This is a genomic window from Maribacter cobaltidurans (assembly GCF_002269385.1).
In the GTDB taxonomy this organism is placed as follows: domain Bacteria; phylum Bacteroidota; class Bacteroidia; order Flavobacteriales; family Flavobacteriaceae; genus Maribacter; species Maribacter cobaltidurans.
This window is the reverse complement of the sequence record NZ_CP022957.1, coordinates 4,116,100-4,173,770: the sequence shown is the minus strand read 5'-3', so window position 1 is coordinate 4,173,770 and position 57,671 is coordinate 4,116,100. Positions and strand designations below refer to the sequence as shown.

The 57,671-nt window shown below is 39.8% G+C and carries 57 protein-coding genes (2 of these 57 only partly in view); 19 read left to right on the top strand and 38 right to left on the bottom strand.

All coding sequences use genetic code 11. The annotated features are described in order from the left end of the window. The 13 genes from hypD to CJ263_RS18700 all read right to left on the bottom strand — a co-directional run. A protein-coding gene (hypD, locus tag CJ263_RS18760) for a hydrogenase formation protein HypD (RefSeq protein ID WP_036382157.1) crosses the window boundary here: on the bottom strand, positions 1-65 show its 5' end (the start). The gene continues 1,030 nt to the left of window position 1, outside the view; 65 of the gene's 1,095 nt are visible here — the first part of the coding sequence; its start codon is at positions 63-65; the stop codon falls past the left edge of the window. A gap of 97 nt (positions 66-162) precedes the next feature. Next, on the bottom strand, positions 163-438 hold the full coding sequence (locus tag CJ263_RS18755) for a HypC/HybG/HupF family hydrogenase formation chaperone (protein ID WP_036382153.1): 276 nt from the start codon (positions 436-438) through the stop codon (positions 163-165). 3 nt (positions 439-441) lie between these two features. Continuing rightward, positions 442-2,703, bottom strand: coding sequence for a carbamoyltransferase HypF (gene hypF / locus CJ263_RS18750; protein ID WP_094998669.1), 2,262 nt, complete (start codon positions 2,701-2,703; stop codon positions 442-444). 7 nt (positions 2,704-2,710) lie between these two features. Further along, positions 2,711-3,409 (bottom strand): hydrogenase nickel incorporation protein HypB, encoded by a 699-nt coding sequence (gene hypB / locus CJ263_RS18745; RefSeq protein WP_072878679.1) that lies wholly within the window; start codon positions 3,407-3,409, stop codon positions 2,711-2,713. Between the two features lie 31 nt (positions 3,410-3,440). Next, positions 3,441-3,788 carry a hydrogenase maturation nickel metallochaperone HypA/HybF gene (locus tag CJ263_RS18740; protein ID WP_036382147.1) on the bottom strand — a complete coding sequence of 116 codons (348 nt, stop codon included), beginning with the start codon at positions 3,786-3,788 and terminating at the stop codon, positions 3,441-3,443. A 7-nt stretch (positions 3,789-3,795) separates the two neighbouring features. Next, on the bottom strand, positions 3,796-5,277 hold the full coding sequence (locus CJ263_RS18735; protein WP_072877979.1) for a hypothetical protein: 1,482 nt from the start codon (positions 5,275-5,277) through the stop codon (positions 3,796-3,798). After that, positions 5,252-5,509: a hypothetical protein gene (locus CJ263_RS18730; protein ID WP_036382140.1), complete on the bottom strand. Its 258-nt coding sequence runs from the start codon at positions 5,507-5,509 to the stop codon at positions 5,252-5,254. Before CJ263_RS18730 ends, CJ263_RS18735 begins: the two co-directional genes overlap by 26 nt. Further along, on the bottom strand, positions 5,506-5,826 hold the full coding sequence (locus tag CJ263_RS18725; RefSeq protein ID WP_051947244.1) for a hypothetical protein: 321 nt from the start codon (positions 5,824-5,826) through the stop codon (positions 5,506-5,508). The genes CJ263_RS18730 and CJ263_RS18725 overlap by 4 nt, the downstream gene beginning before the upstream one ends. 8 nt (positions 5,827-5,834) lie before the next feature. Then, positions 5,835-6,302, bottom strand: a complete 468-nt coding sequence (locus CJ263_RS18720) for a hydrogenase maturation protease (RefSeq protein ID WP_036382137.1) — start codon at positions 6,300-6,302, stop codon at positions 5,835-5,837. 79 nt (positions 6,303-6,381) lie between these two features. Continuing rightward, positions 6,382-7,974 (bottom strand): nickel-dependent hydrogenase large subunit, encoded by a 1,593-nt coding sequence (locus CJ263_RS18715; protein ID WP_036382135.1) that lies wholly within the window; start codon positions 7,972-7,974, stop codon positions 6,382-6,384. A 21-nt stretch (positions 7,975-7,995) separates the two neighbouring features. Then, positions 7,996-8,958 (bottom strand): NADH-quinone oxidoreductase subunit B family protein, encoded by a 963-nt coding sequence (locus tag CJ263_RS18710; RefSeq protein WP_067037452.1) that lies wholly within the window; start codon positions 8,956-8,958, stop codon positions 7,996-7,998. Positions 8,959-9,166: 208 nt separating this feature from the next. Beyond that, positions 9,167-12,061 (bottom strand): Tn3 family transposase, encoded by a 2,895-nt coding sequence (locus CJ263_RS18705; RefSeq protein ID WP_094998668.1) that lies wholly within the window; start codon positions 12,059-12,061, stop codon positions 9,167-9,169. 105 nt (positions 12,062-12,166) lie between these two features. Beyond that, the gene (locus CJ263_RS18700) at positions 12,167-12,541 is read right to left on the bottom strand and encodes an FKBP-type peptidyl-prolyl cis-trans isomerase (RefSeq protein ID WP_094998667.1); all 375 of its coding nucleotides are present in this window, start codon (positions 12,539-12,541) and stop codon (positions 12,167-12,169) included. A 259-nt stretch (positions 12,542-12,800) separates the two neighbouring features. Here CJ263_RS18700 and CJ263_RS18695 point away from each other — a divergent pair, with 259 nt between their 5' ends. Beyond that, positions 12,801-14,309 (top strand): PD40 domain-containing protein, encoded by a 1,509-nt coding sequence (locus CJ263_RS18695; protein ID WP_094999316.1) that lies wholly within the window; start codon positions 12,801-12,803, stop codon positions 14,307-14,309. A gap of 28 nt (positions 14,310-14,337) precedes the next feature. Here CJ263_RS18695 and CJ263_RS18690 read toward each other — a convergent pair whose 3' ends face one another. Next, positions 14,338-14,904 (bottom strand): DUF4251 domain-containing protein, encoded by a 567-nt coding sequence (locus CJ263_RS18690; RefSeq protein ID WP_094998666.1) that lies wholly within the window; start codon positions 14,902-14,904, stop codon positions 14,338-14,340. Between the two features lie 8 nt (positions 14,905-14,912). Then, on the bottom strand, positions 14,913-15,251 hold the full coding sequence (locus tag CJ263_RS18685) for a hypothetical protein (RefSeq protein WP_094998665.1): 339 nt from the start codon (positions 15,249-15,251) through the stop codon (positions 14,913-14,915). A gap of 182 nt (positions 15,252-15,433) precedes the next feature. Here CJ263_RS18685 and hpf point away from each other — a divergent pair, with 182 nt between their 5' ends. Next, a complete protein-coding gene (gene hpf / locus CJ263_RS18680; RefSeq protein ID WP_094998664.1) occupies positions 15,434-15,739 on the top strand; it encodes a ribosome hibernation-promoting factor, HPF/YfiA family in 306 nt (101 codons plus the stop codon). 5 nt (positions 15,740-15,744) lie between these two features. On the opposite strand, the gene CJ263_RS18675 is transcribed toward hpf, so the two are convergent. Further along, complete coding sequence (locus tag CJ263_RS18675; RefSeq protein WP_158657197.1) at positions 15,745-16,101, bottom strand: hypothetical protein; 357 nt, start codon at positions 16,099-16,101, stop codon at positions 15,745-15,747. A 100-nt stretch (positions 16,102-16,201) separates the two neighbouring features. Beyond that, positions 16,202-16,804: a nitroreductase family protein gene (locus tag CJ263_RS18670; RefSeq protein ID WP_094998662.1), complete on the bottom strand. Its 603-nt coding sequence runs from the start codon at positions 16,802-16,804 to the stop codon at positions 16,202-16,204. 170 nt (positions 16,805-16,974) lie between these two features. Here CJ263_RS18670 and CJ263_RS18665 point away from each other — a divergent pair, with 170 nt between their 5' ends. After that, entirely contained in the window at positions 16,975-17,916 is a 942-nt protein-coding gene (locus CJ263_RS18665; protein ID WP_094998661.1) for a TerC family protein, read from the top strand. Between the two features lie 4 nt (positions 17,917-17,920). On the opposite strand, the gene CJ263_RS18660 is transcribed toward CJ263_RS18665, so the two are convergent. The 11 genes from CJ263_RS18660 to CJ263_RS18610 all read right to left on the bottom strand — a co-directional run bounded on the left by CJ263_RS18660 (position 17,921) and on the right by CJ263_RS18610 (position 27,438). Then, a complete protein-coding gene (locus CJ263_RS18660) occupies positions 17,921-18,352 on the bottom strand; it encodes a hypothetical protein (protein ID WP_094998660.1) in 432 nt (143 codons plus the stop codon). A gap of 8 nt (positions 18,353-18,360) precedes the next feature. Continuing rightward, complete coding sequence (locus tag CJ263_RS18655) at positions 18,361-18,612, bottom strand: acyl carrier protein (protein WP_094998659.1); 252 nt, start codon at positions 18,610-18,612, stop codon at positions 18,361-18,363. A 15-nt stretch (positions 18,613-18,627) separates the two neighbouring features. After that, positions 18,628-19,902: a beta-ketoacyl-[acyl-carrier-protein] synthase family protein gene (locus CJ263_RS18650; RefSeq protein WP_094998658.1), complete on the bottom strand. Its 1,275-nt coding sequence runs from the start codon at positions 19,900-19,902 to the stop codon at positions 18,628-18,630. Continuing rightward, entirely contained in the window at positions 19,899-20,345 is a 447-nt protein-coding gene (locus CJ263_RS18645; protein WP_094998657.1) for a 3-hydroxyacyl-ACP dehydratase FabZ family protein, read from the bottom strand. The genes CJ263_RS18650 and CJ263_RS18645 overlap by 4 nt, the downstream gene beginning before the upstream one ends. 5 nt (positions 20,346-20,350) lie before the next feature. Then, positions 20,351-21,130 carry an enoyl-ACP reductase FabI gene (locus CJ263_RS18640; protein ID WP_094999315.1) on the bottom strand — a complete coding sequence of 260 codons (780 nt, stop codon included), beginning with the start codon at positions 21,128-21,130 and terminating at the stop codon, positions 20,351-20,353. 20 nt (positions 21,131-21,150) lie between these two features. Continuing rightward, on the bottom strand, positions 21,151-22,206 hold the full coding sequence (locus tag CJ263_RS18635; protein ID WP_094998656.1) for a type III polyketide synthase: 1,056 nt from the start codon (positions 22,204-22,206) through the stop codon (positions 21,151-21,153). A gap of 7 nt (positions 22,207-22,213) precedes the next feature. Continuing rightward, entirely contained in the window at positions 22,214-22,918 is a 705-nt protein-coding gene (locus CJ263_RS18630; RefSeq protein WP_094998655.1) for a methyltransferase domain-containing protein, read from the bottom strand. Further along, the gene (locus CJ263_RS18625; RefSeq protein WP_094998654.1) at positions 22,915-24,039 is read right to left on the bottom strand and encodes an NAD(P)/FAD-dependent oxidoreductase; all 1,125 of its coding nucleotides are present in this window, start codon (positions 24,037-24,039) and stop codon (positions 22,915-22,917) included. The genes CJ263_RS18630 and CJ263_RS18625 overlap by 4 nt, the downstream gene beginning before the upstream one ends. 71 nt (positions 24,040-24,110) lie before the next feature. Next, positions 24,111-24,806 carry an OmpA family protein gene (locus tag CJ263_RS18620; RefSeq protein WP_094999314.1) on the bottom strand — a complete coding sequence of 232 codons (696 nt, stop codon included), beginning with the start codon at positions 24,804-24,806 and terminating at the stop codon, positions 24,111-24,113. 27 nt (positions 24,807-24,833) lie between these two features. Beyond that, the gene (locus tag CJ263_RS18615) at positions 24,834-25,316 is read right to left on the bottom strand and encodes a lipocalin family protein (RefSeq protein WP_094998653.1); all 483 of its coding nucleotides are present in this window, start codon (positions 25,314-25,316) and stop codon (positions 24,834-24,836) included. 145 nt (positions 25,317-25,461) lie between these two features. After that, positions 25,462-27,438, bottom strand: coding sequence for an alpha-ketoacid dehydrogenase subunit alpha/beta (locus CJ263_RS18610; RefSeq protein ID WP_094998652.1), 1,977 nt, complete (start codon positions 27,436-27,438; stop codon positions 25,462-25,464). Positions 27,439-27,567: 129 nt separating this feature from the next. On the opposite strand from CJ263_RS18610, the gene CJ263_RS18605 reads away from it, so the two are divergent. The 5 genes from CJ263_RS18605 (at position 27,568) to CJ263_RS18585 (ending at position 31,613) form a co-directional block, all read left to right on the top strand. Next, positions 27,568-28,518, top strand: coding sequence for an isopenicillin N synthase family dioxygenase (locus CJ263_RS18605; RefSeq protein ID WP_094998651.1), 951 nt, complete (start codon positions 27,568-27,570; stop codon positions 28,516-28,518). A gap of 2 nt (positions 28,519-28,520) precedes the next feature. Then, on the top strand, positions 28,521-28,850 hold the full coding sequence (locus CJ263_RS18600; protein ID WP_094998650.1) for a translation initiation factor: 330 nt from the start codon (positions 28,521-28,523) through the stop codon (positions 28,848-28,850). 114 nt (positions 28,851-28,964) lie between these two features. Then, on the top strand, positions 28,965-29,897 hold the full coding sequence (locus CJ263_RS18595) for a DUF1835 domain-containing protein (RefSeq protein WP_094998649.1): 933 nt from the start codon (positions 28,965-28,967) through the stop codon (positions 29,895-29,897). Between the two features lies 1 nt (position 29,898). After that, a complete protein-coding gene (locus tag CJ263_RS18590) occupies positions 29,899-30,771 on the top strand; it encodes a nucleoside phosphorylase (RefSeq protein ID WP_094998648.1) in 873 nt (290 codons plus the stop codon). Then, positions 30,768-31,613, top strand: coding sequence for a substrate-binding domain-containing protein (locus tag CJ263_RS18585; protein ID WP_094998647.1), 846 nt, complete (start codon positions 30,768-30,770; stop codon positions 31,611-31,613). Before CJ263_RS18590 ends, CJ263_RS18585 begins: the two co-directional genes overlap by 4 nt. 8 nt (positions 31,614-31,621) lie before the next feature. Here the strand turns inward: CJ263_RS18585 and CJ263_RS18580 are convergent, their stop codons facing one another. Continuing rightward, positions 31,622-32,053, bottom strand: a complete 432-nt coding sequence (locus CJ263_RS18580) for a response regulator (protein WP_094998646.1) — start codon at positions 32,051-32,053, stop codon at positions 31,622-31,624. Positions 32,054-32,128: 75 nt separating this feature from the next. After that, complete coding sequence (locus tag CJ263_RS18575; protein WP_094998645.1) at positions 32,129-32,794, bottom strand: uracil-DNA glycosylase; 666 nt, start codon at positions 32,792-32,794, stop codon at positions 32,129-32,131. A gap of 141 nt (positions 32,795-32,935) precedes the next feature. On the opposite strand from CJ263_RS18575, the gene CJ263_RS18570 reads away from it, so the two are divergent. Both CJ263_RS18570 and CJ263_RS18565 read left to right on the top strand, forming a co-directional pair. After that, the gene (locus CJ263_RS18570; RefSeq protein WP_094998644.1) at positions 32,936-33,466 is read left to right on the top strand and encodes a DUF421 domain-containing protein; all 531 of its coding nucleotides are present in this window, start codon (positions 32,936-32,938) and stop codon (positions 33,464-33,466) included. A gap of 64 nt (positions 33,467-33,530) precedes the next feature. Then, on the top strand, positions 33,531-35,696 hold the full coding sequence (locus CJ263_RS18565) for an endonuclease MutS2 (RefSeq protein ID WP_094998643.1): 2,166 nt from the start codon (positions 33,531-33,533) through the stop codon (positions 35,694-35,696). A gap of 147 nt (positions 35,697-35,843) precedes the next feature. On the opposite strand, the gene CJ263_RS18560 is transcribed toward CJ263_RS18565, so the two are convergent. Continuing rightward, on the bottom strand, positions 35,844-37,400 hold the full coding sequence (locus tag CJ263_RS18560) for a thiol-activated cytolysin family protein (RefSeq protein WP_158657196.1): 1,557 nt from the start codon (positions 37,398-37,400) through the stop codon (positions 35,844-35,846). A gap of 294 nt (positions 37,401-37,694) precedes the next feature. Between CJ263_RS18560 and CJ263_RS18555 the strand changes: the two genes are divergently transcribed. From CJ263_RS18555 to CJ263_RS18540, 4 genes are all read left to right on the top strand, one after another. Beyond that, positions 37,695-39,578, top strand: coding sequence for a tetratricopeptide repeat protein (locus CJ263_RS18555; protein WP_094998641.1), 1,884 nt, complete (start codon positions 37,695-37,697; stop codon positions 39,576-39,578). A gap of 68 nt (positions 39,579-39,646) precedes the next feature. Continuing rightward, complete coding sequence (locus CJ263_RS18550; RefSeq protein WP_158657195.1) at positions 39,647-41,299, top strand: tetratricopeptide repeat protein; 1,653 nt, start codon at positions 39,647-39,649, stop codon at positions 41,297-41,299. Between the two features lie 30 nt (positions 41,300-41,329). Then, positions 41,330-41,734, top strand: a complete 405-nt coding sequence (locus CJ263_RS18545) for a thiol-disulfide oxidoreductase DCC family protein (RefSeq protein WP_229702436.1) — start codon at positions 41,330-41,332, stop codon at positions 41,732-41,734. A 70-nt stretch (positions 41,735-41,804) separates the two neighbouring features. After that, complete coding sequence (locus CJ263_RS18540; RefSeq protein WP_094999313.1) at positions 41,805-42,584, top strand: DUF1206 domain-containing protein; 780 nt, start codon at positions 41,805-41,807, stop codon at positions 42,582-42,584. Between the two features lie 62 nt (positions 42,585-42,646). On the opposite strand, the gene CJ263_RS18535 is transcribed toward CJ263_RS18540, so the two are convergent. From CJ263_RS18535 to aroC, 4 genes are all read right to left on the bottom strand, one after another. Continuing rightward, complete coding sequence (locus CJ263_RS18535) at positions 42,647-43,810, bottom strand: flavohemoglobin expression-modulating QEGLA motif protein (RefSeq protein ID WP_094998638.1); 1,164 nt, start codon at positions 43,808-43,810, stop codon at positions 42,647-42,649. Positions 43,811-44,011: 201 nt separating this feature from the next. Beyond that, on the bottom strand, positions 44,012-44,851 hold the full coding sequence (locus tag CJ263_RS18530) for a sulfurtransferase (RefSeq protein ID WP_094998637.1): 840 nt from the start codon (positions 44,849-44,851) through the stop codon (positions 44,012-44,014). A 265-nt stretch (positions 44,852-45,116) separates the two neighbouring features. Next, positions 45,117-46,442 (bottom strand): dicarboxylate/amino acid:cation symporter, encoded by a 1,326-nt coding sequence (locus CJ263_RS18525; protein ID WP_094998636.1) that lies wholly within the window; start codon positions 46,440-46,442, stop codon positions 45,117-45,119. 57 nt (positions 46,443-46,499) lie between these two features. Continuing rightward, positions 46,500-47,564 (bottom strand): chorismate synthase, encoded by a 1,065-nt coding sequence (gene aroC, locus CJ263_RS18520; protein WP_094998635.1) that lies wholly within the window; start codon positions 47,562-47,564, stop codon positions 46,500-46,502. Between the two features lie 192 nt (positions 47,565-47,756). Between aroC and CJ263_RS18515 the strand changes: the two genes are divergently transcribed. Beyond that, positions 47,757-48,620 carry a UDP-2,3-diacylglucosamine diphosphatase gene (locus CJ263_RS18515; protein WP_094998634.1) on the top strand — a complete coding sequence of 288 codons (864 nt, stop codon included), beginning with the start codon at positions 47,757-47,759 and terminating at the stop codon, positions 48,618-48,620. Here CJ263_RS18515 and CJ263_RS18510 read toward each other — a convergent pair. Further along, positions 48,612-51,518 carry an FAD-binding and (Fe-S)-binding domain-containing protein gene (locus CJ263_RS18510; protein ID WP_094998633.1) on the bottom strand — a complete coding sequence of 969 codons (2,907 nt, stop codon included), beginning with the start codon at positions 51,516-51,518 and terminating at the stop codon, positions 48,612-48,614. The genes CJ263_RS18515 and CJ263_RS18510 overlap by 9 nt on opposite strands. A 93-nt stretch (positions 51,519-51,611) precedes the next feature. Between CJ263_RS18510 and CJ263_RS18505 the strand changes: the two genes are divergently transcribed. Together CJ263_RS18505 and CJ263_RS18500 are read left to right on the top strand one after the other, a co-directional pair. Then, complete coding sequence (locus tag CJ263_RS18505) at positions 51,612-52,109, top strand: hypothetical protein (protein WP_094998632.1); 498 nt, start codon at positions 51,612-51,614, stop codon at positions 52,107-52,109. Between the two features lie 107 nt (positions 52,110-52,216). After that, on the top strand, positions 52,217-53,350 hold the full coding sequence (locus tag CJ263_RS18500; RefSeq protein WP_094998631.1) for a TlpA disulfide reductase family protein: 1,134 nt from the start codon (positions 52,217-52,219) through the stop codon (positions 53,348-53,350). Positions 53,351-53,428: 78 nt separating this feature from the next. Here CJ263_RS18500 and CJ263_RS18495 read toward each other — a convergent pair whose 3' ends face one another. Together CJ263_RS18495 and CJ263_RS18490 are read right to left on the bottom strand one after the other, a co-directional pair. Then, a complete protein-coding gene (locus CJ263_RS18495) occupies positions 53,429-55,084 on the bottom strand; it encodes an LVIVD repeat-containing protein (protein ID WP_094998630.1) in 1,656 nt (551 codons plus the stop codon). Positions 55,085-55,218: 134 nt separating this feature from the next. Next, positions 55,219-55,872 carry a rhomboid family intramembrane serine protease gene (locus CJ263_RS18490; protein WP_094998629.1) on the bottom strand — a complete coding sequence of 218 codons (654 nt, stop codon included), beginning with the start codon at positions 55,870-55,872 and terminating at the stop codon, positions 55,219-55,221. A 57-nt stretch (positions 55,873-55,929) separates the two neighbouring features. Between CJ263_RS18490 and CJ263_RS18485 the strand changes: the two genes are divergently transcribed. Together CJ263_RS18485 and CJ263_RS18480 are read left to right on the top strand one after the other, a co-directional pair. After that, positions 55,930-56,826, top strand: a complete 897-nt coding sequence (locus tag CJ263_RS18485; RefSeq protein ID WP_094998628.1) for a lysophospholipid acyltransferase family protein — start codon at positions 55,930-55,932, stop codon at positions 56,824-56,826. A gap of 91 nt (positions 56,827-56,917) precedes the next feature. After that, positions 56,918-57,671, top strand: partial view of a sterol desaturase family protein gene (locus tag CJ263_RS18480; RefSeq protein WP_094998627.1) — the 5' portion only. Its footprint extends 233 nt past the window's final position; only the first 754 of its 987 coding nucleotides appear in the window; the start codon lies at positions 56,918-56,920; the stop codon falls past the right edge of the window.

The window sequence follows — 57,671 nt, the reverse complement described above, 5'->3', positions numbered from 1 at the left end:
TTCTTTATTTCTTCCAAATATTTTTTTGCGAGTTCAGGGTCGCGGTATTCAGACATGTATTTCATCTGTAGATTTTTATTTTTATTAATTGGTCAGATGTAATTCGCTCAATTTGCAAATTGAATGTAATGTTTGTAATGGATCATTTCACGGCAAACGGTTTTAATTAGTTTTTGGCAAATATTCATCTACATCGGTAAGGTCTCCCAGTTCCCCAATCTCTTCCAGATACTTAAACGTTTTTTGCGCTTCTTCTTCATCTACTTTGCTGATGGCAACACCAACGTGTACCAATACATAATCGTCAATATCGGCATCAGGCAGCATTTCTAAACTGGCCTCTTTGGTTATACCGCCAAATAACACTTTAGCCATGCGCACCTTGCCATCATACTGCATTTCAATACTCTTGATTTTACCTGGAATCGCTAAACACATAATTTACTTTTTAATATGCTGATAATAAGATAACTGACCGAACGAAATATTCTCATCGTTACTAGACAATATACGATTAAATTTTAACTTTATTCCCGAATTTTCAGCTAGTTTTATAAGCTTTTCGATGAGTACAGCATTTTGAAAAACCCCGCCACTACAAGCAATACAACTAAAATTATGCTGCTTTGCTATATTAAAAATCACGCGCGCTAGCGTATGAATAAAACTATTCGCAATTCTTGGAATTGAGAAACCATCTACCATAGCTTGATGAATATTTTGAATAATTGTTTTTGTTGGAATGTTTTCAAATACTACCCCTGCTAAAAAATCAACTTCATCATTTCCAACATACATTCTTGCTTGATTTTCTAATAGCATTGCAGCCTCACCTTCATAGCTAGTCACATCTATTATACCCAACAAGGATGCAACCGCGTCAAACAAGCGTCCTACCGATGATGTTTTCAATGGGTTGTTCTCCAACATTTTTAAATAGACTTTCCATTCCGTTTCGGAAAACTTCTTCCTGGCAATTTCCTTTTCTGCATTGGGAAGTATACTGAGAAAGGACAATCTTGGTTCTTTCGCCATTTTATCAGCAGCCAACCAATCATAATATTCAAAGTGAATCAGCCGTTCCATTTCGTGATTTTGATACGTAAAGGACTCGCCTCCCCATATCATATTGTCTTCTCCAAACCCAGTTCCATCCCAAACTAGACCTAGTATTTTTTCTTTGGAATCAAATAAATCGTGTTCGCCTAAAACACTTGCAAAATGGGCTTTGTGATGTTGTATGGAGATATATTCCGCATTCCATTTTTCAGCCAACTCCCTTCCCAAAATGCTACTTTGATATTGTGGATGGGCATCTATCAAAATTACTTCCGGTTGTGTTTGAAACAACTTTTCAAATTGTCCAATACTATTCTGAAATCTTTCGGAAACATCATAGCTATCCAGATTTCCAAGATAAGGACTCATATAGGTATGCGAATTAGGCACAAACGTAAACGTGCTCTTTAAATGGGCACCCATGGCCAGTATCTTTTCGTTTCCCGAAGGTGTCATATTCAGAAAGTTGGGAGCTAATCCACGAGAACGTCGAAGTGTAATTTGATGTTCATCAGTAAACCGAAATACAGAATCATCCTGAGGAAAAGTAACTTCTAAATCGTGATGCAGGAAATAATCAGCCACTCCAGATAGTTTTTGAATTGCTTCTGATTCTTTCGAGATAATCGGGGAGCCATGAACATTTCCACTCGTGGCGATGATCGGAGTACCAAGTTCATCCATCAAAACCGTGAGCAAAGCTGATGATGGTAACATAACACCGAATTGATTCAATCCTGGAGCGATACCATCTTGTTCCAAGTCAGGAATAGACTTCTTCGGGTTCAAAATAACTATGGGAGCTACAGATGAAGTAAGTGCATTTTCTTCTGTAGCACTTAGGTTAAAGTCTTTTTTGATTCTTTCCAAGGATGGATAGAGCAAGGCAAAAGGTTTCGCAGGGCGTTGCTTTTTTTCACGTAAACGTTCTATCGCCGACTTATTATTGGCATCGCAACATAGCAGATAACCATTTGTGTTTTTAAGTGCCAGGATGCTTCCTTTTCGGATGAAGTCGGATGTTTTCTTAACTAGCTCCTTATGGTCTCCATCAAATTGCCTCCCGTCATAATCTTGCAGTTTTAATTGAATCCCACAATCGGGGCAGCCATTCGTTTGCGAATGAAATCGCCTGTCATCAGGATTGATATATTCCGATTGACAAGTAGCACACATTTTAAAGGCAGAAACCGTTGTATTTGACCTCTCAAAAGGAAATTTTGTGGTCGCCGCAAATCTTGGGCCGCAGTTGGTGCATGTGGTAAAAGCATACCCATATCGCCGATTGCTTTTATCCCTAATTTCAGCTTTGCATGATTCGCAAATAGAAAAATCTGGGGTTAACGGAATGTTGGTTTGATGCTTTGCTTCTGAAGGAATTATCTTGAAGCCATCGAATTCTTGAAACGGAATTTCGGAAATCTTATGTGATTGAATGATAGAAATTGATGGAGCATTTTCTAGTAGTTGAACCAGAAAATTAGTTGCTTTTTCTTCGGAGGCATTGATGTGAATTAGTACTCCGTCTTGATTATTGCAAACCGAACCCCTCAATTGAAATTGTTTAGATAAACTATACACAAAAGGACGGAAACCCACCCCTTGTACTTGACCAGAAATAGTAATTTCAAAGGTTTTTTGCATTTAGCCATTATCCTTTCTTCCGTTCAATTTTCTCCAGTAACCAATCACACCAAGCATCTATTCCCTCTCCGTTCGTAGACGAAACTTGTAACACTTCTATTTCATGGTTTACCTCTCGCGCATCCTTGATTACGGCTTCTACTGAGAAAGGCACGTAAGGCAATAAATCGGCTTTTGAAACGACCATCATATCGCTGGTCAAAAACATTTTAGGATACTTTTTGGGCTTGTCATCACCTTCTGTTGTTGCCATTAAGGTAACGCGATAGTCTTCACCCAAATCGAAAGAAGCCGGACAAACCAAATTGCCCACATTTTCTATGAACAATAAATCAATATTCTCCAAGTCGAATTGGTCTAAAACCTGATGCACCATTTGAGCTTCCAGATGGCAAATACCTCCCGTTACTATCTGCAGGGCATGTATGCCGGTCTCCCGAATACGCTCTGCATCACGTTCCGTTTCTAAATCTCCGACCATCACGGCCATTGTTATTTTATCCTTTAGTTTTTCTGCGGTTTTCTGCATTAAGGTGGTCTTACCACTACCTGCTGATGAGGTTATGTTGATTAAAAGAGTATTGGTTTTAGCCATTTCCTTTTTAATAATATCCGCTACAAAATCATTTGCTTTGAGCAAATTGATATTAGTGTTCTCGCATTGCACAGTTCCTCGTGCCGCCTTTGTTGATTTATCTACGCTCATCGTTTTTTTGTGTTTATAAAGACCTAATGGTCTAGTCATCAAATTCTATTTTGTGAATCAACATTTCCTCCCCTTCGATTACATTTTTACTTGGTCGTTCGCAATTTTCGCATAGAAACCTGTAATTCTCCACATTGGTAACATGATCGCAAACTTCACATTGAATTTTCAATTGTGTCGATTCTATTTTCAAAGCAACGTTCTGAAATCTGCCATCCCTTAAATGATAAACATCATATGCGTTGTGTAGCAAACGCGGTTCTATGTTCGAAAGGATTCCCACTTTCAGGTGAATTGCTTTCATCTTCTGGAGTTTCTCAGCTTCAAACTCTTGTTCCAAAGTCGCAATAATGCTATTTACGATAGATGTTTCGTGCATAACCCTCCTAAATTAAACTTTTTACTTTTTCCAATTCTTGGAGATGCTTCTCAGCTTGTTCTAGTATACCAGCATCTGTCACCAAAGTTTTCACTTCCTCGGCTTTTTCCTTCATTTCTTCATATTTTTTCAACTCCTCCTCACTAGTTTCGTTATGTGTAAGCCATCCCAATTCCAATTGATTCATCAAGGTCAAAGCACGTTCAAAGGGATATGCTTCTGCCGTTCTCACCTCAAGCGCTTCCTCAAACAGACCAGCTGCTTTTTCAAGATTGTCATGAATTTTTGCTGGAGGAAAATGCATTAACGCTGTCGCATAATTATGACTTGCCATTGCATTTTCATACGGATACTTATCTTTTGTATAAAAAGCCAGAACTTCTTTGAAGGATGATGCACAAAAGGCCGTCCACATTGGTTTCTCGTCAGCACCTACCGGAATTTCAGAATAAATTAACGCCAGATTGTGATGTACATCTGCAAATTTCTGAGGATGTGTATCTCGCTTGAACACTTTCAATACATCCTGAAAAGCATTAATGGCTGCTTTATAATATTGAGGACTTCCATTCTTTGACCAAGTATATAATAGAATCGCTTTTTTGAATCCGGCCTCTCCCAAGAACTCCGGAATATCTTCTTCTTTAAAATATTGAATCGCTCTATTAATAAGTTCTTTGGATGCAACAAAGTCTCCCTTAAAATTGGCAATTTCTGTTGCATCGACCAACAACATTCCTGCCTGTATTTTCAGGTCTTTTGCTTCGAATTGAGCAATGGCCTTTAACTGCAGTTCATGAACTTCTTCTAACATTTGACTATCATAAGGCACTTGTAATTGTGCCATTAAAATTCCCGCTAAATGGGTATTCATTGCATTTTTGGCATCTTCTGAAATGGCAATTTCGAATTGTTCTTGCGCCAGTTGTTTTGCCTCCTGCAATTCACCAGAATCGAGAAGTAAATTTAGGTAGTGTTTAGCCGTAAATACCTTGACTTCATCATTTTCAGCTTTGGAAAGTGCTTCAGAAAACTCTTTTTTAAGTCCCTCATTGTTTTTGGGGTTTTCTACGACACCATAATAACTTAGAACTGCACTGTTGTGCGGCGATGTATTGTAACAAAAATCTACCATGTCAGGCGAAATCTCATAACCGAATTGCAAATGTGTTGCAATCAAAAGGTGGTGGTATAGCGGATGTTCTTCAGAAACAAACTCAAAGGCCTTTTGATGATTTCCAAGCTTATAGAAAACCAAGGCCAGTAGATTTTGCCTGTTAAATGGAGTCGCAGGAAATATATAAGGCGGTTCCAAATCATACCAATCTAAAGGAACTGTAATTTCATCCGATGCTACCACCAAGGTTTTCAGGTCATCTATAGTTTCAGCGTCCTCGGTTATGCCAACCAACTCATCCAATCTATCTACCGATGCAATCGCCTTCTGAACCTTTAGGATGGCATCAGTTGTTGTTAATATCGTAAGCATCTTTGTCTACTTTTTGTGTACCTCGTGGGTCTTTTGCAGCTGTTTGCTGTATATTTCTACCATAGATTTCAGCGAGTCGTTCCGAACGGTAATCACCGATAACTTGAACCAAAACCTCGTTAGGGTCTTGGGTATTTATAAATATGAGCGAAACCTCCCAACGTCCTTTTACAGGGGTAACCTTGTACTGCACCTCGGCATCTATTAGCCAGTCGTTTTTTGGTTTTGTCATGAGATACTCACCTTTATCAAATTCGTTTTTTCAATGATTTCATAATCCAAATCCCTGTCAGTCATATCTAAATCATTGTCTATCAATATCTCTCGAATAGCTAGGGTTTTATCACCTTTTAAATTACGTGATTTCAATAGAAACTGAGTCGGTTTGTACATTTTAACGAACCATTGACTCGAAACAGGAGTGATTAAAACCTTACTCTGCTCTTCCACATAGGTGACATACGCGTAATGAATGTCTCCGAAGATGGGTTGAATCAATTCATTGTCCAAATAAATATGTGAAGTCTTCAGGGTGATTTTAGCACTCACGTAGATATCTATAAATTTAATTCTTCCAAAATATGTTGTACGACTTTATCACCTGCTTCCTTCACCACGTCACTCAAATCAACTTCTAGCTTGGTATTTTCAATCGCCACTAAATACACTTGAATATCTTCTGGATACTCATCTTGTAATATTTTTTTCGTGTACGATAAAGCCTGGTCCCATTTCATTCCATGGAGAAAAACCATCGGGTCATCTTGAGGTGCTTTCATTACTTCTTCCGCTGGGACTTTAAACAAAGTACCCACAGGTTCATTGCTATTCAGAACTGCATCTGCCAAAATAATCTTATCATGGCCTTTTAAACCAAAAAGTACTTCAAAGGCAGCTGTACCCATATCGATAATGCTTATGTCGTCAGAATCGGGAAGTTTTTCCCGCAACTGTTCTATTACATAAATGCCTACTGCATCATCGCTGCGCACCGGATTTCCAAATCCCATTATTGCCGTTTTCATCTATTTTTCTTTCTATTAAAGTAAAAAACTTTCCCGAGGTCACCCTCAGGAAAGTCTCAAAAAAACTACATGTCAGAAGTTATAATTTGAATCTTGATAGCTCAACGCCACTTTGCGCATCATGGGCATGTACCGTACATACCAAACATGAATCGAAAGAGCGCGCTACAATACCTACTTCTACTGGATCTAATGGGTCTTCGATCGTTGTGCCCAAAAGAGCGGTCTCAATAGGTCCTGGATTATCATTACCATCTTGCGGACCAACATTCCAAGTTGTTGGGGCCATAACTTGATAGTTTTTGATAACACCATCTTTAATTTCAATCCAATGTGCTAAGGCTCCTCTTGCTGCTTCCGTAGCACCAAAACCTTTGCCGTCTTTCTCAACAGGTTTGGTGTAGAACTCACCATCTAAATCAATTTCAGATAACCATTGTTCAATGAATTTATAGATTCTAGGAGCTTCATGAACTCTAGCAAGAACTCTAGTGAATACGCTAGGCCCTAGCTTTTTCATGATATCACCAAATAAAGGATCTCTAATTTGATGTTCCTTATTATTTGGGTTAGCGTTCATAATCACCCTAGCCAACGGACCAGCTTCAGCAGCATGTCCGTCATAACGCGGAGCTTTTGCCCAGCTATATTGATTATCAAAGTCACTATCATGCAATGTCTGCGATTTCATAGGTGTCGGAAGCGGTTCATCCCAAGGGTGAAGCCCATCTTCTTGGTCTTTATACCACGAATGCTTAACGTGCTCGCTCACTTTCATGTGGTCAAACTCATGATAATTTTCACCATCAAAGAATCCACTTGAGCTAATTAAGGCGTCATTTCTACCTTCAATAGTTGGATTATTATATCTGTCTTTATGCAAGTATGTTCCTGTTGCTAAGAATTTACCAACACCTTGACCGAATTTATCCAAACCAAATTCGATACCCGCACGAATCAACAATCCCAGATCACTATTCTTTTGAGATTCATTTTCTTCGACCCACGCCAACATGTCGTCCCAAGATTTGATTTCCATATAACGCTCGATAGAGCAACCTAACCAAATCGGTTCTAACCAATCGTTTTTAAATTGTGCGAGTATAGCATGAGCTCTGGTAATATCCTTTAAGGTAGGAGCGCACATCACCCCACCCGGCACCATGTAACTTGAGTGGGGCCATTGACCACCGAACAAGGCATAAATCTGAACTGGCAGTCCACTTGCCGTCAATCCCTTTTGAAAGGTTTCTCCGACATAGGCGGACCAGCGTTTTACCACTTCCTTATATAAAGGTTTATCGGCATACTTTTTATTAGCTAAATCCGTGGCGAAAATCGCATAATACCATCTTGGGATACTTTGAAGGGTTTCCGAAGCCTGACCAATCGCTCTCAACAAAAGAGCATTTGGGGTTAGCTTTGTTCCCCAAGCAGTATCTAATGCCGAGGATGCACAATATAGGTGCGACCCTCCACAAATACCACAAATTCTAGGAGTAACAATGAGTCCCGATTGTGGATCCTTGCCTGCCATGATTTTCTCAAAACCCCTGAACATCGCTGCTTGCGTATGGGCGCGTGTGACTTTGCCGTTGTCAATATAGACCTTCACATCCAAATCGCCCTCAACACGACCAACGGGAGATATATTTAATTCTGTTACTGACATTTTTATTCTTTTTCGTTGCTATTATTTTGAACCTTCCTTAACCCTATGGTTTGTAGGTAATACTTTCTGGAAACCGGCCTCTAAATAGTAAGCCAATTTGTTCCTACCCTCTGGGACTTCTTTAGGAAATGTACCCATGTACTTCATGGTCTTAAAAACACTACCTTTCATAAGGTCGTGATGTGGAAAGCCAGGTTCGGTACAGCCCAAACAAGGATGATTAGCTCGGGTTTTACTAGATTGTCTGTTCCACAATATATTGTTACAACTCGCTCTTGTCATTGGGCCTCTACATCCAACCTCGTAAAAGAGGCATCCGTTACCCCTTTGGCCAAATCCACCATCGACTTTTTGTGCAAAGTTGACTACGTTGGTACAACCTGTCTGAACAAAGTCGGTAAAAAACGTTTTTGGCCTGTGGTAATCATCAATAAGCACATCGCCTATCCTTCCCACAGAAATCGCGACAAGAATTTGAGTAATCCAATCTGGGTGCGCAGGGCAACCTGGTATATTTATTACTGGCAAACCACCTTTTGAAACATAGTCAGGGCCCAAGAACCCACCCTTGTTCTTTTTATGGAATTGCATTCCAGTAGATTCACTAGGGTTTGGCGGAACTGCAGGTATGCCTCCCCATGTTGCGCAATCGCCAATAGCGACGACATAGCCCGCAACTTCTGAGAGTTCCTTAATCCAGTCCTTCATCGGACGGTCAGCGAATAAGTTCATGGTTCCTGTGTTATCCGGGCCTTGAATTATCGAGCCTTCAAAAACAAGAATATCCATCTGCACTTTTCCTGCGAGGATATCCTTTAATAGGTCTTGAACTTGGTCCCCAATCTGTAAACCGGTTGTTGGGTGCCATAAAATGTTTAGCCCGAAATCGGTAATAAGTTCTACCACCGTTGGTTCTTCGGCGTTCAAAAAGGACATTGTGTTGCCACTACATGCACCTCCTTGTAACCATAGTACATTTGCCATAAGTCATTTGATATTTATTTTAAAAGTAATGAAAATAAGAATATGATTCTTATTTAACAAAATTTTTAGAGTATTTTGCGTTATTTGGAATATATCTTAATTATTCATGACAACCTCTTAAAATAAAAAGTCTGTAAGCTAATTTAATTTCAGATGAACTAATTGAGTTTCATGAAAGGAACCATTTTTGGTACAGAGGATGATTACCCTACACGGCCAGACCGAGGTTTTTGTCCATATCAAGCTCAAACTTCCCGTAAGGGTTCACATGTGCATGTATCAACGGGCTCAATGCTCGGTAATCTTCTTTTGAAAACCTGTCCATCCATCCGTTCTCGGAAACCACACGTTGGATCATAAGTGTGTTCACATAGACTAAACAGTTCTGGAGCAGATGAAGTGCAAGTACGGATAGTTCCTGTTCTTCCAATCGGTTCGAGGAAACTTCACCACTTTTTCCAAAAAAAATGAAACCGTTGGCAGAGTTCCAATTCTCTATCACGTTCAGCCCCCCGTGTATTTCACGTCTGATGTCCCCATCGGCAAGGTACCTGCAAAGGAATATCGTTTTCACCGCCTTTCCTAGTTCCTGCAGGGCCCTGTATGTCGGATGGCTCTCGTTACCCCTGGTGAACCTCTTTAAAATTGATTCAGGGTCGGCGGTACCCTGTTCCAAAGCAGCGGTATATTTTACCATTTCATCATATTGCCTCTCGATGATTTCCCATTTGATACCTCTATTGAGTATCGGTAAAAGGTTTTTAAGTTCTTTCTTTAGGGAAATATCGGGTAGGTAAAGTTTCTGGGAGGCAATATTCTTCAACCTTGGCATTAGTTCAAACCCCAAGAGCTTGCAAAAAGCAAACGCGACCTCACTCTGACCGTGGGTGTCCACAAACTGTTTTTCCACCTTCATATCGGTACAATGCTTGAGTACACCTTCTATCATATTGGCCACTTCTGATGAGGAACATTTCTTTAGTTGGGAATAGATGCAGGTGGATCGCGTGTCCACGTGCCAATAGATCATAACGCCCCTTCCTCCATACCGGATGTGCCATTCCGCCATCAGGTTCTGGTCCCAGGACCCGAACTTTTTGGAATCGGAGGCACATGAGGTCGTTGCCTCGCCCCAGAGTTTGGTGTCCTTTACGGAGAATACCCCATTGGCCACTTCCCTAATGGCACTGCGCAGGGAATCTTTGTGTACATATACATTCTTTACATGACGGAGCTCCTTGTAGCTTACATTATTACCTGACGCTATTCTTTTAAGTCCCATATTGGTTCCAAGCCCATAAAGAACCAACAATAGTCTTTTTCTGAGCTGTTCCGGTGTCAAACGTTCAGATGTCCGGATACTCTTGAACAATTTTGTGAACCCGGACCAACTGTCCGCTTCGCGAAGGATTTCCAAAAGTGATGTCATTGGCCATCTGGATTGTACATCTCCCTTGAGCGCATTTATGTTCGGTGGGTCCACGAGCGGGTCCATGGGGGAGAGAACAATGTTCTTGATGCCGCTTTGCCGTAATCTTACATACTTGTTGGACGGCAAGTTTTCATTTAACGTTCTCAGTGCGATTTCCATTTCTTCCTTTAATCCCTTGGTAAATTCCACGGGGTCGTTCTCTACGCCCAACCGGTCGTAATAAAATTTCCTGTTCATATTGAAGTCTTTAGGTACATCCTCATCGGGATTACGGTACCTATCGGCTCCTTCAACCCATATTTCCTTGCAACGGAGCCTCTTTCTCAAAGCTTCAAGTACTGCTATTTCATAGTCTATCCGATCCATATCGCCTTTGCCCATCCCTTTGACAAGTTTTACAAAGCTGGGCTTGATGATGTCCGAAGTGGGAATCGAGTCATCGTCCATTGAGAATTTTGAGTTTGGCATAGGGTTCTCCAACAGCCAATCTATCGCGTCCAAAATAGGTACGTGCAGATCGTTGTTCGACCTGAAGGTAAGACTGCCCAATATTTTCGGGACCATTCTCCGATAATGTGAGGAATAACTGGAACGCACCAATCCATGGATTTCATTTTTGAAACCCTTACCGGAATATTTATACTCCTTGACGATATCGGAAAGCTTCGATTTATTTGCAATGGGAAATATTACCCTATTGATGGTTCCTTTAGGGTCCTTCAATGATGCCTCGGCGATTCGGGCCAATATTGTCGTCTTACCATAAACGCGTTTCAATTCCTTTACCAGTGCGGTCTCTACTTTCTTTTTTGCCTTCTTTGATAGTTTTCCCACAATGAGAATGAAAAGATCCACAAGGTCATCTATGATTTTTTGCCTTCTGGAAAAAAGAAAGACACCCATCAGGGTATCCCTAATATATGGTGGGTGTCGCCTTATCTCCCAAGCGGATTCCGAAGCTATTCTTTTGTACAATCTTTCCCTAATCTTGGGATGTATCCCACCGATTTCTTGAATAGGAATTGCGCAATCCTCTATAAATGCCAATTTGTCCAGCTCATCAAGAACGGTTAGAAGGCCAACACGTCCAGGATCTGAACGAAGCCAAGTAAACGAACCCTTTTCGCCTGGATCGCTTCTCAGGCAACGGTCGAATAATTCCGTTGTACCCCTTCCCAACAATGATGCAACCTGATCGAAAAATCTGTTTTCAAATTTCGAGAGTGCAGTGGAAATTATACGGGAAAGTACTTTTTCCGTAGGAGCTGAAAGTTTATGTTCAAAGAACCATTTAAGGCAAACATCTTCGATTTCTGTTTTTGTACTTCCAAAGGGAAGGATGTCGTCAATCAAAAAATCGATAAGATCTTCGCGGTGTTCTTCATTTGTTTTTTCAACGCCCAAGAATTTTAATATTTCTTTACGATGACGTTCTGCGGTTCTTTGCGACCAATCATACTCATTTAAAATAGATTCATTGGTCTCCAACTGTTCACTTAAATGGGAAACCAGACCACTTACCAAACTTGATTTACTTTTAGGAAATGAACCTGTGGATAAATATTGTTTCAATTGGACTGCAAAAGCCAGTTTATGGGGAAAGCTTTTATTCTTCAACAATATTGACTCATCGTAGGTCAGGTACCAATCCTGATACTGGTTTTGTTCCATGTGTTTTTGCCACAAATTAGCATATTTATCTTAATACGCTATATTTGAGATAAATTCGATATCAGTGTTTACAGGGCTTGTGGGCTAAGTTGTCGCTTTATGCAGCTATGAGGTCACTACCCCAATATCGTTTTCATTGACCTCGGCTACGCGTAATTGTCGTTCCGTACCATCGGCATTCGTCGCTACCAAGCCCATATTCACTTCAGGCTCCATATCTTCCGGTAAGTTGGATTTAGGAACGCTTTGAAAAAGTTCTCGTTTCTTTTCACCGTAAGCCTCTTCTTTTGGAATTACTATGGTTTTCTTTTCCTTAGGTTCCATGTCTAACAGGCCCTTTTCAAATCCGGGAATTAAGCTCCCCTGTCCTAATTTGACCTCTAGAGGTTCCCTTTCCAAGGAGCTATCGAACACCTGTCCGTTTTCCAATTTCCCCGTATAATGTACGCGTACCAAATCACCTTCTTTTACTTTGCTCATACTTATGTTTCTATGTTATTACTAATATGAACTGCAAAGGTACCGATCTCGAAAGCGAATGACGAAAAATAACGCAAAACATCCCCCTTTTCACGATTTTTTAACGTAATTCAACCAAAAAACTGTTCAAAAGTTTCATTTCCATATGTTTTTTAATACGAAATTTCAATTTTTTCACTAAAAATTCACTAAAGCCTTTAAATAAATTAATTCCTATATTTAAGGGTCTATGTTGACATATTTAAAACCAACAATATCCATGAGAACGGCCTCCCTCCTAGTTACTTTATTTGTATTCCTCGACGCACCAATGCTATCGGCACAGCATAAAATTGGGATTTTTGATGGTACTACTGTCATTGGCAATCCAAAAATTAAGGGAACGGCCAGTTATGCGGCTGAAAACCAAACCTATACACTATCTGGTGCCGGGACCAACATGTGGTTCGGTCAGGATGAGTTCCAATATCTGTGGACGACACTTCAGGGTGATTTTATATTGCGGACTACTGTTCATTTTAAGGGTAAAGGCAAGGATCCCCATCGAAAAGCGGGATGGATCGTTAAAAATAGTTTGGACACCAACTCCAAACATGTAAATGCCAGTACCCATGGGGATGGACTCACTTCCTTGCAATACCGGACGTCCATTGGCGGATTAACCGAGGAGGTAAAATCAGCCAACACCTCCCCTACCATTATTCAATTGGAAAGACGGGGAACTACCTATATCATGTCCACCGCGAAGTTTGGCGAGGAATTTACGCAAGTGGAACTGGCGGATATGGAAATGGATAACGAGGTGTACGTAGGACTGTATGTATGTTCCCATAATCCATCGGTTTTAGAGAGCGCCACCTTCAGCAATGTACGTATCATCAAGCCCGTGGACCCTGAGTTTACGCCCTATAGGGATTACATTGGTAGTAATCTGGAAGTTATTGATGTGGAAACAGGTCATCGGGAAGTATTGTACCAATCGGCACATTCCATTCAGGCACCCAATTGGACCCCTGATGGTAAACGTTTGATTTATAATTCCAAAGGTCATCTCTACAATTATGATTTGGCTTCTAATGGCATTACTCCGTTGAATACCGGATTTGCCGTAAATAATAATAACGACCATGTACTAACCTTCGATGGTTCCATTTTGGGCATTAGCAATCACAATCAAGAGGACAATGGAACCTCTGCGCTTTATTACTTACCTAGTAAGGGCGATTCCCTACCCAAAATGGTAACGGAGCCCGGTGTTGGTGCTTCCTATTTTCATGGTTGGTCAAAGGATAACAAGAAAATGATATTTACAGGTAATAGGAATGGGGCCTACAACATATTTACCATCGATATAAAAAATGGTAAGGAAGCACAGCTAACGGATTTGCCCACGTTGGATGACGGGCCCGAATATAGTCCGGATGGAAAGCATATCTTTTTTAACTCGGTACGCACGGGGAACATGCAATTGTTCAGAATGAAGAAAAATGGAAAAGATCAGGAGCAATTGACCTTTGATGAATATAATAACTGGTTTCCCCATGTAAGTCCAGACCAAAAGTGGATTGTCTTTATTTCCTTTCCCAAGGATATTGACCCCAGTGACCATCCCTTTTATAAACATTGTATGCTACGCATTATGCCCTATAAAGGTGGTAAACCAAAGGTCTTGGCGCATATTTATGGAGGTCAAGGGAGCATCAATGTCCCAAGTTGGTCACCCGATAGTAAAAGAATAGCCTTTGTAACGAATACAGGAAGTTATTAGAGCCTTATTATTGGCGATTTATGCGGTTCTAGGATGGATTTTCGGCGTCTTCTATTTCCTTTATATTCCCAAAGTATCTTATGGAAAATCGTTGGGAACTTGTTACCACTACGGTAGCTTTTTTGTTGGGAAAGAGATTTAGGCTCACCTGATAGGTCTCAGATTTTTCGGAAATAGAAAAAGTAATCTGCATTTCATTTTTTTGGGCATCGTATTCTTCTTTATAGTTGGAAGGTATACCGTCAAAAACAATTCCGGCATCACTAGTATATCCCCCACCGGATTGACGTTCACCGTAGTAAGGTAAAAAAGCGGAAATAGTGTCCCCTTCTACTCTAAGATAATTGGAGGTGCCTTGCAACTGAATATTGGACATGGTGCTTCCCGGAGGTAAAAGACCAGAATTGGCAACTGCCATCATTCCCCTACCAGGCAAAGGATTGGCAGTAGTAGCTATGAACTCAAAGGATTTGGCATTCATGAAGTCTTTAAACTCAGTTATCTGCTGGGAAGTATAGGAAACCTTCGAGCTAGTTTTGCATCCCAAAAGGAATAGCAAGCTCAACGAACAAACTATATGTAAACAGGTCTTCATATTTCGTACTATGCGTTTTGATGTAACATGACCATATACTCCTGCACCCCATCTTCCAATTTTTTGGTTTCTACCAAATAGTTTTTAATCAAATCCACCTGTTTTCCAATAAGCGTTTTTCCACTTCGGGCCAATTGCACCAATTCTTTATGTCTTCTTACCAAGGCCTCCATTTTCTCGGATAGCTGTTGTTTGATTTCGAACTGTCGTTGTGTAGTAGGTTCAAAAAGATAGGATTCCAACTTTCTTTTCCATTGCAATAAATCCTTGTAACTCCTGTCCAACCAGACCAAACAAGAGTTGCTATCCAGAACATTATTGGGCGATTTAGTTTTTTCTGTAGTCATATCGTTCTAATTTTAAGGATTTTTCATACAATAAGTTACAAAATTAATTAATAGGTTTAGCATGATATTAATCAGTTTTTACACTTTAACTTTAATTTAAATTAGATGTTAGAATAAGTTAAAATACCAACGGAAAAATGATAGAATTCCGTAACTTCAACTAAACAATTAATTTAAAGCTTATGAACATCAATTTTGAGTATGACGACGTAAAGGCCAGTAATCGTTTGGAGATTATGGCAGCCCAGAAACTGGAAAAACTGTTGGACAAATTTGATTTTATAGTGAGAGCGGATGTTTTCTTTAAGAAGGAAAATACTTCTTCCCCAGAAGAGGGAAAAATATGTAACATTCGACTTAGTGCTCCTGGTCCGAGGTTATTCGCGGATGCCAGTACGGGGAGTTTTGAAGCGTCTATATCTAAGTCAGTGGAAGAATTACATAGACAATTGCAAAAGCGTAAGGATAAAATGCAAACACATCATTAATCCAACTACCGATTACCATCATTTTTAATGGCCGAATCCTCAAAATGGGTTTCGGCCATTATTATTTTATCCAATCGTTCTGAAAATGGGCTACGCTGCAGTTCTTTAAGTAGCCGGCGTCTTTTCCGTTCAGAAATGTCCAAGGTATCTAGAATTTTTCGGGTATTTCTTTGATGTGCAATACGCTGCTGCTTTAACTCCAGTCTTTCCGATACCGGTGTTACCAATTCCGGCGCAAACTGGTCCATAATGGTATGCTTCTGAACCAAAATTGTTTTTGTTTCCTTGTCTTGGGCAGAAACCATTAAAATACCGCACAGCGTGCATGCCAAGATGCATTTCTTGAGTGATAGGAATTTCATTTTCATATAGTGTTCTAACCTAAAACTAAACACTTTGCTGGGATATCTTCCAACTATGCGTTCAGTTTCATTAATTATCGACCAAGGACCTTATCCTATATTATTTCCAGCTTCCTTCAAAAGCAAATTCCTTTTGGGGCTTACGTGTTCTTTCGGCTCTTTCCTGTTCCCTTAGGTCTTCGGGTAGATTATTCAACTCACCTCCATAATAACCAACGGCAATTGCAGTAGATATATGAAATCCTTCCGGAACATTGAATACCTCATGAGCCTTTTTCCAATCTACACCGGCCATATGGTGCAAGCCTATTCCCATATATTCAGCCTGTACGGTCATATTACCCAATGAAAGACCCAAATCGTGAAGGGCGTGAAAATTTTCTTCACCCTCAGGCGTATTTTTTTTATAGGCTGCCAACATAAGGAAGGGTGCATTACCTGCCCATTTTTGGTTGAATTCGCTCAGGCAATCCATAATCTTATCATAGCCTTCAGAACCTTTGTGTGCATAGATAAAGCGCCATGGTTGCCAGTTGTAGCAACTTGCGGACCATCGTATCGCTTCAAAGAGTCGGTTCACATCATTTTCAGTAAGGTCCTGATTGCTAAAAATTCTTGGGCTGTAACGCTGTTTTAACAAGGGATATATTTGATAGTCGTTTTTTGCTATGTTGTCCAATTGTAGTTGTTCTAATGTCGTCATATTTTAGTTTTAAGGATTTTAAATAAGCTACACATAAAGTGCTAAAGCACTTTGTCCTTTTGCATAAAATGTTGACTTGTATCCATCCCCTTTTATTATGTCCTCATATGACCAAAATCAATGGATAAAATAGCATAATTTAGTACCTTCGACGGCTTTAATAGAGTACTATGCTAGTTTGGATAATCTTTCTTGCCTGTATTTTGGTGTTTTTGGCACTGGACCTCGGTGTATTTCACAAAAACGATCATGTAATAAAATCCAAGGAAGCCGGAATATGGACGGCCATTTGGGTCAGTATTGCACTCGCCTTTAGTGGTGTAATTTATTGGTTGTTCTCTGAGGGAATGATGGATAATCCGACTGGACTTACTCCTAATGATGCCGTATTAAAATACATTACCGGGTATTTGATAGAACTTTCCCTAAGTGTAGACAACGTCTTTGTAATTGCCGTTATCTTTTCCTCGTTCAAGATTCCACCTGTATTTCAGCACCGGGTTTTGTTCTGGGGAATTTTGGGTGCTATTGTGTTTAGGGCCATAATGATTTTCTTTGGAGTAGCCCTAATCACCAAATTCGAGTGGATTATTTATGTCTTCGGCGTGTTCCTACTGTATACGGCCTTTAAAATGCTCAGGGGTGATGAAGAGGATTTTCATCCTGAGAAATCTTTTGTTTTTAGAAATTTAAAGAAACTCTACCCTATTACCTCGAAAATCAATGGACATGATTTTTTCGTTAAGAAGATGGGGGTTAGGGCGGCCACTCCCCTATTCGTGGCCCTAATTGTCATTGAGCTGACGGATATCCTTTTTGCTCTGGACAGTATTCCTGCGATTTTAGCAATTACGGCCGACCCTTTTCTGGTGTTCAGTTCAAATATATTGGCTATCCTAGGTTTACGGTCTATGTATTTTTTAATATCCAGAATGCTGGAGAAATTTAGGTTTATCAACTACAGTTTAGTGGTTATCCTTGCCTTTGTAGGGCTTAAAATGCTGTTTTCACATTATCTGCACTTACCTGAATGGGTTTCGCTGACCGTAATTTCACTATCCCTAATTTCTGGAATTTTGGCCTCCATATATATATCGGAAGAAGAGGAGTAATTCCTTAGGGCTTTCGATTGAACATGAGCTTGTAGAGGGTACCTACCAACCAATTTCCGGCTGGAAAATACAGTGCAAAAAATAAGGCCATTGCCAATGCGAAAGTACGGCCACCAAAGAATTGATCCAATAGGTTGTTTGGATAGGCGTATGAAGTTCGCATGGCATATCCACCAAACTCCAATAGCCCCATAGCTATAAGCCCATAAGCATATTGTTCGTAAAAAGGCCTATTCCTAAGCAACAATGAAATGGGAACCATGTAAAGAATGTATGTGGTAATTACCTGCCACCAATATGTGAACCTTGCAATTTCCAAGGTAGTTCCCAACCAATTCATTCCCATTCCCCAAAGCAAGTAGACCAGACAATACATCAGAATCAATCGCCAGTCTACGTCAAACTTCATTTTAGCATACTGAAGAAACCTATCCATACTGAATTCTACTGATTAAGCTTTCCATCTATAATCCGAAGGGCATCCTGCACCGTTTGCATTTGGTCCATATCATCATTTTCTAGGCGGATGTCAAAAGCATCCTCCACATCCAAAATAATATCTACCAAATTGGCCGAATTAATGTTCAACTCGGTTACAAAATTACTGCTTGGATCAATATCTGAAACGGATACATCCTCTGGAAGGTAAATCTGAATGATGTCCTTTAATTTTTGATATTTTTCTTCTTCTTGCATAGCATTGCCGGTCGTCTAATTATTATAGGCCCTAAAAATAACACACGCATTGACATCGCCAAAACCAAAACTTGCCTTTGCGATAATTTTAGGACGGTATGGAATCGTTTTTTGTGGAATTTTACCTTCATCTATAATTTTCACGATTTCCGGATGGACATCCTCGCAATTCACGTTCCCAAAAACAACGCCCTCCTCCAATTGCAGAATACTCCCCACACATTCAATACTTCCCGCTGCCGATAGACAGTGGCCAATCGTACCCTTAAAGGAATTGATGTAAGGAAATTGATTTCCCGATAAACCTAAAGCTTCGCTCCAATTGGTAACTTCTAAGGCATCTTTACTGGTTGCTGTCAAATGTCCGTTAATAGCATCGATTTGATACGATTCGATTCCGGAATTCTTAACGGCCTTTTTTATACAACGTTGAACGGCCTCGCTATTGGGGGCCGTCATGGAACCTTCTCCTACCTGTCCCCCACTATTAATTTCTCCCCCTAAAACTTCGGCATAAATTTTTGCTCCCCGCTTCTGGGCACTTTCCAAGGATTCCAAGACCAAAGCCCCCGCACCGCTACCAGGAACGAATCCCGTGGCGGTGGCACTCATAGGCCTACTCGCCTTACCTGGATTATTGTTAAAATCCCATGGTAAAATACGCATGGCATCGAAACCGCCCCATACATAAGGACCGCTATCGCTACAGCTACCAGAAAGCATAACTTCCGCTCTACCCGAAGCAATGCGTTCATAGGCTATTAAAATACTTTCCGTACCCGTAGTGCATGCCGATGAATTGGTGGTCACCTGATTACCACAACCCAACATACCACCAAGATAAGCGCTAACTCCGCTGGCCATGGTCTGTATAACCGCAGTACTGCCCAATCGCCTTACATCCTTGTTATCTACTTGGTAGACAGCCTCCCGAAATTTGTCGACCCCTAGGGTTCCCGAACCAAAAATAACGCCACAATCCCAATAGGGAACCTTTGAAGAATTAGGGAATAACCCTGCATCTGACCAGGCATCCTTACCTGCAATAACCCCGTAAATGATACCGGAAGCGTTTAACCCTCTTAATTGTAAAGGAGTAAAGTAATTACTTAATATATTGTCCTTAATTAATGGTTCACCGGCAATTTGACAGCCAAAATCCAAGGCCTGTAATTTTGATTGAAACCTAATCCCGGTTTTTCCTTGATGCAGGGCTTCCGTGAAATCGTGAAGCCCAACGCCATTGGGAGCACAGACCCCTAAACCCGTTATAACTACCCTTCTGCTCATTTTTTCACTCCCTTTAACATTCCTGATAAAGTTCCTTTGCAGACCATATCGTTTTCTTCATTGTACATTTTTACTTCACATTTCAGTTTGTGGAATCTATAGTATATCTTCCTTGATCTCACTGTAACCGTTTCCCCGGGATACACCGGTTGTAAAAACTCCATTTCCGAACTGCTCATACCAATTAGTATTTTTGATGAATCCAAGTCTTCATCACCAATCAAGTAAATACCCAGGCAGACCAATCCAATTTGTGCACAACATTCGGTCAAAATAACCCCAGGGGTTACTGGGTTGTCTTTAAAATGGCCCTTATAAAAATCGAGTTGCTCCTTAAAATGAAAGCTGCCCTTTGCCCCTTCATTATTAATCTCTTGCAAGTTATCCACAAACAAAAAAGGCTTGTCATAGGGTAAAAGCGCCAAAATTTCTTTATTATCCATAGCTTTTATCTTAGACTTTCACCTCCATCGACCTTAATTACCGTTCCCGTAATCCACTTTGCTTCATCCCTAACGAGCAAAAACACCGCATTAGCAACGTCTTCCGGGGTGGTCAACCTTCCCTGTGGATTTCTTTTTAAGGCATTTTTAATGATTTTTTCATAGCCTGGAATCATGGCAAGCGACCTTGTTTCCGTTACACCGGCTTGGATACAATTTGCTTTTATACCCATCGGTGCAAACTCCAATGCAATATTTCTGGTCAATGCTTCCAATGCCACTTTGGCCACCGAAACTGCACCATAGCCTGGCAAAACTTTAGCGTTTCCTTCACTCGTAAAGGAAATCACACGAGCATCCTCAGAAAACAAATTCATATCCACCAGTTCCTTTACCCAATCGTACAAACTAAGGGCCATAGCTTCGAAGGTGATACCTATATCCTGATTTGTAAGTACGGTTTGCCCATTTGAATACATAGGTTTAAGGTTTCCTTTGGCGATACTATGTACCAAAACCTTTATTTTATGTTCCGAAGGCAGGAATTCCTTGATTTCATTCAATAAATTTCCCCGCTTTTCGGAGTTTAAGGCATCTGCATTAAAGGCTTTAAATGATACGCCCTGCGCCCTAATTTCATTGAACTCCTTTTCTATGGCATCCATATGGGTTCTTCGGTCCCTATGGACCACAAGGATATGATATCCATGCCTGGCCAATTTTTTGGCCGTTGCCAAGCCTAGTCCATTACTTCCCCCTAAAATTATTGCCCAATTTGTATCCATAGTATTATTTACAATATTCACTACCATTCCAATAAGACCCGCTGTGCCGAAAATCCAGGCCCAAAACTTAAAACCATCCCTTGTTCGCCCTGTGATAATTCACGCTCCATAAAGCGCTGCAGTACGTAGAGTACCGTTACACTGCTCATATTACCATACAAACGTAAAACCTCCCTGGTATCCTCAATATTCTTTCCTAGGGAACCAAACAATTCTTCAACGGTTTGGACAATTTTTCTCCCTCCGGGATGAAAAATTAAATGGTCCACTTTTTCAATGTTGCTCCCATATTTTTTAAGAAAGGGATGTACAATATCTGGAAAGAAATTAGTAATTGTTTCAGGTACGGCCGGATCCAAGATCATCTTAAGTCCGGTATTGACCAAGTCGAAACCCATAAGGTGGGTGGCATCCCTAAAATGATACATTTCCTCTCCTAGTATTGAAGGACCCTGAGCCTCTTCTTCAGAGGATAATAATACACAGGCCGCCCCGTCGCCAAAAATAGCCGCACTGACCATATTGGCCATAGAAAAATCATCCAATTGAAAAGTTGCTGTTGGACTTTCGACCGCAACTAATGCTATGCGCTTATTGGGATTGGACTTCAAAAAGTTGTGGGCATAAATTAAACCGGAAACCCCAGCCGCACAGCCCATTTCCGTAACGGGCAATCTTACTATATCTTGGCGAAGACCTAGCGCATTGATGAGATAGGCATCCAAAGAAGGTATCATGATGCCCGTGCAGCTTACCGTAATAATGTAATCCAATGATTCTGGAAGCCAATCCGCTTTATTCAACGCCTTTTCGAGTACTTTGCTACCTAGCTTTTTGCACTCCCGTACATAAATTTGATTTTTCTCTTCGAAAGAAGTTTTGGTAAAAACCTCGTCAATAGGCATAATACCATAACGAATATCAACTGCGGCACCTTCAAAAATTTTTACAACTTTACGCTGAAACCTATCATCCTTGTTATGCAACCATTTATGAACGTAGGGAATAATATCTTGGGTTTCTCTACAATATTCGGGAAATTCCTTGGCCACAGTCACTATTTTGCTTCTCTGCATATACTTTTTACTCCTCGTTTTTTATGATCCATTGATAACGAAAGGCCCATCTCCAAGTTATTTCATGTATCGTGCCCGGTAGGTTGGTAGCAAAATGTTCCAATTCCTTTCGTTTAAAACCCCGTGTAATGGAAGTTAAACCGTCTGCCTTGGCGGTATGGGTTTTAATAAAAATAGTACTAAAAGCCCGAAATAAATAATAGGCCAACCCACTTCTATGCAAATCATTAATAACCACTCCAAGTTTTGCCATGCTGGTGAACCTATGAATAAATTTAGGTATATCTTCCTGTTTAAAATGATGCAAGGTCAAAGTGGTGAGCACTATGTCCATATCCAAATCCTCCAATGTAAAAACATCCTGTTTTCGATATTCAATTTCCGGAAAACTAACAGATTTTTGTCTGGCAATGTCCAAAGAGTCATCACTTAAATCAATTCCAATTAACTTTATAGAAATACTTCTCTTTTTTGCTTTTAAAGCAATCTGTCTTAGCATATTCCCATCACCACAACCCACATCCAAAATCGTATACGATTTTTGTTTATTTTCTTCAATGAGCCTAAATACAGCGTCTACCGTAATGGTAGTACCACCCAAAAGGCGATTTACCCTGTTGATATCCTCTAACACCAATTTAAGTTGGTTAGAGCTTCCCTGGAAATCGTCCAACAACTCTTTTTGGCCACTTCTAACCGTTAAATCAATCATGGTGTTACCATTTTTCCGTGTGTTTTTTTAATCATTGCCCGAAGGATGCCCTCGGACCTACCCAAGGTATTGATTCCCCAATTCAATAGACTTTCCTGCATCAATATTTTTTGAAAATAGCTTCCATACCTCAATCTATCCTTAAAATGTTTTCTCCACTCTTCACTATATTCCTTTTCCATATCCTTTCTTAGGTATTCCCTTTCGCTCATAAACCGATGGACTGCTTCCGAAACCAGTTTTCCACTATGAATAGCCATTGCCATTCCATTTCCACACAGGGGGTGGATCAGGCCAGCTGTGTCCCCACACATTAAAATATGGTTAAACACCGGTTTTTTAGAATCAAATGAAATTTGGCCAATGCTGATGGGTGCATCAAAAAGAGCTTCCGAATGCTTGAGAAATTCTCTTAAATGCGGGTTTTGAGACACTACTCGGGAATTGAAATCTTCAATATTTTTATGCTTTCGAAATTGGTCGTACCGTGCCAAATAACAGAAATTAACGGCACCTGTTTCTGTTTTGGACAACCCGCCATAACCGCCTTCAAAATTGTGTAATGCCACTAGGTTAGTGGGAAATTCCTCGTTTTTGTAATGACATTTAACCCCTAACCAACCGTTTTTTCGTTGAATAAAATCGCGATTTAACTTTTTGTCCAGATTCGAGCGCTTCCCAAATGCTCCAATGACCACCTTGGCCTTAATGGATTTTTGCTTGGTGTAGACCGTAAATACATCTTGTTCGTGCGCTACATCCAATACCTTTTTAAAATAAAACCGAACGTTTTGTTTTTTAGCCTGTTTAAATAACAAGTGGTCAAAGGCATATCTGCTTATGCCAACTCCTCCAATGGGGAGTGAACTTTTGACTTTTTTGCCCTTTGTATTACTGATTTCAAAATCGGTAATGGAAACCCCGCCCTCGGCTATTAAGTCTACTCCCAAAAACTGTAAATAGGGAACAATTTCATTGGATACATATTCCCCACAGACCTTATGGTGGGGGTAAGCGCTACTTTCAAAAATGGCTACGTTATAATTATATCGGGACAAAGCTATTGCGACAGTCAAACCTGCCAATCCACCCCCAACTATAATGACATCATGCCCATTCATTTCCTGAAATTACGTAAAACAAAAAATCCCTGCTAATTGCAGGGATTTAACTTTCTGTTTTCTGAAGCAATTTAACCCTTTGTCTGTTTTACCGCTTCTTCCTTAAGTTCTTCACTGGCAACTATGGCCAATTCGACTCGTCTATTTTGCGCTTTACCTTCAGCAGTACTGTTATCTCCAACAGGTTGGTTCTCACCGTACCATTTTGTGGTAAATCTTGAAGGGTCAATTCCTTTCATCGTCAAGTAATCCGTAACCGAAGTTGCTCTTTGTTTGGACAAGTTCATATTGTACTCATCCGAACCGGCACTATCGGTATGTCCTTCCACCAAAATATTGGATTTAGGATATTCTTTAAAAATTCCAGCTAATTTATCCAATGTAGCAGCAGAAGTTCCTTTAACATCAGACTTATTGGTATCAAAATAGACACCGGCATCTTCATTAAAGGTTACATTGATACCCTCACCTACTCTTTTTACTTCTGCACCAGGGATTTCTTCCTCGATACGTTCCGCTTGCCTATCCATGCGATTACCGATATACCCACCGGCAGCACCACCTATGGCAGCACCAAGAATGGCCCCGAGTGCGGTATTGTTACCATCCCCTACATTATTTCCAATAACACCGCCGATAACTGCTCCACCAGTAGCGCCAATTACGGCACCTTTTTGTGTTTTATTGGCATTTTTCACGGTACTACAGCTCATTACTAAAGCAAATGCAAGTAAATAACTTGTATTCTTAAATATTTTAGATTTCATCTTTGTCATTTTAAATTTATTTGGGGTTTATTTTTTTGTAAAGCTATATACAACGGTTACCGGTTCTCCGTTTACCTGAACGTTGGATTTTAAGGTCATCGCATTTTCGGTCAAAGCCTCGATATTTAGTCTGTAACCCAAGCCACCGGAAATGTCCTTATTTTTCTCATCAATAAATTTGAACTGAAGTTGACTCTCATAGTTTTCCTCACGTTCTACAACGGACCATCTTATATATCGGTCTCCACCATTACACAGTGTAGATGGCGCTATGGTATATCTACCTGTACTGTTGTTGTCCCTAAAAAACCATTCGCTTCCTTCAAGACAAATATCCTCTACATCATTGAATAAGACCGCCTTAAAATTTCCCGTATTGTTTTCAAAGGAAACATCGTTTAGCGACCAGGTTCCGCTTAATGTATTACGCTTTGCCCTGGCATCTTTGGAAATGGAACAAGAGGTTAGCAAAAATGCTATTACTCCTAAAAGAACTATTGCTTTTTTCATAAATATCTTTGTTTTTAGATTACACTATATACGGTTGAAACATCCAATTGGACTTGATATATGTGTAATATCGATTATTTACGGCAAAGCTCTTGAAAAGTAAAAAGATGGTTTCACTCAAAAGAATAAGATGTTAGCGGAAATACTAAAAGGCCAGCAATTCCAATAACTCCTTTTCAAAACGTTCCTTGGGAAGATATTGCTGTTCCAGCAATGTATTGAATGGAATGGGCGTATCCAGACTGGCCACCCGCTTTATAGGGCCATCTAAATATGGAAAGCAATTTTCCATCACCAACGCCGAAATATCACTTGCCACGCCACCAAATAGACTATCTTCCTGAAGAATGATCAACTTCCCGGTTTTCCTTACAGACGTATAAATAGATTCGGTATCCAATGGCTGTAAGGTTCTTAAGTCTAAAAGGTCAGCATCAATGCCCGGATGTTTTTCCAAGGTTTCCAGGGCCCAATGGACACCTGCACCATAGGAAACAATGGTAATATCCTGTCCGGATTTCAATACATTGGCCTTTCCGAACGGTAAGGTATAGTTATTTACGGGCACATCCTCATAGATACTACGGTATAGCCCTTTGTGCTCAAAAAATAAAACGGGATTGGCATCTTCAATTGCCGTGGCCAAAAGTCCTTTGGCATCCGAAGGAAAGGCGGGATACACTACTTTTAACCCTGGGGTCTTGGTAAACCAAGCCTCGTTGGTCTGGGAGTGGAAAGGACCTGCTCCTACTCCACCTCCGCAGGGCATTCTTATAACGACATCTGCCTTTTCGCCCCATCTGTAATGACTCTTGGCCAAATAATTGACTATAGGGTTGAATCCAGTGCTGGCAAAATCCGCAAATTGCATTTCCATTACCGATTTCATCCCGTTAATGGACAATCCCATGGCCGCAGAGACTATAGCCGATTCGCATATGGGTGTGTTTCTTACACGTTCCTTTCCGAAGGCTTCCACAAAGCCATCCGTAATTTTAAAAACCCCACCGTACTCCGCGACATCCTGCCCCATGATGACCAAGTTGTCATGTTTTTCCATAGCGGATTTCAAACCTTGGGATATGGCATCCACAAAGCGTATATTTCTTTTATGAATAAGTGGTTTAACCTCATTATAATCAAATTTTTGATGTACATCACCTATTTCATTACTTAAGACAGGAATAATTGGCTCCTCCTGAAAGGCCCGCTGTAAATTTTCTTCAATTTCATTGGTTATTTCCTCTCTATGGATTTGTTCTTCCTTCTCGTTTAACAAGCCCAAACCCCTTAGATATGTTGTATAATTTTCCAAAGGATCTTTTGAGGCCCAAGCCTCCATCAATTCCTCTGGAACATATTTTGTGCCACTGGCTTCCTCGTGCCCCCGCATTCTAAACGTCTTGAATTCTAGCAATACTGGTCTGGGGTTCTTTCTTATATCGATACAAAGCTCATTAACCTTCGTATAGACCTCTAAAATATTATTACCATCGATACTATGGGACTCCATACCATAACCAATCCCCTTATCCGCAATATGTTCACATTTAAATTGCTCATTGGTAGGTGTGGACAATCCGTAGCCGTTATTTTCAACACAGAAAAGAACGGGAAGGTCCCAAACCGCGGCCACATTCAAGGCTTCATGGAAATCTCCTTCACTAGTTGCACCTTCCCCGGTAAATACGGCGGTAACCCGTTTCTCCTTTCTTAACTTATGCGCCAGTGCGATACCGTCCGCAACCCCCATCTGCGGACCTAAATGGGATATCATTCCAATGATTTTAAAATCTTGGGTACCAAAATGAAAACTACGGTCCCTTCCCTTTGTGAAACCACCTAATTTTCCTTGCCATTGGGAGAAAAGTCTATGCAAGGGTATTTTTCTTGTCGTAAAAACCCCTAAATTTCTATGCATGGGCAAAATATACTCATTGGTTTCCAGGGCAGTAGTTACCCCAACCGAAATAGCCTCTTGCCCTATGCCGCTGAACCACTTTGATATTTTCCCCTGACGCAATAGAATCAGCATTTTTTCCTCAATCATCCTAGGTTTTAGCATGGCCTTGTATAGCCCCAGCTTAATGGAATCCTCTACCTGAAATTCTTCAAAATTCATATGGGTAAATGCCTATTGTTGGTTAAGGGGCTAAATGTAACAAAAATCGGAGTATCTTGTTATATCTATAACATCAAGGAACTCATTAAGAATTTGTAATTTTACAACTACAAAGCAAAAAAATAAGATATGAGTTTAGTCCCTAGCGTTGATTTGAAAGATTTTATCTCGGGAGATGCTGAAAGAAAACAAGAATTTGTTAAAGAAATTGGTGCTGCTTTTGAAAATATAGGATTTGTGGCTTTAAGCGGTCATTTTTTGTCCGATGAGCTCGTGGATGACTTATATGCCGAAATCAAAAAGTTCTTCGAACTGCCTCAAGAGACCAAAGATAAATATGAGATTGAAGGTATTGGTGGACAACGGGGATATACTTCGTTTGGCAAAGAGCATGCTAAAGGCCGCAAGGAAGGTGATTTAAAGGAATTTTGGCATTTTGGGCAATATGTGGAGAACAACCCTAGGTTAAAAGCGGAATATCCGGATAATGTAATGGTAGATGAATTGCCGAAATTCAATGAGATTGGGAAGGAAACCTATAAAATGCTGGAAAAAACAGCCAAATATGTACTCAGGGCTTTGGCCATTCATTTGGATTTAGAAGAGAATTATTTTGACGAATATATTAAAAATGGTAATTCTATTTTAAGGCCGATACATTACCCTCCAATCACCTCAGAACCTAAAAATGCCGTTAGGGCAGCCGCACATGGTGATATTAACCTAATTACTTTACTAATGGGCGCCCACGGAAAAGGGTTGCAAGTGCAAAACCATAAAGGCGAATGGGTTGATGCCATTGCCAAGCCCGATGAGCTTATGATCAACGTGGGCGATATGCTCTCGAGACTCTCCAATAACAAGTTGAAATCTACCATTCATCGAGTTGTGAATCCACCCAGGGAATTGTGGGGCACCTCGCGGTATTCTGTTCCCTTTTTTATGCATCCCATTAGTGAAATGCCCTTGAATTGCCTTGAAAATTGTATTGATGAAGAGCATCCAAAACTTTATGAGGATATAACAGCGGGGGAATTTCTGCATGAACGATTAATTGAATTGGGGTTGATAAAGAAATAAACATGGACTTAAAAGACCAACTTAAAAACTTATTCCCGGACCACGTACCGGAAGAATCACCCAAGGAAGAAGAAAAGAAAAGCGACATCTGGTTACAGGATTGCCCTATGATCTGCAAATACGAAAAGAGAAAGGGAAAACCCATTACAATCATCGAAGGATATACCGGTGCGGATGAAGATTTCAAGAAATTGGCCAAAGAACTAAAGACCCGCCTTAGCGTTGGCGGTAGCTTTAAAGATGATAAGATTATTATCCAAGGTGATTATCGGGATAAAATCATGGAAATCTTAGTGGAAAAGGGCTTTAACGTGAAACGAGTTGGAGGGTAATAACTTGTAATAATGCACCGCATCTAAATAGGTTGCGTCTTTTTCTGTTAATTTTTTTTGTTTTTTTACATTAAACCTTACTTTTAGCTGTTCAAGCTAAACCACTATCAGAAAATGAGTTCTCTACTACACATTACCAATGGAGATGCATTTACGGAGCGTCTAAAAAAGTTAAATTTAAAAGGAGATATCATTACGTGGCGTGAGATGCTATGTGAGGGTAAAACGCTTACGACTGTTGGCAGTGAATCTTTTTGGAAAGCCAGATTTGAATTTCTTCATAAAAATTACAAAGTTTCCAAATCCTGGTTTATTGAAAAAACCTTAAAGGAGTACCGCTCCCTATGTAACCACAAACAACAAGATCAAATAGTACTTTGGTTTGAATATGATTTATTTTGCCAGGTAAACATGCTTGCGGTAATCAGTTGGCTCCTTACTAATAGGCGATATGCGGAGATTTCATTGGTATGTAGCGGTAAAGAAGATGAAAGTGGAACTCTTTATGGACTTAATGAACTTTCAAATGAAAAACTATTAAGCCTCTACAATAATAAAGTCGTTTTGAACCAGGACGATGTGGAATATGCCGATTATGTGTGGCAATTGTATTGCAGCAACAATCCCATACGATTGGAAAACCTTACGGATTTTAATGATTACAGCTTTGCTTATCTTGGAGATGCCGTAAAAACGCATTTAAAACGTTTTCCCAGCATTGCAAACGGCCTAAACGATATGGAAAACAATATCTTGCAATTGGCTATTGATAAAAAGCCAAAATCAAAGAGTGAGTTTTTAGGCACTATTCTAAGGAACCAAGGAAATCTTGGTTTTGGGGACACCCAATACGAAAGGGCCTTGCAACGGCTAAAACCCTTGTTTTCTTCTTTAAACCCCGTTCGTCTGACCAAAAAGGGAAAGGAAATACTAGACGGACAAACCAGTTACTACTCTTGTATCCAGGACAACGATGTTTATTTGGGAGGCGCCCTAAAATATGATTTCCTATACAATACGGATTCCAACAGGATATTAAAACTCTAGAATGCATTTAAGCCCATCTGAGCTTATCTTAAATGCCGACGGCAGCATTTATCATCTTAATTTACTTCCGCAGGATATAGCACATACCATAATCACGGTAGGTGATCCCGACCGGGTTTCGGAAGTATCCGATCACTTCGATTCAATTGAAATAAAAAAAGGCAAGCGGGAATTCATAACGCATACGGGCCATTTGAACGGGAAAAGAATCAGCGTAGTTTCCACAGGTATTGGTACGGACAATATAGATATCGTATTAAACGAACTGGATGCGTTGGTCAATATCGATTTTGACACCAGAAAGGTCCGTAAGAATCGTATACGATTAAAAATCACAAGGATTGGAACTTCAGGAGCTATCCAAAAGGATATACCGGTCAATTCTTGGATATTGACAGAACTTGCCATTGGTTTTGACGGTCTTCTTCATTTTTACAAAAATGATTTCAATGAATTCACCGATATGGAAGATGAGTTTGTACGCCAGACCCACTGGTCACCCAACAAATCTAGACCTTACATCGTTAGATATGATGAAGAATTGGCCGATATTTTCGGTTCAAATCGTATACGATTAGGTGTAACTACAACGAATACTGGATTTTACGGCCCGCAAGGTCGAAATTTAAGAATATCCTCTAGTTTCGAACATTTTACAGAAAGCATAGCTGACTTTCGCTACCAAGACAGGCAGATTACAAATCTTGAAATGGAAACATCGGGTATTTATGCGCTTTCAAAACTATTAGGGCATCAGGCCATATCCTTGAATTGTATACTTGCCAACCGAGCGACAGGGGAATTCTCTAAAAACCCCAAGGAATCTGTACAAGAACTCATTAAATTCGCCTTAAATAAAATTTCATCACAATGAAAACCGTCAAGATTATCGGTGTGCCGGAGCATTTTAATCTTCCATGGCATTTAGCTATTGAGGAAGGCGCTTTTCAAGAACGTGGAATCGACTTGCAATGGACGGATATCCCGGAAGGGACTGGAAAAATGTGCAATATGTTGGAGCATGGTGAAACCGATCTGGCCATTATTCTTACCGAAGGAATAGTAAAAAGTATTACGGAAGGAAATCCGGTAAAAATTGTCCAGGAGTACATAGCCACTCCCCTGCTCTGGGGAGTCCATGTTGGTGACAAAAGTGATTTTAAGGTGTTAAGCGATTTGGAAGGAACAACGGCGGCTATAAGTCGGTTTGGGAGCGGCAGTCATTTGATGGCCTACGTACAGGCCCAAAACGAGGGGTGGGATGCCAATAAACTGCAGTTTAATGTCATTAATAATCTTGATGGAGCCGTTCAAAGCCTGACCGAAGGTAGCGCCGACTATTTTATGTGGGAACATTTTACCACAAAACCTCTTGTAGATCAGGGAATATTTAAGAGATTGGGAGACTGTCCAACGCCATGGCCTTGTTTTATGCTGGTCGCAACACAGAAGTTTTTGGAGGAACAATCAGACATATTAGGTCATATCACCGAGGTAATCAATCTTTACACTTCGGAATTTAAGGGCATTCCAAGTATTGACCGGACCCTTGCTAATAGATATGGTCAAAAATTAGAGGATATTCAAGAGTGGATGGCCATTACGGAATGGAGTCAGAAACAGCTACCAATTAAAACCTTGGAAAACGTACAGAATACCCTGTTAGAATTGAGTTTAATACCTAAAAAATTAAGCGCCGACCACTTTCTAGTATAACACTTTTGCTATACGACGGAAGTCAAATTGAAATGTTTTCCAATCAATTTTTTAAATGTACTATCGGATAGTGGCTTTTGTGCGTAATCCATAATGTACGGATTGGCTTCTGCCCTTTGCTTGTCTTCTTCGTTGTCGCTCACGGTCACCAAAACTACCACCAGTTGTTCCTTTAACTCGTTTGGAACCTGTTCTTCGTACATTTTTATGAATTCCCAACCATCCTTTACCGGCATTCTAAGATCCAACATGACCATACAGGGCAAAGAGAGTTTCTTCAATCCTTTATCCAAAATGAAATCCAAACCTTCCTGACCGTTTAAGGCGGAATTTATTTCAATGTCCAAACCTAATTTGTTTATAAAAATGGAGTGTAGAAAGTTGCTGGATTCATCATCATCTATCAACAAAATTGAATTTAAGTTTTCGAACTTGCTCATTATCGGGGATTTTACTTAAAGTTAGTTTAAGAATTTACTATCTACAAATTACATAAAATACGTACAATACAAAACTTACCAATCAACAATTTTATTGTTCAACCCCCTTAAAATTTTGTTACACTGGGAAAAATGACGATTTCCAAACCAATATCCTCTATTGGCACTTAACGGAGAAGGATGACCAGAGGTAAGTATATGATGTCTTTTAGCATCAATCAACTTTGTTTTTTTCTTGGCAAAACCGCCCCATAGCAAAAACACCATTGGCGATTCCCGTGCCGACAACTTTCGAATGACCGCGTCTGTGAAGATTTCCCAGCCCTTACCTTGATGGCTTCCGGCTTGATGTGCGCGTACCGTTAAGGTTGCGTTTAACAACAACACCCCTTGGTCCGCCCACCGCTCCAGATTACCACTTTTTGGATAAGGCACTGACAGGTCCGCTTGAATTTCCTTGAAAATGTTAATCAAGGACGGCGGATGTGGAACACCCTCTTTCACGGAAAAACATAGCCCATTTGCCTGTCCAGGCCCATGGTATGGATCTTGACCAATGATTACAACCTTGGTGCTGTCGAAAGGACAATGGTCAAATGCTGAAAAAATTTCATTTCCCTTAGGATAACATGTGTGTTGGGCATATTCTTCACGTACGAATTCGGTCAATTGCTTGAAATAGGGTTTTTCAAACTCTTCTTTTAACTCTTTTTTCCAACTTGGGTGGATATTTACGGACATTTTGGTCTTTTGAGCAAATTTAAAAATTTTAAAAGCCTTGGATGCCCATTCTTAAACCATAGATTTAAAAGATTAACAAAGGGTTAGGAACTTTTCAATTTCAGAAAGACCTGGGTACCAATAACCGCTAAAACAAAATATATGGATTGGATATATAGTGTGACCGACCCCTTGTGGGAGACGCTTATAGGAAGCTTTTTAATTTTTATAGTCATTGTCCTATTGACTCGAATCATAGGTTTAAGGTCCTTTGCCAAATTTACCGCTTACGATTTTGCCTTTACCGTGGCCATTGGCAGTATCATCTCCTCTACCTTGACCTCAAGTACTTCAATCGTACATGGAGCCGCGGCCATAGCCGGATTGTTGGTCCTTACCTATTCCTTTTCCACCCTGCAAAAGAGATTCAAACCTCTGGACCGGCTAATTTCCAATAAGCCCATTTTACTTATGGACGGCACCACTATTCTTTATGAAAATCTAAAATATGCCAGAATCCAAAAATCCCAGTTAATCGCCAAGTTGAGAGAGGCCAATGTCCTAAATTTTAACCAGGTTCAAGCGGTAGTTTTGGAAGCAACGGGGGATATATCGGTTTTGCACAAAGCAGCTCCCGATTCATCTGAAGTATTAAGCCCAGATATACTGGAAGGGGTGAGAAATACCCCATAGGTAATTATCAATTTCTAATTCAGATACCAATACCTACCTTTGCAACTGATTTTTTGAATTATCCGTGGCCAATATACAATCAAAAACACTTCAAGATCTTGAATTCCCTAAAGTATTGCAGCAAGTTTCTGCCCGATGTAATACTGTTTTGGGTAAGGAAGCTTCTTTAGAAATCGCTCCATTAACTAATGAGGAGGTAATGGAAAACTCGTTGGGCCAAACTTCTGAGTACCTCTCTTCACTCATAAGCGATAACAAAATTCCCAACCACGGTTTTGACAGTATAACGGGCGAGCTTAGGCTTCTCAAGATTGAAAACACCACGTTGGAACTACAAGGTTTCAGACGCATCTCGAGTATTTGTGAGACCGTGCTTGGGCATCAAACATTTTTTAAAAAATTCAGGGAATATTTTCCGCTACTACACGATTTTGCCTTGGAATTGGAGCCCAACAAGGAAATACCCCTTCTTGTAAACAACGTCATCGATCGTTTTGGCGAGGTAAAGGACAACGCATCTGACAATCTATTGAGTATACGAAGACAGATGAACCAAGTACGTGGCAAAATCAGCCAAAGCTTTAGCGCTGCACTGGGAACCTATCAATCCTCCGATTATTTGGATGAAATTCGTGAGTCTGTGGTGGAGAACCGGCGTGTACTGGCCGTAAAGGCCATGTACCGCAAAAAAATAAAAGGTGCGGTGATGGGCACCTCAAAAACGGGCAGTATCGTTTATATTGAACCAGAAGCCACATTACGTTATAGCAGGGAGCTGAACAACCTGGTGTTTGAAGAAAAGGAAGAGATACAGCGCATCCTGAATCAGCTTACCAATCAAATTAGACCATTTAGAGCCCTTTTAAGCGATTATCAAGATTATCTGACCCAAGTAGACGTCACGGCCGCAAAAGCCAAATACGCGCAAGATATCAATGCTTTAAAGCCCAAACTGAATAAAGATCGGAGATTGTATCTGCGAGATGCCTTTCATCCTCTACTTTTTTTAAGCAACAAAAGAAAAGGGGAAAAGACTTTTCCCCAGACCATAGAATTACATTCGGAAAATCGAATTATTGTGATTTCGGGGCCCAATGCCGGGGGGAAAAGTATCACTTTAAAAACTATTGGGCTATTGCAAGTAATGCTGCAAAGTGGCTTGTTGATTCCGGTCCATGAACGCAGCGAAGTTTGTTTTTTCAATAAGATTTTGACGGATATTGGAGATAATCAATCCATTGAAAATCATTTAAGTACGTACAGTTACCGACTCAAAAACATGAACCATTTCCTAAAACGTTGTAATGAGAAAACATTATTTCTGATTGACGAATTTGGAACGGGGAGCGACCCGGAATTGGGAGGAGCACTGGCGGAAACCTTTTTGGAAGTGTTCTATGAACGAGGTTCCTACGGGGTTATCACTACACATTACGCCAATTTGAAGGCCTTGGCCAATGAGTTGCCCCATGCCACCAATGCGAATATGCTTTTTGACGGTAAAACGCTAGAACCCACTTTTCAATTGATTTTAGGCCAGGCCGGTAGCTCTTTTACTTTTGAAGTCGCCCAAAAGAACGGCATCCCCTACTCGCTTATCAATAAGGCCAAAAAGAAAATTGAGCGTGGCAAGGTTCGTTTTGACGCCACCATAGCCAAGTTGCAAAAAGAGCGTAGCAAGATGGCCGAAACTGGATCTAAGCTTAAGGAAGAGGAAGCCAAGGCACGCGAGGAAGCGGAGAGACTTGAAAAGCTCAACGCCAAGATAAAGTCGAAACTGGAGAACTACCAAGAGCTGTATGACCATGACCAACGCATGATTCAGTTGGGCAATAAAGTAAACGTAGCTGCTGACAAGTATTTTCAGAATAATAAAAAGAGACCTTTGATTTCCGAATTACTTCGGATTGTGGAAACCGAAAACAGTAAGCGAAAGAAGAAATCGGCTGCCGAGGCCAAGAAAGAAAGGGCGAAAAAGGCAGAAGTAGCTCAAGAGGTCCAAAAAGAAGTCAAGGTCATACGTGAGAAAAAGAAGGTAGAAAAGAAAAAGGCCATTCAAAAAGAAAAGAACAAACCCAAACCTGTTCTTAAAGTGGGAGACCGGGTACGAATGTTGGACGGAAAAGCCGTAGGCACCATAGATTCCCTTGAAAAAGGCAAGGCCATCGTCAATTATGGCATGTTTACAACCAACGTAAGTGTGGACCAGTTGGATTTGGTCGAAAAATAAAATTAAGTATTGATTATCAATCACTTAAGTAAAATCGTATACGATTATTATAGTTCTTTTTTATTTATCTAAAAACGAAAAACAGCCGACATCAAGTTGTTGAACCCAACTTGAGAGGCCGACTGTATTTCCCAAAAAATTTGGATGCTAATTACAACTAACTGATTTTATAGTATATTCTGTACAAATTCCTAAAAAGGTTTTGGAACAATATGCCTCGTAGCATTTTTCGCTACTGATATAATTTAGGTCGAACTCTCCCATAGTTTTCCAAACCAAGTCCCAGTATTGGAATTGAATATGTACATCATGGGCCCCATCGGGAGGAGTCATATTGAAAAAAATATTATTTTCATCGACCTTTTTCCAAGAAGTCTCAGCTGTAGTTTGACTTCCTCTTTTCTTATATGAAAACCGAAACCTTACATCGACCCCAATGGTTTTTTTAAGCCTTGCATTTTTGTGTTTATAGGCATAAGTCTGGCATTCTTCAAGTCTATAATCGGTATTGTAGCCCATTTTTGCAATGCGATTATCCTTAAGATATTTAATCGTATAAGCTATGGGTGCACCAGGATTGTCCCTACTATATAGTGCCCCTTCCGTAATCACATAATTTAAGCCGCCAGATGAAGCTACATCGCTCCCGGTAATTACTTTTGAAGCTACTTCGGCATTACCACCTATTGTCACTACATTAATAGTTGATTGTTCCAATATGGATTTATATTTAGCTTCTACATCTGCATTTACATCTTTTCCTATACTGGCATATTCCAAGGCCGCATCTAGTTCTACACTGGTTTCCGTACTGGTGGTCTCCATACGTACCATGATAATCCTTCCATATTGAACGGAGCTAACATAGGCAGGGGGCGCATCTGAATTCATCAAAGACTTCACTTTATTAATATCAACCGAGCTTCCAAAAACATCTGCCGGTGAATCCGGGGTTACCATGGTTACTTCATAAAACACTTGTCTGTATAATATAGCTGCCACTCTTTTTTCTGTTGTGTTGCTATAACTGAACTGAGACTCGAAGGAAGAACCGCTTGCCCATTCCACTCCTACCCCCAGATCTAGGCTCATTTGTTTGGAAGTATATGCCGTTGTTGATTCGTAATAAGCATTGGATGCAATTTCATATCCTTGAGGAGCGATTTCGCTGTTCCAGTATTCCAATCCATTATCCAAAGCCGTTTGGACCGTTCCATAATCCGGTTTTTCAACATTTAAAGTCCCTCCTTCTCCTATTCCTGGCAGGTCCAAACGTAGTTGCATTGCAGACCTCTCAATTTGTAATGGCTGTGGTGAGCCATCTAACATTTCACTATTTCCAATTACAAGAGCCCCTGGATATACGACTCCCAAGGTTGGGTCAAAGATGGCTACATCCTCAAAATTAGATCGTATATCATATTCATTGGTTCTGCACTCTGTAACGTTTCCAAGACTATTACTATTTGTGTTGCTAATTTCTTTAACTTCAGATCCAGGTGAACTCTGTACGTTGAGCAATACATCAGGGTCGTAGCTCAACTTGGATAAATAGGCATTTATACTATCCGCCTCTGCTCCACCAACACCTTGGTTTTGGTCAATAGGTTCAACGGTATCCTTACTACAGGAGCTAACCCCTAGGGTTAAACCGACTAACATAATGGATGCTCCTTTCAGGTTTTTTAAATTGATTGTTTTCATAATTCTAAGGTTTTTTGGATTCAACACCTCAAAACTATCTTTCAATCAATGGCTTACCTAATTTTGTCCATGGACAAAGTATGGACAGGTGAAATCATATTGGCCTCAATTGGGTATGGACATGTTAAAAATAGATATAGACATAATTTTTTTAAACAACTGATAATAAATACTTTAAATATATTTATGAATTTCTATTGACTTCAAATTCATGGACAAAGTATGGACAGGACTGAATTTGAGGTATTTAAGTTTAACTTGTAGTTTCTATATTGATACTTCTCATTTACAACTATGAACTGTATTAAACATTTAGTGTTTTTGTTGATTTCTATTAATTCACTCCTGTTCTCACAAGAACCTCTGGTAAAATCGGATAGTCTTGGTGAATTATTAAAGCAAAGTAAGAGTTACAAGGATAGTGTGGATATTTTGGCTCAAATGGCAAAATATCAAATGTATAATGACTCAAGGGAATCCATTGCTCTAGCCAATTTGATATTAAGTATTAGTAAAAATAATAACTATGGAAATGGACTTTCAGACGGACATTTCCTTAAGGCCAATGCTTATGGAGCATTGCAAATAATGGACAGTGCCATGCTGAACTATCAAGAGGCCATTAGGTTCTCAAAGCATTTTGACAGTAATAGAAACTTGGCCAGTGCTATGGCCAATATAAGTGTTATAGAAGGACAAAATGGCAATTATTTAAAAGCTATAAAGCTTATGGATACTGTCGCAAAAATGAACCTTGCAGAAAAGGATTATCTCAATTATGGCGTTACGCTCAATAATAGGGCCTATCATTTTTACGAACAAGGAGATTATGTAAACGCCATGAGAGGTTTTAAGGCGGCATTGAATGTACTTGATACTATACCGAGGGATATTTTTCGTCAAGGTGATGTTTATAGAAATATCGCCAAACTCAATTATCAGGAAAAAGATTTTGAAGACGCACTTTCTTATTTAAATAAAGCCAATGATATTTATGAAAAAGTAGATGATTACCTATTTCAATCCTATGTTTGGTCGGATATTGGGAATGTCTACTTGGAACTTAAACAGTATGACAATGCTATTGAAAGTTATAAAAAAGGACTCACCATTTGCGAAGATTACGGTTTTAAGGAATCCAGATCTTTATCTTTAGGCAACTTGGCCATTGCACTTCGGGATCAGGGAAAACTTGAAGAAGCCCTGAATAATTTTTATAAATCGACTAAAAATACTGAACATGATGAAAGTATGGCCAACCGAATTGTCCATGAATATCATGTGGGTTATACCCATGCCCTTCTTAACAATAAGGATTCTGCTTTATTTCATCTTAACAGGGCTATTTCTTGGTCAGACTCTTTAGGCCAAGCCAATGAGCTTAAAAATGCGTTGGAATTCAGGTCAAAATCCTATGCGCTTTGGGGTATGGAAATCAATGCCTTAGAAGATTTACTTAAAATGAATGTTATAAAGGATAGCATCTTCAATACCAAGAAATCCAAGCAAATAGAACAACTACAAACCTTATATGAAACCGAAAAAAAAGAAGCGGAAATTGCCCTGCAAAAAGAAGAAATCAACACTTTAAATGAAAGGGCCAAAGTGGATACATTGACCAAAGGGCTCTATGCCGGGGGCATGTTCACATTTGTGACCGTTTCAGGTTTGTTATTCTTCGGATTCCGACAGCGTATAAAGAAAAACAAAATCGAAAGAGAAAAACAAGAGGCTATTTACCAACAGGAAATTGAGCATAAGCAAAAGGAACTTGCTAGCCAGACCCTACATTTGGTCCAAAAGAACACCTTTATCCAAGAACTCATGGAAAACCTAGAGAACATTAAGAACTCTCCGGAGAAATTCAAGATGGAATTCCGGCGTATCGTAATGCTACTTAAAAAGGAAAATGCTTCGGACAAGGACTGGGAGGTTTTCAAAAGCTATTTTGCGGACGTCCACAACGATTTCGACCAAAAACTTAAGACTATTTATGCGGACATCTCAGAGAAGGAGATTCGTCTGGCTGCCTTCCTTCGTATGAACCTTACCACTAAGGAGATCGCCGCTACCCTGAACGTACTTCCTGACAGTATTCTAAAATCGAAATATCGACTTAAAAAGAAACTGGGTTTGGATAAGGATACCGACTTGAATCAATTTTTAAACACTCTATGATGCGATATTTTGCAATTCTATTATTAACACTCTCATTTGCATCCACTATTGCCCAAAATGGCAGCACAATGAAATTGGATAGCATGGCATTCGAAGCTCAAATACTACGTTACCAGCAAGGGATAGAAAATAATTTAGAAGAGGCCAAACTTATTGTAGATAGCCTAAAGCTTAATGCCGTTCAACAAAAGGAAATTTATTTTGAAGCTAAGGCGTATCAACTTTTGGGTCATTATTTCTATTTGAAATCGGACTTTCAAAATTCTATCGATAACTGTAAGAAAGCGCTGGACCTATTGGGAAAGCTTAAAGTTGAGGGTCCCATACCCAATATACTCAACCAATTGGGTATCTCGCAGAGATACTTAAGCCAATATGATGAGGCTTTGAAATCACATCAGAAGTCGGCAGAGCTTAACGAGAGAATCAATGGCGACCCAATTGATTTGGCAAGAAGCTATTTGAATATGGGCAACCTTATGTTCGATGTGAAAAATTTGGAAGCTTCCAACAAGTACTATCTACAAAGCGAAGAAATATGTATAAAATATGAGTTGAACGAATTTATCCCTAAATGTTGGGGAAACCTCGCTGCAAATTACCGCTATGAAGGTCATTATGAAAAAGCCCTTGAATATCATCTTAAGAGTATTGCCTTGTTTGAAAAAAATCCAAGTATTGCGTTAACCCGTGAATACAATAATATAGGTGCTGTCTATGATGATTTGGAAGATTTTAAAGTGGCAAAATCATATTATTCAAAAGCATTAATGCATTCTGAAAAATACGGCGAACCACAATTAGTAGGATTGATTTATAGAAATCTTGGGGAAATAGCCATGGTCGAGAAAGACTATGGACAAGCGGAAGAATACATTCAAAAATCAATGGACATTGCCAAAAACACCCAAAATATAGAGCGACTCATACGAGGGTATGGAAAGATGGCCGAAATTAAAGCAGCTACCAACGATTATAAAAATGCATATGACTATAAAACAAAATATATAATATTATATGATAGCCTAAAGGGAATAGAGGTTACAGAAAGAATTAACAATCTGGAAATTAAATATCAAACCGAAAAAAAAGAAGCGGAAATCGCATTGCAGCAAGAAGAAATTAACACCTTGAACGAAAAATCACGTGCCGATAATTTAAAAAAAGGTATGTATGCTGGTGGAATGGCCTCAGGCTTAGTGTTCTCCGGCCTTTTGTTTTTTGGGTTTAGGCAACGGATGAAGAAAAACAAAATTGAAAGGGAAAAACAAGAAGCTATCTACCAACAGGAAATTGAGCACAAGCAAAAGGAATTGGCCAGCCAGACCCTTCACTTGGTCCAAAAGAACACCTTTATCCAGGAACTTATGGAAAACTTGGAAAACATTAAAAACTCCCCGGAAAAATTCAAGATGGAATTCCGACGTATCGTAATGCTGCTAAAAAAGGAAAATGCTTCGGATAAGGACTGGGAGGTCTTTAAAAGTTATTTCGCCGATGTGCACAACGACTTTGATCAGAAACTAAAAACACTCTATGCCGACATCTCCGAAAAGGAAATCCGCCTGGCCGCCTTCCTTCGCATGAACCTTACCACCAAGGAAATTGCCGCAACCTTGAACGTTTTACCAGATAGTATCCTGAAATCCAAATACCGACTCAAAAAGAAGCTGGGCCTGGACAAGGAGACCGATTTGGCAACTTTCCTGAATAGCTTGTAGTAAGCGGAAAGCATTAGCTATCTTTATAGTGTGAAAGAACAAAAAAAAATAATTCTGTTCGACGGCGTTTGCAATGTGTGCAATGGCTTTGTCCAATTTGTAATTAAAAGGGACAAAGATGACCTATTTCGCTATGCTTCCCTGCAAAGCGATATTGCCCAAAAACTACTATCGGAAAGAAAAATCGATACGCGGCGAATAGATTCAGTGGTTTTGATAGAGCCCGGAGTGGCCTACTATATCAAATCTGATGCGGCTTTGGAGATTGGCAAAGGTTTAAAAGGATATCGTACCCTTTCAAAAATGCTTGGATTGATTCCCAGTTCTTTACGAAATATCGTATACGATTTAATTGCTCGAAATCGATACTCTTGGTTCGGTAAAAAGGATGAATGTATGATTCCCACCCCAGAAATAAAGTCGAAATTCCTATAATTTCTTTAATGGATTAACATGTTTATCTTTTAAGTCATTGGTTTTGAGTATAAATACCAAAATTGTGATTATGGATGATAAAATAAAAAAAGCAGCAAGGACGGGATTCGCAGCAAAAGGTACCGTTTATTTAATAACAGGGATTTTAGCCTTCTTGGCGGCCTTTAATCTTGGCGGACAGAAAGCTGGAAAGCTAGAGGTAATCGATTTTTTGGAAAATCAACCTTTTGGAAAGTTTATATTGGTAGCCCTTGGGCTTGGCCTTTGTTGTTATGCCCTTTGGCGTTTTATTCAAAGCATCCAGGATCCAGAAAATATTGGAAATGATGGTAAGGGAACCGTTAAGCGTATTAGCTTTTTTATTAGTGGCCTAATTTATATGGGACTTGGTTTTTTCGCCATTATCAAGGCATTTTCTCAATCTGGCAGTGGTGGAGGAAGTAAATCTTCGGTGATACCCTCAGAATATCAACAATATATATTTCTAGCCTTAGGAATATGTCTTGCTGGTAAAAGTATTTATCAATTCATAAAAGCATACAAGGGAACATTTATATCAAAATTTAACCTTAAAGCTATGTCCGATAGTAAAAAACGAAAATTTATAAAAAATATGGGGTATGCAGGCCTAACCGCTCGAGGTATCCTAGTGGGTATTGTTGCTTATTTCTTTGTCACCGCCGGATTATCAATGAGCAGTGCATCGAGCGGTATGAAAGGAACTGCCGGCGCCTTCTCCTTTTTACAGCAAAACTCTTCGGGACCTTGGTTAATGGGTCTCGTTGCCGCAGGATTGGCTTGCTATGGTATTTATATGTTTACCATGTCCAAATACCGTTCTTTCCAATAAAAAACATCTGATAATAAGATATTTATAACTTATTCAAAAAAATCGTATACGATTTCAAATATTTACTTTAGATTGTTCAGAATGTAATCCAGGGTCTTGTTGGTATTGTTGTTTTGCTTATAAGCATAATTGTCGTACCTATTTTTATTCGCTAATCCAATGGTGTCCAAATGCTCGATTACACTTTCGGCATCGAAGGAAACTTTTCCGGACAGTAAAATATCCATCGGTTTATTCATAAGGTATCTTTTATAGATTTTTCTTAAACCGCTCAGGTATAATCGGTCTTTTGTAAACCCTCCTCCCCTATGAGCCCTTAAGGTTATGGTGAAGGCCTCGTTTCTGTCCAATTTATATTGGGTATGAATCATATCAAAGGTATCAGCAAAGGTGTAGCCTTTGATGAGACTATCCGAAGCCAAAACCCGGTATGCCAGTTCCTTGAGTCTCTTTAAGGTCAGCGCACCACTCATATACTCGCTAAAAACGGCCAAGCCCTCTTGGGTTTCCACATTCTTGGGAAAACCGTTTGAAAATATCTTCAAAGGTTGCTGTTCAGCATTAAAAGTGGTAACCAGGTGCACCCCTATTTCGTGATTGGCCAATGTCAATAATTGGTTTTCACTAAATTTTGTATTTCGTTTAATCAAAAGGGTTCTCGTTGCATTACTAACCATGGCATCAGCCGCTATATGTGTGGAAAACTTAATATTTAAAGGGAAGTCGTATTTACTCGAAAAGACTTCAAAATAATTCTTGGCATATTCTGGTGAATACACCTTGTCCATTAGGGGAGACACTTCCTCATCCGCAAAATGAAGGATAAACTTAGCGTTCTCGACATCTTTTTCGGTAGGTGAGCCGTACACGCGCAAGGAATTGTAATGAAATCTCTTTTTTATACCGATTGTTTCAATGCACTGCACCATATTGGAGTAATAGTAAATAATATCCTGGTACATATCCCTTAACTGTTCATCTTGGATACGTTCCAAGCGTTGTGAGAAGAACAAACGGTGTAATTTATAAGGGTGGAATTTTAATTTTGGATACCTGAACTCCGGATTTGAGGTGTATTTCGAGGCAAAGAAGGAATGTTTTTCCTTTTCGGTATTTAAAGGATTCACATAGCTTAAAAGTTCAATATTCTTGACCAATCGGTCTAAGTTGGCATCAATTTCAAAAAGACTTTGATGCTCACGAATCAGGGATGTTTTAGGAATCATATGACCTTAAAAATTCTATGGTTTGCAAAGGTATCAAATCCTTCAACTCATTATAAAAAACCACTCTTTATTCACTAATCTGTATAACGAGATTCTTTAGTCGCGAAGAAACTATTAAAAAAGGTTTAAATCACCGATCCTGGCCTTGGATAATATCTAATATAGGAATTCCAAGGTATTTATTTTAAAGCGTAGAAAAGGCTATTTTTCTATTTGGGCATCTATCAAGCTTCCGTATTCGGTCCAAGAACCGTCATAAACCGAAATATTCTCTCTATCGGCTACATAAGCCCCCAATGCCAATACACAAGCGGTGATGCCAGAGCCACACGAGAGTATCAATTCATCGTCCTTATTTGATACGCTATCAAAAATCTCTTTCAATTCCTCTTTGGATTTAAGTAAACCTTCCTTCGATAAATCGATAAAGGGCAAATTCTTTGAACTTGGAATAGTTCCGCTACGCAACCCTTTTCGGGGCTCTGGGACTTCGCCCTTAAATCTTTCAGAGGAACGTGCGTCCAAGATTATTTTCCCTTCGCTGCCCTGTGTTTTTTGCAATTCCTCTAGAGTAACAAAAAAATTGGGACGATATCTGGCTTCGAAGTTACCTTCGGATTTTTCTACTTTGTATTTTACCTCTAGAGGGTAACCCCTTTTTGACCATTCGGGCAAACCACCATCCAAAATGGCTATATTATCATGGCCAAATGCCTTGAACATATACCATGCCCTAGGACTGGAATACATACCTTTTTCATCATACACTACAATGAGGCTGTCCTTATTGATTCCTATTTTCCGAGCCTCTTTTTCAAATTGTTCTGCAGTAGGAACCGTATTGGGAAAAGGGGCATTAGGAAGGCTGAAACTATGTTTGATATCGAAAAAAACAGCATTTGGAATTTGATGTTCCGATGCAGCTCCCTCACTTGCGCCCACCTTTGGAATAGTGGCGTCCAAGATAACCAATTGAGGTAATGATAGGTTGCTATAAAGCCATTCTACATTGATTATTGTATCAGGCACTGAAATTTCCATATTTTTTAATTTAGTTCAGCAAATATCTATTGTTACGAAGTATCATTTAGCCGTACCGAGTTTTCTCATCAAGAGGGCTGCTATTTTCCTATTTGTTTAGAACATTTAAATCTATCGCCCACAAAGCCTTTGGAGAGGTCGAATTCATTTCCAAAATTCTATGTCAAACCCTTTCATTGGTTCACACATATGTTTTAGCAATGCTATAGGTAAGTTTTTCTATATCTACAACGCTCCATGTACAATACTGAAAGGCGTGTTCGGACTATTTTACTTCATCATAATGATCGTCCCAATTCTTTACCTTGGGCTTACCAAGTTTACCCACTGATTTTGCCACCATCATAGCAACGGTGGCGTCACCGGTTACATTTACTACGGTTCTGCACATATCCAATGGTCTATCCACAGCAAAAATCAAAGCCAAACCTATGGCCAATTTATCCTGAGGAAAACCGATGGATTCCAATACGATAACGAGCATAACCATGCCAGCTCCTGGTACGGCAGCAGATCCAATGGACGCTAAAAGCGCAGTGAGTACAATGGTCAACTGATTGGCAAGGGTCAGGTCAAATGCGAGGGCCTGAGCAATAAAAACAGCGGCGACTCCTTGGTAAAGACTTGTTCCATCCATATTGATGGTTGCACCTACTGGTAACACAAAACTGGATACTTCCTTATCCACGCCAATATGCTCCTCTACCCTTTCCATGGTCACGGGCAAAGTAGCCGCACTGGAGCTCGTGGAAAAGGCTAACAATTGTGCCGGACTCATTTTACTTAAAAAGGTCAAAGGGTTATATCGCGTAAAGGAGGATACTACAATGGAATAAAAGACAATCATCAAAGCCAAACCGAGAACAACCACCCCGGCATACTTCAAGAGTGCCAGTAACAGTTCAGGATCGCTGGAGGATACCACAACGCCGGCCAATAGGGCAAAAACGGCATATGGAGCAGACAGCATAATCAAATCCACCATTTTCAGCACTATATCGTTGAGCGAATCAAAGAAATCCTTCATAGGTTTCGCAGATTTTTCACCCACCAATAACATTGAGATTCCTAAAAATATAGCGAAAAAGATAACCTGAAGCATAAGACTATTGTTGGTCATTGCAGATAGGGCATTATCAGGAACCATATCCTCTAAAAACTGAAGAGGTCCAGCACCCTGCTGTCTTGAAGCTTCCTCCATTTTGGAGGTAACACCACTGTCGTTTGCATAGGTCTCGGTTAATTTAGCAATGGTTTCTTCCGAAATGCCTTCTCCCGGTTTCAAAAGATTGACCAAAACCAATCCGATCGTAATCGCAACGATGGTTGTTGCTATGTAAATAATTATGGTACGGAGACCAATATTACGGAATTTGGAAATATCCTTTAAATCGGAGATACCTTTAATCAAGGAGGCCAAAATGAGGGGAATGGCGATTAATTTTAGAAGTTTTACAAAGATGGTCCCGAACGGTTGTATCCAATCTCCGACGAAATCTTTGCCCCAATCTACTTGGGTCATCAAAAAACCAAAAAGAATGCCCAAAAGCATTCCTATAAGTATTTGCCAGTGCAATTCCAATTTACGCATTTGCTATTCTTTTGGCTCAAGATACCAAATAGAATGCAGACACGCTATACCGTTGGACTAAATTTTATTTGTTCTGGAAAGTAAGGTATAATCGGCCAGAACCAAGGCCGTCATAGCCTCAACAATGGGCACCGCCCTAGGTACTACACAAGGGTCATGCCTGCCTTTTCCTTGGGTTACCACTTTATTTCCCTCCTTATCTATAGTCTCATAGCCCTGGATTACCGTGGCAACCGGTTTAAAGGCTACATTGAAATAAATATCCATACCGTTACTAATACCTCCTTGTACGCCGCCACTGTGGTTGGTCTTGGTGGAGCCATCCGCATTAAAAGGGTCGTTGTGTTCACTTCCTTTCATGGTCACACCTTCAAACCCGCTACCATATTCAAAGCCTTTAACGGCGTTTATGGAAAGCATGGCCTTGCCCAATTCCGCATGAAGTTTATCAAAAACAGGTTCTCCCAGGCCTACGGGAACATTTTTGGCAACACAAGTGATTACGCCCCCAATGGTATCCCCATCTTTCTTTATCGCTTTGATATAATCTTCCATTTTCGATGCCATTTCTTGATCTGGACATCTAACCATATTGTCTTCGGCAGCATTAAGATCCAACTCCAAATAGCTCTTTTCCAGTTTTAGGTTCCCGACCTGCGATACAAAAGCATGTATTTCAATTCCCTTCAAAAATTGCTTGGCAATGGCACCTGCCACTACCCTACTGGCCGTTTCGCGTGCAGAACTTCGGCCGCCTCCACGGTAATCCCTAAATCCATACTTTTGGTCATATACATAATCTGCGTGGGAAGGTCTGTAGGAATCCTTGATATGTCCGTAATCCTTGGATTTTTGATTCGTGTTATGTATAGCAAACCCTATAGGGGTTCCCGTGGTTTTTCCTTCAAAGATGCCAGAGTAAATCTCAACCGTATCCGGTTCCTTTCTTTGTGTTACAATGGCGGATTGACCCGGTTTTCTTCTATCGAGGTCTTTTTGTATTAGATTGGTGTCCAGGGATATTCCTGCCGGACAACCATCCAAAACACCTCCAATGGCCCTTCCATGCGATTCACCAAACGTCGTTACCCTAAATAAGTTTCCAAAGGAATTTCCTGCCATGACCGAAATTGAAAATTGATAGCTACAAATGTAAATTTTAAAAGCTTTAAAGAAAAATATACCCTCTACTTAAACTTAAATTAACCTTGGTTTTTGGAGATAATGAAAATTTAACCTTATGCTTATCAATTGATGATATGGTAGTTAGCCTTTCCCGATACCAATAGGTTTATTTTTGTAGAAATTTCTGGGATGAAAAAGAGGAAACTGGAAATAGCCGTTATTTCCGATGTTCATTTGGGGACTTACGATTCCTATGCCGATGAACTCTTGGCTTACTTGTGCAGCATACAGCCCAAAATTCTTGTGCTAAACGGGGATATCGTGGACATATGGCAATTTAAGAAAAGTTATTTCCCAACTTCCCATTTGAATGTCATCAAGAAAATCGTTTCCATGGCTTCCAAGGGTACGGAAGTATACTATATTATGGGGAATCATGACGAAGCTCCAAAAACCTTTGCCAACATCTCCTTGGGAAATATTAAATTTTCCCGTAAGCTGGTTTTAAACCTGAATGGTAAAAAAATGTGGTTCTTTCATGGCGATGTTTTTGACATTCCATGGATAAATGGTAGGTGGATTGCCCAACTTGGGAGTTTTGGTTTCGGCCTATTGGTCACAATCAACAAATTGAACAATTGGTTTTTAAAAAGGCTTGGAAGAGAAAAATATTCCTTGGCTAATAAAATCAAAAAGGATGAAAAAAAGTCGGAAAAGTATATTTCCAATTTTGAGGACACCGTTATTGACGTGGCCATACAGAACCGCTTCGATTGCGTGATATGCGGGCACATCCATAAGCCTAAAAAGGCACTAGTTGAAAACAGTGCAGGTACCATTACCTACCTTAATTCCGGGGATTGGGTGGAAAACCTTACGGCATTGGAATATTCGCTTAAGCGATGGAAAATGTATCATTACAAAAATGACAAGCTATCCCCATTCTTTATGGACGAAGCTTTAAAAGAGATGAACATTGAGCAACTTATGGCTTCCATTGAGTTAAAGGAAGTTGAAAAAAATATTCATCCACATAAGCCCAAACTATTTTAAGGCCTTGGCCAATATACTTACTGGGTGATGGGCGATTCTTTTGGTTCCGTCAAATATTTGATGCCTACAGCTTGTACCGTTTGCAGCGATAATCGTATCGCTCGTCGCATTTTTAATGGCAGGAAACAACTTTAGCCCACCTACCTTCATGCTGATTTCATAATGTTCCCTTTCATAACCGAAGGAACCTGCCATACCGCAGCATCCGGATGGAATAATAGTCACCTTGTAGTTTTTAGGGAGATTGAGTATGTCAAAGGTTACTTTTTGGTTGCTCAAAGCCTTTTGATGGCAATGGTTGTGTATTTTAATATCTGCCATTTCTTCGGTGAACATGGATGACTCCAACACGCCCTTCTGAATCTCCCTTGCCAGGAATTCCTCTATTAAAAAGCAATTGTTTGATATAGCCTCCGCTATTTCCCTATCATTGGATAACCGCTTATATTCGTCTCTAAAGGATAAAACGGCAGAAGGCTCCAAACCAAGAACCGGCCACCCTTGTGAGGAAAAGTGATGTAACTTCCCGGTATTCCTGTCTACCAATTTTTTAGCTTGTCTCAAAAACCCTTTTGACAAATAGGTCCTTCCGCTTTCGGCATAAAAAAGTTCTACCTCGTATCCCAGTTTCACCAACAATTCTATAGCGTCCTTGCCTACCTCTACGTCCAAATATCTTGTAAACTCGTCAATATATAATACAACTTTTCGTTTTGATATAGAATATTGTTTACTAATATGTTGAAGGTGCTTATTAAAATCAACACTATAAACTTTTGGTAGGTGTCTTTCTTGGGCAACCCCGGATGTTTTCTTTAGTAACCCGCCCAATAGTTTTGAAGCATATAACGCATTGGTCAGTCCGGGAACCTTGCTACCCAATTTGTTTAAACTCGTATTGTAAGCGAACAATTTTCCTCGTAAAGGATATCCATTCGATTCTTGATATTGGTACAAAAACTCTGCTTTTAAGGTTGCGACATCCACATTGCTTGGACATTCACTGGCGCAGGCCTTGCAGCTTAGACAGAGGTCAAAAACTTCCTTGAGTTCTTTCCGGTCAAATGCATTGGATTTTTCAGGATTCGTTAGGAACTCCCTAAGGGCATTGGCCCTGCCCCTTGTGGTGTCCTTTTCGTTCTTTGTGACATGATAACTGGGGCACATACCCCCATTCATATGATGTGTCTTGCGGCAATCCCCGCTACCATTACATTTTTCGGCAGCTTTAAGTATGCCTTCACTGTCCGAAAAATCCATCAACGTGTTTATTTCTGGCTCTTTTCTATTGATTTCATACCGGAAGGATTCATCCATGGGATAGGCATCTACAATCTTCCCTGGATTAAAAATATTATTGGGGTCAAAATAGGATTTTATCCTTTTTAAAAGTTGGTAATTGTTATCACCAATCATCAAAGGTAGAAACTCCGCCCTCACGATGCCGTCCCCGTGTTCTCCGCTAAAGGATCCTTTGTATTTTTTTGTGAGTTTGGCAACATCTGTTGTAATATTCCTAAAAAGTTTAACATCCCCTGATTTTTTAAGGTTGAGTATAGGTCTTAAATGGAGCTCCCCAGCACCGGCGTGGGCATAGTATACGGCACTCTGACCATATCCTTTCATGATTTGGGTGAATTCCCCAATAAATTCTTTTAAATCTTCTACTGCAACTGCGGTATCCTCTATACAGGCAACGGCTTTCATGTCTCCCACGATATTGCCAAGCAGACCCAGTCCGGCCTTTCTCAATTCTATAGCCTTATTGATACTGTCACCAATTAGCACAGGATTCGCATAACTAAGGCCAGATTCTTCAATAGTAGCCATAAGTTTTTTGACCTCTATATCCAAAGCCTGTTCGTCATCTGCGCTTACCTGAAGCATTAACAATGCAGCCGGATCTCCTTCTACAAAGAATCGATTCGCCATTTGGGACCTGTTGTTTTTGGTGCAATCCAAAATGACCTTATCCATCATCTCGCACAAGTACAGGGAATGTTGCATTACGGGGACCACATCCATAAGACAATCCTCCAGCGTACGGTAATGGGTTACAACCATGGCCGAAAGCTTGGGCGGAAGGTCATCCAATTGTAAAGTAATTTCCGTAGTAAAGGCCAAAGTTCCTTCACTCCCACAAAGTAATTGGGCTAAATTTAGGTAAGGTTCCTGGCCTCCAAAAACTTGGGATTTTAAAAGTTCGTCTACGGCGTAACCCGTGTTTCTTCTATGAATGGATGGTTTGGGAAATTCTTTATTGATTTCATTTTGTATTTCCTTATCATCCAATTCTTTAATAACATTGGTATAAACTAAAGATTCAAATCTACTTAGAGATTTTTTTTGTTCTATTTCCGAAGAAGAAAGTCCCTTGAATTCAGCTTCGCTGCCATCGGATAGAATAGTTTTCATGGAAACCACTTTGTCCCGTGTCACCCCATATTGGATGGAAGTGGTTCCGGAGGAATTGTTGCCAACCATTCCCCCTATCATACACCTATTGGAGGTGGATGTATTTGGACCGAAGAAAAGACCAAATGGTTTCAAAAAAAGATTTAGTTCATCTCGGATTACACCAGGTTGTACCGTTACTTGTTTCCTTTCCTTATCCAAATGGATAATCTCCGTAAAGTGCCGTGACACATCTACAACTATACCGTCACCAACACATTGCCCTGCAAGTGATGTACCTGCAGTTCTTGGAATAATACCAATTTTATGCTCATTGGCAAAAGCAATAAGATTTTTAATATCATCCTTGGTCTCAGGAAAGGCTACCGCCAATGGAATTTTTCGGTATACGGAGGCATCGGTTGCATACAAGGACTTGTACAAGTCATCTACTCGTAATTCTCCCTGTAAATTCTTTTCTAAACGAGATAATAATAAATTCAAGGTAGCACAATTTTGACCGCTAAATTAAGTTTTATTGTGTGAGCGACACAACCATGATTGTCGCTTTTTGTTAATAATTTAAAACTAGAATATATGAAGATTTTAAAATTTTTATCCCTCATCGCATTTATAAGTACAATTTCCATGAGCGCCCAGGAAATATCTGACCATGCCATAGGTTTGCGTTTGGGTGACAGTGATGGTTTTGGAGCTGAAATATCCTATCAAAAATCCATTGGAAGAACAAACAGGGCAGAATTTGACCTTGGTTGGAGGGATAGTAGAAATTATGACGCCTTTAAACTGGCTGGACTTTATCAATGGGTAAGACCTATAGATGGTGGTTTTAACTGGTATTACGGTGTAGGAGGAGGAGTTGGAAGTGTTGATTTTAGTCCAGGAATACCAAATTATGACGGCGATGGCGGCCTATTCGTTTTTGCGGCAGGTGATATAGGCGTTGAATATAATTTTGATATTCCCTTGTTGCTATCCTTGGATTTTAGACCAGAAATTGGAGTGTTGGGTTACGATGGATTTTCAGATAATTTTGACTTTGATATAGGATTAGGAGTCAGATATCAATTTTAGGCAACTCAACTTTTATATACAAACCAAAGCCCTTCAGCATTTTGTTGAAGGGCTTTTTTATGCTATTATAGAATATAATTACCTTTGCACTTCATTAAAAAGATAACATGAGAAATTTACTATTGCTTTTATTTGGGTTAATACTGACCCAAAGCTGTAATCAATCACCAGAGGGGTTCACCATTAACGGTTCCTTAAGAGGTGACTTGGAAGACGGGACACAGGTTTTTTTAAAAACCATTGGTGAAGGAAATCAACCCATAGAAGTGGATACCACGACCATTAAGGAAGGTAAATTCGAGTTTACGGGCACTTCTGAAAAACCGGAGCTTTATTATATTTTTGTGGACAATACGAAAGGGTATACCGCTGTTATTCTTGAAAATGGCGAAATTGAATTCGAAGCTTCCATTGATAGCCTTGGTTTTGCAGAAATTGGAGGAACCCCTCAAAATGACTACTTCTCCAATTATATGGAAGAATCCAGAAAAATTTCACTCCAGGCGAAGTCTATTCAAGAGGATTTGCAACGAGCTACAACCTCAGGTGGAACTCCTGAAAGCATCGCAGCTTTAAGGGACGAAATGCAGGAACTCACAGAAGAATATCAGGGATTTGAAACTAAATTTGTTAAGGAAAATCCTAATGCACTCATTTCCGCATTGCTTTTGGAAAGGGCCATCAGTACCAAAACTGTTGATTCTTCTGAGGCACAGAAGTTGTACGATGCCTTTTCGGAAGAAATAAAACAGTCCAAGCCTGGGAAAAATATTATGGAGCTTTTGGATAAACTTAAACAAGCCGAGGAATCGGAGAAAAACACTTCCATTGGTGCCACGGCCCCCAACTTTTCGGGACCAAACCCGGAAGGTAAAACCTTGGAGCTAAAAAAATTGCTGGGCAAGGCCACCTTGGTTGATTTTTGGGCGGCTTGGTGCAGACCTTGTAGGGCTGAAAACCCAAATATCGTTTCAGTTTATGAAAAGTATCACGACAAAGGATTGAATATAGTGGGTGTTTCCTTGGACAGAACCGCTGATGCTTGGAAAAAAGCCATTGAAGATGATGGGTTAGATTGGAACCACATTTCTAATATTGCCTATTTTGATGATGAAATTGCCAAACTTTATAATGTAGAAGCCATTCCCGCTGCTTTCTTATTGGATGAAAATGGAGTAATCGTGGCAAAAGACTTACGTGGCCCTGCTTTGGAGCAAAAAGTGGCCGAGCTGCTAAACTAACAGTGCATTTGCTAGAATAAAAAAGCCCGAACGGATAAGTCGTTCGGGCTTTTTTTATATGATTATGCTTTTAAAAAATTATTGGAATTTATTTCTAATATCCCTAAAAGTTCCAGTGACATTTGTATCGCCATTCCTTATTACTCTTCCAAAGATATTAACTACGGAATCCTCTCCAATAAATTCAATTGTGGCGCCATCGTTCAAGACTAAATCTCCATAGATAGCAAGATTACCTTCTACTCGTAACTTGGCTCCATTATTTACATTTACGTTTCTCTTCCTGTTATTACGTCCTACCACAAATGTTCCGTTCATCTCAAAAAGCCCATCTTGGTTAATATTGACATTTTCTTTTACTGTCCATGATCCGCAAAGTAATAGTGAACCACCTATATTTAAACTATTAAACCTTTTAGAACCACGAAAAGATAGGTTTTCACCCCCATTCACATTAAGGTTAGCACTTCCAGAATAGGCTATTAAATCGGAGCAACGAGCTGCCAAACTTTCATCTGGCCTATTCAATTTAATAATTTGCAATCCTTCCAATCCGGAAGCTGCAAAAATATAGTCATCCTTTGAGGCTACAAAATTTATGGAACCCTCTAACTGAATGATTCCAACTAGGCTGGTGTCTGCATTCTCTTTGTCCTCAGAAAGGCACAGGCCTGCACCACCGTTGGCCATCAAAAGCACATTTTCGTTTGTTGCCACGGCATTGGTCACCACATCGGCATCATCAACGGTCTCCGGATCCAGTAAAATAGGAACATACTCTACAAAATTACCTGTACTTCCATTATAAACGCCAGCTCCTTTGGAACCTTCCGAAACGATAATGTTTTCACCGTAAAAATCAAGGGTTCTCTTTGTATTTACTCCAAAATCCGAATCTATGGCAATATCCTTTACCGTGTTCAGACTTTGGTCTAAAATGGATACCCCGGCACTTGCATCCAATACAGCTATGTTCGTTTCGTTAGCAGCTACTGCCCTTAAATCGGCGTATGGTGCTTCTACGACCATAGTTAAGTCGGACTTGTTGTATACGCGTACAAAGCCTTCCTGACCACTGGTAACAATTACTTTATCCGATACCACTTCTACATCTGTGGCATTGTAACCGTCCTGAAATCCGTAGGTTATACCAGCATCTAAGTCAAAACTTCCATTAGGAGCATAAATTTTAGCTACAAAAGAATTGGCCGTTGCCGTTACTGAAAGTTCAGAGTCTACACCACCTGCTAAGTATACATATCCGTTGTCATAGTCTACGGCGTTGATATCAGCATTTGTGTAATACAAACGTGATGTCACCCTTGGATTTCTTGGGTTTTTAACATTTATGATATCTACGGCTCCTACAAAGCCAGCATCAACCGTATTATAGGAAACATAAGCATAATCCCCATCAACTACTACATGGGATGCCGTTAGATTTTCGCCACCCTGAAACGTGGGGACATCTACCTGGGCTACCAAAGTCAATGGATAATCCCCAGCGGGTTGTGCTTTTGCACTCGAGGCATACTTACCCGTAATCGTAGCTTCATCCAATATATCAAGTACACCGGCCTTGTCATACATGATACTATTTTCTAAAATTACTTCATTGGACTCCAATCTTAAATTTTCTTTATTGTTGGGGTCTTCATAAACAGTCGTTTCATCACTACAGGAAAAAAATATTGAGTTTATTGCAGCGATTAAAATGGGGAATCTTCTTATCATGGGTAAAAGAGTTTGGTTTTTATTTAGTTTCTAAACAACGAACCGACCTCTTTTTCCTTATGATATACTTGACTTTTTCGATGAAATGCAATAAAAAATACCTAATTCGATTTTTCTTGTAAGAATAGTATTACTTAATTTAATTTTCCTAGTTTGGCTAGAATAAACAATAGAATAATGGGAAGTGCCAATAAGATGACCATAAGCGTATCCGTTCCCAGAAGACTGGGCATAAATAGTAGTGTTGTTAAATAACCACCAACCGCTCCACCAAAATGTGCCGTGTGGCCAATATTGCCCAAACGACTTTTCATGCCATAAATGGAATAGAGTAAATATCCAATACCAAGAACATAGGCAGGTATGGGTATGGGTATGAACATCAAATACAAACTGTCATTAGGTTGTAGTAATATGGCAGAGTACAAAACACCAGTCACAGCTCCACTGGCCCCTACTGCACTATAATAAGGTTCGTCTTTATGAAAAAATAAGGCCAAAAGGCTTCCTGCCAAAAGGCTTATGAAATATATGGCAATGAATTTCCCTTGTCCAAACCAACCTATGACCACATCTGCGAAAAAATACAAGGTGAACATATTAAAAAAGAGGTGGGCTATGTCTACATGAAGAAATCCCGAGGTAAGCATTCTTTCTTTTTGACCGCTTTTAATTGCCCCTATACTGAATTTATAACGGTCAAAGAAAAAGGTATCGTTAAACCCTTTGAGGGATACAATGATGTTCGCAGCTATAACGGCTATGGTGGCAATGTCCAAGTTATACATACAGTTCCATAATTATTGGCCTCAAATATAGCTATATTTGCCCTTATATTAGAAGGTATGCAACTGCTGGTTTTTATTTTAGTCTATCCATTTTTATGGCTAATTTCCATTCTACCCCATCGGATATTTTATGGCTTTTCCGATTTCGTGTTTTTTTTGGTCTATAAAGTAATCGGATACCGAAGAAAGGTGGTTCAGGAAAACCTGAATCTTGTGTTTCCGGAGAAAGGCCAGGATGAGATTCATCGCATAGAACGCAAATTCTATAAACACATGTGTGATATGTTCCTCGAAATGGTAAAGACCATGAATTTGACCAAAGACCAGATTAAAAAAAAATACAATGTACTCAATATTGAAGTGATCAATAATCTTGAAAAAAAACGTAGTATTTTGGTGGTTTGCTCACATTATGCCAATTGGGAATGGACCGTGAGCATGAATAATTATGTACAAGCCAAGGGTTACGCCGTTTATCAAAAAATAGGTAATAAATATTTTGATCGGTTCATTAAAAAGGTGAGGGAACGATGGAATACTACTTTAATCACCCAACAACAAACGGTTAAAACGGTAGTTAGGGATAAACGAGATGGGGTCATTGGTATTTTCGGTATGGTCAGTGATCAATCCCCTCAGGCCCATAGGGCACAATATTGGTCGGAATTTATGGGTGTAAAGGTCCCTATTTTCAACGGAGCGGAAACCATGGCGCGAAAATTAGGTTTGGCCGTTGTTTTTCTGAAGGTCAGTAAGGTGAAACGGGGCTACTACCAAGCGGAATTCATCCCCATTACCGAGAATGGGAAAGATACCGAAGAAAATGAAATCACCGAAACCTTTCTAAGGTTGACGGAACAACAGATAAAAGAAAGACCCGAGCACTACTTATGGACACATAAGAGGTGGAAACACAGGGATAAAACCCCAGCTCACTTTGCCAAGGTGACTTAGTTAAACCCTCTTTTAAAGTGCTACCTACTGACGAATTATTCTGTTAAAATCTTATATTTAAAGGGTATTTTGAGCAACAGAATTTTAAGGTATGGAATTTTTTGAAACGATTTACAACGAAATCATTGGTTTTTTGGGAATTTCCCAAGCTTGGGAAATCATTAAATCGGGTGATTATAGTTCCTTTAGAACTTTTGAGGGTGTACAAAGCCTGATTTTCCCAATTATACCATTATTGGTATTATTGGAGTTCATTTTAGGACTTGTTTATAAAAAGCCACAGACCAAGGTTTACAAGGTCAATTTTCTAATATATGTTTTTAACCGATTCGTCGGTAGGTTTATCGCAATCGCAATGGTAACCCTTTGTATCGGTTGGTTTGAGCCCTATGCCTTGATTAAAACTGGCCCAACGTGGTATTGGTTTATATATGCCTATATCGTATGGGAGTTCGGACATTTTATTTATCATTATCTTGGACATAAGGTTCGATTGTTTTGGTGTTTACACGCTACCCACCATACCCCGGAGGACATGAACCTATCGGTCACGTATGCACATTTTTTCCTTGAAGCACCTTATGCCGATGTTATACGTACGACCGTGTGTTTACTATTAGGAGTGGAACCCGCTATGTTATTTTTGATCATGTTCATAGATGGTACCTATGGCGCTTTCATACATGTGGGCGAAAACATGATTAAAGATGCCCGATTCGGATTTTTGAACAAAATTATGCTGACGCCTTCCCATCATCGGGTTCATCATGCCCGAAATCCGCTGTATATGGATACAAATTTTTGTAATTTGTTGAATATCTGGGATCGGGTTTTTGGAACCTACC

Coding starts and splice junctions, on each gene's coding strand:
- CJ263_RS18755 (WP_036382153.1), bottom strand. CDS start 438: ATGTGTTTAGCGATTCCAGGTAAAATCAAGAGTATTGAAATGCAGTAT.
- hypF (WP_094998669.1), bottom strand. CDS start 2,703: ATGCAAAAAACCTTTGAAATTACTATTTCTGGTCAAGTACAAGGGGTG.
- hypB (WP_072878679.1), bottom strand. CDS start 3,409: ATGAGCGTAGATAAATCAACAAAGGCGGCACGAGGAACTGTGCAATGC.
- CJ263_RS18740 (WP_036382147.1), bottom strand. CDS start 3,788: ATGCACGAAACATCTATCGTAAATAGCATTATTGCGACTTTGGAACAA.
- CJ263_RS18735 (WP_072877979.1), bottom strand. CDS start 5,277: ATGCTTACGATATTAACAACAACTGATGCCATCCTAAAGGTTCAGAAG.
- CJ263_RS18730 (WP_036382140.1), bottom strand. CDS start 5,509: ATGACAAAACCAAAAAACGACTGGCTAATAGATGCCGAGGTGCAGTAC.
- CJ263_RS18720 (WP_036382137.1), bottom strand. CDS start 6,302: ATGAAAACGGCAATAATGGGATTTGGAAATCCGGTGCGCAGCGATGAT.
- CJ263_RS18715 (WP_036382135.1), bottom strand. CDS start 7,974: ATGTCAGTAACAGAATTAAATATATCTCCCGTTGGTCGTGTTGAGGGC.
- CJ263_RS18710 (WP_067037452.1), bottom strand. CDS start 8,958: ATGGCAAATGTACTATGGTTACAAGGAGGTGCATGTAGTGGCAACACA.
- CJ263_RS18705 (WP_094998668.1), bottom strand. CDS start 12,061: ATGGAACAAAACCAGTATCAGGATTGGTACCTGACCTACGATGAGTCA.
- CJ263_RS18700 (WP_094998667.1), bottom strand. CDS start 12,541: ATGAGCAAAGTAAAAGAAGGTGATTTGGTACGCGTACATTATACGGGG.
- CJ263_RS18695 (WP_094999316.1), top strand. CDS start 12,801: ATGAGAACGGCCTCCCTCCTAGTTACTTTATTTGTATTCCTCGACGCA.
- CJ263_RS18690 (WP_094998666.1), bottom strand. CDS start 14,904: ATGAAGACCTGTTTACATATAGTTTGTTCGTTGAGCTTGCTATTCCTT.
- CJ263_RS18685 (WP_094998665.1), bottom strand. CDS start 15,251: ATGACTACAGAAAAAACTAAATCGCCCAATAATGTTCTGGATAGCAAC.
- hpf (WP_094998664.1), top strand. CDS start 15,434: ATGAACATCAATTTTGAGTATGACGACGTAAAGGCCAGTAATCGTTTG.
- CJ263_RS18675 (WP_158657197.1), bottom strand. CDS start 16,101: ATGAAATTCCTATCACTCAAGAAATGCATCTTGGCATGCACGCTGTGC.
- CJ263_RS18670 (WP_094998662.1), bottom strand. CDS start 16,804: ATGACGACATTAGAACAACTACAATTGGACAACATAGCAAAAAACGAC.
- CJ263_RS18665 (WP_094998661.1), top strand. CDS start 16,975: ATGCTAGTTTGGATAATCTTTCTTGCCTGTATTTTGGTGTTTTTGGCA.
- CJ263_RS18660 (WP_094998660.1), bottom strand. CDS start 18,352: ATGGATAGGTTTCTTCAGTATGCTAAAATGAAGTTTGACGTAGACTGG.
- CJ263_RS18655 (WP_094998659.1), bottom strand. CDS start 18,612: ATGCAAGAAGAAGAAAAATATCAAAAATTAAAGGACATCATTCAGATT.
- CJ263_RS18650 (WP_094998658.1), bottom strand. CDS start 19,902: ATGAGCAGAAGGGTAGTTATAACGGGTTTAGGGGTCTGTGCTCCCAAT.
- CJ263_RS18645 (WP_094998657.1), bottom strand. CDS start 20,345: ATGGATAATAAAGAAATTTTGGCGCTTTTACCCTATGACAAGCCTTTT.
- CJ263_RS18640 (WP_094999315.1), bottom strand. CDS start 21,130: ATGGATACAAATTGGGCAATAATTTTAGGGGGAAGTAATGGACTAGGC.
- CJ263_RS18635 (WP_094998656.1), bottom strand. CDS start 22,206: ATGCAGAGAAGCAAAATAGTGACTGTGGCCAAGGAATTTCCCGAATAT.
- CJ263_RS18630 (WP_094998655.1), bottom strand. CDS start 22,918: ATGATTGATTTAACGGTTAGAAGTGGCCAAAAAGAGTTGTTGGACGAT.
- CJ263_RS18625 (WP_094998654.1), bottom strand. CDS start 24,039: ATGAATGGGCATGATGTCATTATAGTTGGGGGTGGATTGGCAGGTTTG.
- CJ263_RS18620 (WP_094999314.1), bottom strand. CDS start 24,806: ATGAAATCTAAAATATTTAAGAATACAAGTTATTTACTTGCATTTGCT.
- CJ263_RS18615 (WP_094998653.1), bottom strand. CDS start 25,316: ATGAAAAAAGCAATAGTTCTTTTAGGAGTAATAGCATTTTTGCTAACC.
- CJ263_RS18610 (WP_094998652.1), bottom strand. CDS start 27,438: ATGAATTTTGAAGAATTTCAGGTAGAGGATTCCATTAAGCTGGGGCTA.
- CJ263_RS18605 (WP_094998651.1), top strand. CDS start 27,568: ATGAGTTTAGTCCCTAGCGTTGATTTGAAAGATTTTATCTCGGGAGAT.
- CJ263_RS18600 (WP_094998650.1), top strand. CDS start 28,521: ATGGACTTAAAAGACCAACTTAAAAACTTATTCCCGGACCACGTACCG.
- CJ263_RS18595 (WP_094998649.1), top strand. CDS start 28,965: ATGAGTTCTCTACTACACATTACCAATGGAGATGCATTTACGGAGCGT.
- CJ263_RS18590 (WP_094998648.1), top strand. CDS start 29,899: ATGCATTTAAGCCCATCTGAGCTTATCTTAAATGCCGACGGCAGCATT.
- CJ263_RS18585 (WP_094998647.1), top strand. CDS start 30,768: ATGAAAACCGTCAAGATTATCGGTGTGCCGGAGCATTTTAATCTTCCA.
- CJ263_RS18580 (WP_094998646.1), bottom strand. CDS start 32,053: ATGAGCAAGTTCGAAAACTTAAATTCAATTTTGTTGATAGATGATGAT.
- CJ263_RS18575 (WP_094998645.1), bottom strand. CDS start 32,794: ATGTCCGTAAATATCCACCCAAGTTGGAAAAAAGAGTTAAAAGAAGAG.
- CJ263_RS18570 (WP_094998644.1), top strand. CDS start 32,936: ATGGATTGGATATATAGTGTGACCGACCCCTTGTGGGAGACGCTTATA.
- CJ263_RS18560 (WP_158657196.1), bottom strand. CDS start 37,400: ATGAAAACAATCAATTTAAAAAACCTGAAAGGAGCATCCATTATGTTA.
- CJ263_RS18555 (WP_094998641.1), top strand. CDS start 37,695: ATGAACTGTATTAAACATTTAGTGTTTTTGTTGATTTCTATTAATTCA.
- CJ263_RS18550 (WP_158657195.1), top strand. CDS start 39,647: ATGAAATTGGATAGCATGGCATTCGAAGCTCAAATACTACGTTACCAG.
- CJ263_RS18540 (WP_094999313.1), top strand. CDS start 41,805: ATGGATGATAAAATAAAAAAAGCAGCAAGGACGGGATTCGCAGCAAAA.
- CJ263_RS18535 (WP_094998638.1), bottom strand. CDS start 43,810: ATGATTCCTAAAACATCCCTGATTCGTGAGCATCAAAGTCTTTTTGAA.
- CJ263_RS18530 (WP_094998637.1), bottom strand. CDS start 44,851: ATGGAAATTTCAGTGCCTGATACAATAATCAATGTAGAATGGCTTTAT.
- CJ263_RS18525 (WP_094998636.1), bottom strand. CDS start 46,442: ATGCGTAAATTGGAATTGCACTGGCAAATACTTATAGGAATGCTTTTG.
- aroC (WP_094998635.1), bottom strand. CDS start 47,564: ATGGCAGGAAATTCCTTTGGAAACTTATTTAGGGTAACGACGTTTGGT.
- CJ263_RS18515 (WP_094998634.1), top strand. CDS start 47,757: ATGAAAAAGAGGAAACTGGAAATAGCCGTTATTTCCGATGTTCATTTG.
- CJ263_RS18505 (WP_094998632.1), top strand. CDS start 51,612: ATGAAGATTTTAAAATTTTTATCCCTCATCGCATTTATAAGTACAATT.
- CJ263_RS18500 (WP_094998631.1), top strand. CDS start 52,217: ATGAGAAATTTACTATTGCTTTTATTTGGGTTAATACTGACCCAAAGC.
- CJ263_RS18495 (WP_094998630.1), bottom strand. CDS start 55,084: ATGATAAGAAGATTCCCCATTTTAATCGCTGCAATAAACTCAATATTT.
- CJ263_RS18490 (WP_094998629.1), bottom strand. CDS start 55,872: ATGTATAACTTGGACATTGCCACCATAGCCGTTATAGCTGCGAACATC.
- CJ263_RS18485 (WP_094998628.1), top strand. CDS start 55,930: ATGCAACTGCTGGTTTTTATTTTAGTCTATCCATTTTTATGGCTAATT.